Source organism: Thiocapsa rosea (genome assembly GCF_003634315.1).
GTDB lineage: Bacteria > Pseudomonadota > Gammaproteobacteria > Chromatiales > Chromatiaceae > Thiocapsa > Thiocapsa rosea.
The window spans coordinates 3,935,499-3,993,169 of record NZ_RBXL01000001.1 but is presented as its reverse complement, the minus strand read 5'-3'; the positions used below and the strand labels follow the sequence as shown (position 1 = coordinate 3,993,169).

The 57,671-nt window shown below is 64.4% G+C and carries 36 protein-coding genes (2 of these 36 cut by a window edge); 17 read left to right on the top strand and 19 right to left on the bottom strand.

From position 1 onward, the window contains the following. The 4 genes from BDD21_RS17960 to BDD21_RS17945 form a co-directional block, all read left to right on the top strand. Positions 1-127 carry the 3' end of a LysR substrate-binding domain-containing protein gene (locus tag BDD21_RS17960; protein ID WP_120798322.1) on the top strand. It extends 794 nt beyond the left edge of the window, so the window shows 127 of its 921 coding nt (coding positions 795-921); its start codon lies off the left edge, out of view; it ends in the stop codon at positions 125-127. 378 nt (positions 128-505) lie between these two features. Then, positions 506-700: a hypothetical protein gene (locus BDD21_RS17955; RefSeq protein ID WP_120798321.1), complete on the top strand. Its 195-nt coding sequence runs from the start codon at positions 506-508 to the stop codon at positions 698-700. A gap of 79 nt (positions 701-779) precedes the next feature. After that, positions 780-1,223 (top strand): hypothetical protein, encoded by a 444-nt coding sequence (locus BDD21_RS17950; RefSeq protein WP_120798320.1) that lies wholly within the window; start codon positions 780-782, stop codon positions 1,221-1,223. Positions 1,224-1,233: 10 nt separating this feature from the next. Beyond that, positions 1,234-2,238 carry a TIGR00341 family protein gene (locus tag BDD21_RS17945; RefSeq protein WP_120798319.1) on the top strand — a complete coding sequence of 335 codons (1,005 nt, stop codon included), beginning with the start codon at positions 1,234-1,236 and terminating at the stop codon, positions 2,236-2,238. A 3-nt stretch (positions 2,239-2,241) separates the two neighbouring features. Here BDD21_RS17945 and BDD21_RS17940 read toward each other — a convergent pair whose 3' ends face one another. Then, on the bottom strand, positions 2,242-5,562 hold the full coding sequence (locus tag BDD21_RS17940) for a DEAD/DEAH box helicase (RefSeq protein ID WP_120798318.1): 3,321 nt from the start codon (positions 5,560-5,562) through the stop codon (positions 2,242-2,244). A 418-nt stretch (positions 5,563-5,980) separates the two neighbouring features. Between BDD21_RS17940 and BDD21_RS17935 the strand changes: the two genes are divergently transcribed. Genes BDD21_RS17935 through BDD21_RS17910 form a run of 6 tightly spaced genes read left to right on the top strand, consistent with a single transcriptional unit; the run spans position 5,981 to position 13,981 of the window. Continuing rightward, positions 5,981-7,246 (top strand): glycosyltransferase family protein, encoded by a 1,266-nt coding sequence (locus BDD21_RS17935; RefSeq protein ID WP_211335092.1) that lies wholly within the window; start codon positions 5,981-5,983, stop codon positions 7,244-7,246. Next, entirely contained in the window at positions 7,230-8,492 is a 1,263-nt protein-coding gene (locus BDD21_RS17930) for a glycosyltransferase family 4 protein (RefSeq protein ID WP_120798317.1), read from the top strand. Before BDD21_RS17935 ends, BDD21_RS17930 begins: the two co-directional genes overlap by 17 nt. Positions 8,493-8,495: 3 nt before the next feature. Next, positions 8,496-9,698: a glycosyltransferase family 4 protein gene (locus BDD21_RS17925; protein ID WP_120798316.1), complete on the top strand. Its 1,203-nt coding sequence runs from the start codon at positions 8,496-8,498 to the stop codon at positions 9,696-9,698. Further along, entirely contained in the window at positions 9,695-11,599 is a 1,905-nt protein-coding gene (locus tag BDD21_RS17920; protein WP_120798315.1) for an ABC transporter ATP-binding protein, read from the top strand. Before BDD21_RS17925 ends, BDD21_RS17920 begins: the two co-directional genes overlap by 4 nt. After that, a complete protein-coding gene (locus BDD21_RS17915) occupies positions 11,583-12,920 on the top strand; it encodes a phosphotransferase (protein ID WP_120798314.1) in 1,338 nt (445 codons plus the stop codon). The genes BDD21_RS17920 and BDD21_RS17915 overlap by 17 nt, the downstream gene beginning before the upstream one ends. After that, positions 12,917-13,981 (top strand): phosphotransferase, encoded by a 1,065-nt coding sequence (locus BDD21_RS17910; RefSeq protein ID WP_170164804.1) that lies wholly within the window; start codon positions 12,917-12,919, stop codon positions 13,979-13,981. Before BDD21_RS17915 ends, BDD21_RS17910 begins: the two co-directional genes overlap by 4 nt. Before the next feature lie 324 nt (positions 13,982-14,305). Here BDD21_RS17910 and leuA read toward each other — a convergent pair whose 3' ends face one another. After that, positions 14,306-15,973, bottom strand: coding sequence for a 2-isopropylmalate synthase (gene leuA, locus BDD21_RS17905; RefSeq protein ID WP_120798312.1), 1,668 nt, complete (start codon positions 15,971-15,973; stop codon positions 14,306-14,308). A gap of 493 nt (positions 15,974-16,466) precedes the next feature. Between leuA and BDD21_RS17900 the strand changes: the two genes are divergently transcribed. Beyond that, a complete protein-coding gene (locus BDD21_RS17900) occupies positions 16,467-16,931 on the top strand; it encodes an Lrp/AsnC family transcriptional regulator (RefSeq protein ID WP_120798311.1) in 465 nt (154 codons plus the stop codon). A gap of 321 nt (positions 16,932-17,252) precedes the next feature. After that, on the top strand, positions 17,253-17,642 hold the full coding sequence (locus tag BDD21_RS17895; RefSeq protein WP_120798310.1) for a hypothetical protein: 390 nt from the start codon (positions 17,253-17,255) through the stop codon (positions 17,640-17,642). 212 nt (positions 17,643-17,854) lie between these two features. Here BDD21_RS17895 and BDD21_RS17890 read toward each other — a convergent pair whose 3' ends face one another. Beyond that, positions 17,855-18,769 (bottom strand): patatin-like phospholipase family protein, encoded by a 915-nt coding sequence (locus BDD21_RS17890; protein WP_120798309.1) that lies wholly within the window; start codon positions 18,767-18,769, stop codon positions 17,855-17,857. Between the two features lie 490 nt (positions 18,770-19,259). Between BDD21_RS17890 and BDD21_RS17885 the strand changes: the two genes are divergently transcribed. Then, positions 19,260-21,290, top strand: a complete 2,031-nt coding sequence (locus tag BDD21_RS17885; RefSeq protein WP_120798308.1) for a PhoX family protein — start codon at positions 19,260-19,262, stop codon at positions 21,288-21,290. A gap of 610 nt (positions 21,291-21,900) precedes the next feature. Here BDD21_RS17885 and BDD21_RS17880 read toward each other — a convergent pair. The 4 genes from BDD21_RS17880 to BDD21_RS17865 all read right to left on the bottom strand — a co-directional run bounded on the left by BDD21_RS17880 (position 21,901) and on the right by BDD21_RS17865 (position 25,303). Next, positions 21,901-23,082, bottom strand: coding sequence for an AI-2E family transporter (locus tag BDD21_RS17880; RefSeq protein ID WP_245969672.1), 1,182 nt, complete (start codon positions 23,080-23,082; stop codon positions 21,901-21,903). A 65-nt stretch (positions 23,083-23,147) separates the two neighbouring features. Further along, positions 23,148-23,771 (bottom strand): hypothetical protein, encoded by a 624-nt coding sequence (locus tag BDD21_RS17875; RefSeq protein WP_147431133.1) that lies wholly within the window; start codon positions 23,769-23,771, stop codon positions 23,148-23,150. Continuing rightward, entirely contained in the window at positions 23,750-24,592 is an 843-nt protein-coding gene (locus BDD21_RS17870) for a hypothetical protein (protein WP_120798306.1), read from the bottom strand. Before BDD21_RS17870 ends, BDD21_RS17875 begins: the two co-directional genes overlap by 22 nt. A gap of 57 nt (positions 24,593-24,649) precedes the next feature. Next, entirely contained in the window at positions 24,650-25,303 is a 654-nt protein-coding gene (locus BDD21_RS17865; protein ID WP_120798305.1) for a hypothetical protein, read from the bottom strand. Positions 25,304-25,522: 219 nt separating this feature from the next. Here BDD21_RS17865 and hisG point away from each other — a divergent pair, with 219 nt between their 5' ends. Next, positions 25,523-26,395: an ATP phosphoribosyltransferase gene (gene hisG, locus BDD21_RS17860; protein WP_120798304.1), complete on the top strand. Its 873-nt coding sequence runs from the start codon at positions 25,523-25,525 to the stop codon at positions 26,393-26,395. A 39-nt stretch (positions 26,396-26,434) separates the two neighbouring features. Here the strand turns inward: hisG and BDD21_RS17855 are convergent, their stop codons facing one another. From BDD21_RS17855 to BDD21_RS17840, 4 genes are all read right to left on the bottom strand, one after another. Continuing rightward, entirely contained in the window at positions 26,435-29,467 is a 3,033-nt protein-coding gene (locus tag BDD21_RS17855) for a bifunctional diguanylate cyclase/phosphodiesterase (RefSeq protein ID WP_170164803.1), read from the bottom strand. Positions 29,468-29,810: 343 nt separating this feature from the next. Beyond that, complete coding sequence (locus BDD21_RS28735; protein WP_120798302.1) at positions 29,811-33,308, bottom strand: response regulator; 3,498 nt, start codon at positions 33,306-33,308, stop codon at positions 29,811-29,813. Next, the gene (locus BDD21_RS17845; protein WP_147431131.1) at positions 33,305-35,728 is read right to left on the bottom strand and encodes a hybrid sensor histidine kinase/response regulator; all 2,424 of its coding nucleotides are present in this window, start codon (positions 35,726-35,728) and stop codon (positions 33,305-33,307) included. The genes BDD21_RS28735 and BDD21_RS17845 overlap by 4 nt, the downstream gene beginning before the upstream one ends. A gap of 338 nt (positions 35,729-36,066) precedes the next feature. After that, complete coding sequence (locus BDD21_RS17840; protein WP_120798300.1) at positions 36,067-37,848, bottom strand: AAA family ATPase; 1,782 nt, start codon at positions 37,846-37,848, stop codon at positions 36,067-36,069. A 437-nt stretch (positions 37,849-38,285) separates the two neighbouring features. On the opposite strand from BDD21_RS17840, the gene BDD21_RS17835 reads away from it, so the two are divergent. Beyond that, positions 38,286-38,939 carry a peroxiredoxin gene (locus BDD21_RS17835; protein ID WP_120798299.1) on the top strand — a complete coding sequence of 218 codons (654 nt, stop codon included), beginning with the start codon at positions 38,286-38,288 and terminating at the stop codon, positions 38,937-38,939. Between the two features lie 165 nt (positions 38,940-39,104). Here BDD21_RS17835 and BDD21_RS17830 read toward each other — a convergent pair whose 3' ends face one another. From BDD21_RS17830 to BDD21_RS17820, 3 genes are all read right to left on the bottom strand, one after another. Beyond that, positions 39,105-43,199: a response regulator gene (locus BDD21_RS17830; RefSeq protein ID WP_120798298.1), complete on the bottom strand. Its 4,095-nt coding sequence runs from the start codon at positions 43,197-43,199 to the stop codon at positions 39,105-39,107. Positions 43,200-43,234: 35 nt separating this feature from the next. Further along, positions 43,235-43,855: a hypothetical protein gene (locus BDD21_RS17825; RefSeq protein ID WP_147431130.1), complete on the bottom strand. Its 621-nt coding sequence runs from the start codon at positions 43,853-43,855 to the stop codon at positions 43,235-43,237. Between the two features lie 65 nt (positions 43,856-43,920). Beyond that, positions 43,921-44,433 (bottom strand): transcription termination/antitermination NusG family protein, encoded by a 513-nt coding sequence (locus BDD21_RS17820; protein ID WP_120798296.1) that lies wholly within the window; start codon positions 44,431-44,433, stop codon positions 43,921-43,923. Positions 44,434-44,901: 468 nt separating this feature from the next. On the opposite strand from BDD21_RS17820, the gene BDD21_RS17810 reads away from it, so the two are divergent. Then, entirely contained in the window at positions 44,902-46,404 is a 1,503-nt protein-coding gene (locus BDD21_RS17810) for an ISNCY family transposase (RefSeq protein ID WP_170164802.1), read from the top strand. A gap of 546 nt (positions 46,405-46,950) precedes the next feature. Here BDD21_RS17810 and BDD21_RS17805 read toward each other — a convergent pair. The 4 genes from BDD21_RS17805 to BDD21_RS17790 form a co-directional block, all read right to left on the bottom strand. Continuing rightward, entirely contained in the window at positions 46,951-47,571 is a 621-nt protein-coding gene (locus tag BDD21_RS17805) for a hypothetical protein (protein ID WP_120798293.1), read from the bottom strand. A 78-nt stretch (positions 47,572-47,649) separates the two neighbouring features. Beyond that, entirely contained in the window at positions 47,650-53,964 is a 6,315-nt protein-coding gene (locus tag BDD21_RS17800) for a PAS domain S-box protein (protein WP_120798292.1), read from the bottom strand. A gap of 16 nt (positions 53,965-53,980) precedes the next feature. Continuing rightward, a complete protein-coding gene (locus BDD21_RS17795) occupies positions 53,981-55,672 on the bottom strand; it encodes an EAL domain-containing protein (protein WP_120798291.1) in 1,692 nt (563 codons plus the stop codon). 216 nt (positions 55,673-55,888) lie between these two features. Further along, a complete protein-coding gene (locus BDD21_RS17790; RefSeq protein ID WP_281269185.1) occupies positions 55,889-56,560 on the bottom strand; it encodes a response regulator transcription factor in 672 nt (223 codons plus the stop codon). A gap of 311 nt (positions 56,561-56,871) precedes the next feature. Here BDD21_RS17790 and BDD21_RS27935 point away from each other — a divergent pair, with 311 nt between their 5' ends. Then, entirely contained in the window at positions 56,872-57,261 is a 390-nt protein-coding gene (locus tag BDD21_RS27935; protein WP_170164801.1) for a GNAT family N-acetyltransferase, read from the top strand. A 404-nt stretch (positions 57,262-57,665) separates the two neighbouring features. Here BDD21_RS27935 and BDD21_RS17780 read toward each other — a convergent pair whose 3' ends face one another. Next, positions 57,666-57,671, bottom strand: partial view of a CDC48 family AAA ATPase gene (locus BDD21_RS17780; RefSeq protein WP_120798288.1) — the final stretch only. 2,142 nt of this gene lie beyond the right edge of the window; only the last 6 of its 2,148 coding nucleotides appear in the window; the start codon falls outside the window, past its right edge; the stop codon is at positions 57,666-57,668.

Below are 57,671 nucleotides of genomic sequence, written 5' to 3'. Positions count from 1 at the left end.
CCTTCCGGATGCGTTCCGACGCATCTCGTTGGTCTACCGGCGCAGCTTCCCGAGACGTGCTGCGCTGCAGGCTTTCGCCGAGGTGATCCGGCAGCACCTCCCGAACACGGTAAGACGTCTGAGCTGATCCCGATCAGGGAATCGTCGATTTCTTGCAGCTCGACTCCCACCTGCCGGTCGCCGAGATTAAAACCGAATTCGTTCCCGTTCGGCACCTTTTGTCTTGCAAAGCCGGACGCTGCACGCATTTTTTAATCATCATAGAGACACATCAATGCGTTGCGGAAAAGAATCATGAGTGTTGCGATGCCGACAAAAGCGCTCCGATACGCTAGACTCCATGTGGGGTCAACGACAAATCGCATGCGTTTGTTTGTTGCGAAGCGGCTACAGATCCTGAGTAGCCAAGGGTCTCGACGAGATGGCAAGACTTGTGCGTCATTCACAGCAAGCCAAGCAAGTCGCCATCGTCCGTCTTCGGATCCATCGTCAGGGGATATGCGTCATGAGCACACAACGTTCACTCGCCTTTTGGGAACTCTGCCGTCAAGGGCTTCCGCTACTCGCGGATGCAGCCGACGACTGTTGGGAGCACGGCAAACGGTTCGAGCTGCGCAGCGACATCGCGGTCACGCGAACGCTGAAGGTTCTTATCGACCGGTGCAACTGGGAGATCGAGCGCAAGAGCCGCGCGGCCTGAAACGCATCGATCGGGCGTACGCCCGAATCCAGTCCGACCCTCGGCGTAGGGACGCGCCCGTCGGGCGCGTGACGACGCGATGAGTGATCTCGAAGGTTACCTGATCGTCGAGACACGTGACGACCGGCCGGGGCTCGTGCGTGTCTTCAGTTCACCGCAGAACCCGACAACCTCGGATGTCGTGGGAACCGATTCGGCAGGGCCTCGTCTGCGCTACGCGGCCTTTTTTCCCGCACTCCACGTCGCCCGGATGCACGCACAAACGGCACTGCGGCGCAGCATGGTCGATGCGGAGGCCGGCCTTTACCGAACCGATCCGGTGACCGCGGCCGCCGCTGTCGATGCGATCGATTTGACCCATCAACGGGTCTATCTCGCGCCCGAGATCGAATCCGATCCGGGCTTCTCAACCGCGCGCGAACAGCGGCGAGGCCGTCGACGCTGGCTCAATCGCATCTGGACGGCTGTCGGGATCCTCGCGATCATCCTCCTCGTCCTATTCGCCCAGATCCCCGTCTTCTGAGTCCGGACCCATGCGTATCGTCGAGGTCATCGCAGATCAAAAACACGCCAAAACGCTTGCCGGCATGGCAAAGTTCTACGGCGCCGAGGATTTCTGGTGGGGCGGAGACGGTGGGGACGGACGGTGCAGCATCCGCATGCTGGTCCCGGACGATTGTCGGCAAGCGCTGATCGACTCGCTGCAGGACCTGCTTAAGGCCAACGACCGCGCACGCATCGTCGTTCAGTCCATCGACGCCGTCTTGACCCACGAAGGCCAAGGCGACAAAGATCTCAAGGAGGACAAGGCCAAGGCCGTCGCAGCCACACGCGAGGAACTCTACAGCCAGATCGCCAAAGGCGCCCAGCTCGACAGCAATTTTCTGGTCTTGACGGTCCTCTCGACCCTGGTGGCCGCCATCGGTCTGATCGAAAACAACGTTGCCGTCGTGATCGGCGCGATGGTTATCGCACCCCTGCTCGGGCCCAATATCGCACTCGCGTTCGCCACCTCGCTCGGCGACAGGGAGCTGACCTGGCGTGCCTTCAAGACAAACGTCGCCGGGATCGGCCTCTCACTTCTGATCGCCGTCGTGATCGCGCTGGTGCTGCCGCTCGGGCTCGACAGCCCCGAGATCCTGTCCCGCACGGATGTCGATCTCGGCGGCGTCGTCCTGGGGCTGGCCTCGGGTGCTGCGGCGGTCCTCTCGCTGACGACCGGCTTGTCCTCCACCCTGGTCGGCGTCATGGTCGCCGTTGCCCTGCTCCCGCCGACCGCAACCATGGGCATGATGTTGGGCGCGGGACGGTGGGAAGAGGCGCTCGGCGCCTTTCTGCTGCTGATCGTCAACATCGTCTGCGTCCTGCTCTCGGCGAAGGTCGTCTTCCTGCTCAAAGGGGTAAGACCGCGCTCCTGGACCGATCGCAACCGAGCCAAACAATCCAACGCGATCTATCTCTCGCTCTGGGCGATCCTGCTCGCACTGCTGATCGGCGTCATCCTGATCCGCGCCACCGGTTGGCACATCCCCTGGTAATGCTCAATCGTCGCTGAGAGGCGCAAACAAGAGATCGAGATCGGCCGGGCTCAAGACGCCGGACGCAGCACCGCCTCCGGCCAACATGGCGTCGGCAAGGGCCTGTTTGCGGGCTTGCAGATCGGCCACCCGTTGCTCGACGGTGCCCTCGGTCAAGAGCTTGTAGACGAACACCGGCTTGTCCTGACCGATGCGGTGCGCGCGGTCTGTCGCCTGGCGCTCGGCCGCCGGGTTCCACCAAGGGTCATAGTGGATCACGGTGTCCGCAGCGGTGAGATTCAACCCGGTGCCGCCGGCCTTGAGGCTGATCAGGAACAGAGGCACCTCCTCGGCCTGGAAGCGATCGACCGGACGATCGCGGTTGCGGGTGCGCCCGGTCAGCTTCACGAAGTCCTGATCCTCGCGCAGTCCGCGTTTCATCAGCTCCTCCTCGATCAAGGCCAGCATGCTCGTGAACTGCGAGAAGAGCAGCACGCGCCGACCCTCCTCGAGCAGCTTGGGCAGCAGCGTCATCAACAGTTCCAGCTTGGCGGAGCCTTTGACCCGGCGCGCACTCTCGAGCGACACCAATCGCGGATCGCAGCACACCTGACGCAACTTCAGCAGCGCGTCCAGGATGATGATCCCGCTGCGCGCAAGCCCCTTGCGGGCCACCTCCTCGCGCACCTTCTCGTGCAGCGCCAGACGCAGGGTCTCGTAGAGATCGCGTTGATCGTCGGCAAGGGGGACCTCGCGGATGATCTCGCTCTTGGGCGGCAGCTCGGCGGCGACCGTTTCCTTGGTGCGACGCAACAGGAAGGGGGCCACCCGCCGACGCAGCTCGTCCTGACGCACATCGTCGCCATGGCGCTCGATCGGGACTCGGAACAGCCGCCGAAAACGGCGCTCGTCGCCGAGCAGCTCGGGCATCAGGAAATCGAGCAGCGACCACAGCTCGCCGAGATGATTCTCCATCGGCGTGCCGGTCAGGCAGAGCCGATGGCGGGCGTTCAATCCGCGGGCCGCTTGTGCGGCCTTGCTGCGCGGATTCTTGATGTTCTGGGCCTCGTCCAGGACGAGCAGATGGAAATCCTGCTCCGCGAGTGCGTCCAGATCACGTGGCAGCAGCGGGTAGCTCGTCAACACCAAGTCATGATCGGGGATCGACGCGAACCGCGTGTGGCGGGTCGAGCCGTGCAGCGACAGGACCCGCAGGGCCGGGGCGAAACGCTCGGCCTCGCGGCGCCAGTTGAAGAGGAGACTCGTGGGCGCGACCACCAGGCTCGGGCGATCGGCCCGCCCGCTTTCCTTTTCAACCAGAAGATGGGCCAGGGTCTGCACGGTCTTGCCGAGACCCATGTCGTCGGCGAGGACACCGCCGAGCCCGTATTCGCGTAGAAACTGCAGCCAATCCAGCCCTTGACGCTGGTAGGGCCGAAGCTCGACGGTCAGCCCGACAGGCGGCGCGATCCCCTCCAGCCCCTGGAAGTCACGCAGCCTCCGGCCCCATTCGCGCACCGACTCCCCGCCCCGCCAGCGCATCGCCGGCGCCGCCGCCTCCAGCTCGGCGAGCTGTGCGGCATGGACACGCGACAGACGCAGACGGCCCTTGCTCCCCTGTGATCTCAGCGGACCCTCGGGGTCGTACAGCTCGATCAAGGTCGAGAGGATGGGCCGCAGACGCTCCACCGGCATCAAGATCAGCCGCCCGTCGGGTAGGCGCATCTGCAGGCGCGTTTCGGCGTCCATCGCCGCGAGCGTCCGCGTGGAGAGGTCCACCTGATAGCGCCCGATCATCTCCACCAAGAGCGGGAGCAGGTCGACCCGCTGTCCGTCGACCTCCACGCCCAACCCCACGTCGAGCCAACTCCCGCCCTCGCCCTCGGCGATGTCCATCTCCCAATCGCCGATCTCGGCGATCCGGAAATGGAATCCATCCTCGACCTCGACCCGCCAACCCTGCGCCGCGAGATCGGGCAGCTGATCCTGCATGAAATCGATCCAGGATTCGGGGTCGGCACGCTCGAGCCAGAGACCATCGGCGTCGGACGCCTCCGCGGCGCGATGGAAACCCGACGCCTCGAGCATGCCGATCGCCGCCTGTTCGGCTTCGGGTTGACGCTCCACCTCCACGAGCACGCCCTGCTCGACGCGACGCAGCACCGGCGCGCGTTCGCGTGGATCGACCGAGGTGCCGCCATAGGCGAAGTCGAGCACGGCATGATGTGCCCACTCGGGCTGACGCTGGATGCCCCAGTAGCGCCCCACGTTGCTTGCCGCCAGGTCGACGCTGCGCAGACGCAGCCGTGGAACGGGCATCTCCGATTGGCTGCGACGTCGCTCGGGGCTCTTGGGCAGGTGAACCGAGCGGCCCTTGAAACGCTCCCGCGCGGCTTGCTCCAACGCCTCCACCGACTCGGGCGCCACCACCGGGGCAGCGGCCAAGACACCCGCCTCGCAGTCATCCAGACCGGTCTCGAGCGGACCGCAGTCGCCGGTCTCCGGATCCAAATACCAGGGCGGCGACATCGGCAACAGCAAGAGCCCCCGGCGGTCGGCCTCGAGGATCAGGTGCAGCCGTGCATCCTCTGCGAGACGCCACTCCAGCCGCCCCGAGAGCGGACCCGCATCGCGCAGGACCGGGCCATCGATCGTGCGCAGATGACCACGTCCGGTCCGCACGATGGACTGCATGACATCCGCACCGGTCAGCGTGTCCAGATAGACCCCGCTCGGGTCGTTGCCGCCCCGCGCGATCGCGAGCAACCCCATGATGCGTTGATCCGCCGGACCGATGAAACTCGCTCGGGAAGAACCGAGGATGTTGAAATCCTGCGGTTTACCGTAACCGCCGGTGAGCAACTGCCGCACCTTCGCAGCACGCACCCGCGTGCGCCTGACCCCGAGGTACTCCTGCGGATCGATGAGATAGAGGATGCGATGGGGTTCCTCCTCGGGAACGCCCGACGCACGCTCGATCTGATCGAGCCAGCTCTTCAACTGAAACGGCAGCGCGCGCGCCGCGGCCGGCAAGGTTGCGCGCGTCGCTCGACTTCCCAACGACAACAACACGGCCGCCACGTGCTTGCAGTTGTACCCCACCGGACAGGAGCATTGTCCGACCACCGTGAGGGCGCCGTCGCTCCGCTCGCCGAGTTGCACAATGCACTGATAAATCCGCCCGCCCGAGCCCCGCACGCGCCCGGTCACGATCCCGCGCTCGGAATCGTGATCCGCGCTCAGCACGCGCCGCTCTTGGAGATAACGCCGGCCGCGTTCCAGGTAGGTCGGCGGGATCGCATGTTTCAGGGTTTCGGGGTCGAGCAGCAGTGGAGCGGAAGGCATCGCGTGTCTTGAGGGTTACAACGAGAAAGCCGCGAGCCTACAACCTCGTGCACGGGAGTGGAAGGCTCGGCACATCGTGGCGCTCGCCGATCGCCGATCGCCGATCGCGGTGTGAAGTTCGCCGCCGCATTCAGCATCCATTCAGCCTCCCCGTGAGAGTCTCGTGTCCGGAGGATGAGGTCCGCTCCTGCATCTGCGCATGACCGAACCTGTTTTCCAATGTGAAACGATGACTCGTCGGCGATACCGCCGTATCCAATCCGGAACCGGTTCGGAACCGATCGGAACCGAGACGGGCCACGCCGACAACTGCCGCGAATCACCGCCCCACGCGGGGCCGATGGGGTGATTCTCCCGAACGCACGCCCCGACCTCGGAGGCATCGATGCATTGCACAGCCGAACATGGATCTGAATCAATGGCGAGAATTGCCCTGTATTCACACGACACCATGGGACTGGGTCACCTCCGACGCAACCAGCTCATTGCCCAAACCCTTGCCGCATCCTCGCTTGACGCGAGCATTCTCACGATCGCAGGCGTGCACGAGGCCGGGCTCTTCGCCATGCCGCCGGGCGTCGACCGCTTGACGCTTCCCGCCTACCGCAAGGATCAAGGCGGAGGCTACGCCCCGCGCTCACTGCGTCTGGGGACGGCGGCCCTCACGGCGCTGCGTGCCCAGGTGATGGGCGCTGCGCTGGAGAGCTTCGAGCCGGATCTGCTGATCGTCGACAACGTCCCGCGGGGTGCACTCGAGGAGTTGAATCCCGTGCTCGAGCGCCTGAAGGCACGAGGACGGACCCGCTGCGTGCTGGGCCTTCGGGACATCCTCGACTCCCCGGAGCGGGTTCGCAAGGAATGGCGGCGCCGGATGAACATCTCGGCGATTCGCAAGTACTACGACGCCGTCTGGATCTACGGCGACCAAGCCGTCTACGACGCGACTCGCGAGTATGCCTTGCCGCCCGACATCGCCGAGAAGACCCGCTTCACCGGTTATCTCGACCCGACCCTGCGGCTCGGTCGGGCCGATGCCGAATTGCACCCGTCGCTCCCCGAGCGCTTCGCCGAGCAGCCGTTCACACTGTGCGTCGTCGGCGGCGGTCAAGACGGCCGCGCAATCGGCGAAGCCTTCGTCCAGGCACAGCTTCCACCAGGCGAGCGAGGGGTCCTCGTGACCGGCCCCTTCCTGCCCCCGGAGGACCGACGCCGCATCGCGGCCCTCGCGGCACACAACCCGCGCATGTCGGTTCTGGGGCTCCTCACCGAGCCCATGCGGCTGATCCAAGGCGCCTGCCGTGTGATTGCCATGGGCGGCTACAACAGCGTCATGGAGATCCTTTCGCTCGGAAAATCGGCGCTGGTCGTGCCCCGAGACCGCCCGCGCCTGGAGCAGAGGATTCGGGCCGAACGCCTGCGACACCTCGGCCTGCTCGATCTCTTGGGCTCGGAGGAACTCGACCCCCGCTCGCTGTCGCGCTGGATGCACGCGGACGCCCGGGCGCCACATGCGTCCGTCCACCCACGCGCGCAGATCGACCTTCTCGGTCTCGATCGGGTGCGGATCCTGGCCGGCGAGCTGCTCGGGCGCGCCACCCGCGTCCCGATCGATCCGCCGCGACCCGATCTCCGCGATTCAGGTTTCCGTCACACACCGAGGACCGACTATGCCATCGCCTCTTGAAAACCCACGCATCGGCTATGTCATGAAGCGTTATCCGCGCTACTCGGAAACCTTCATCGTCAACGAGATCCTGGAGCATGAGAAGGCAGGATTGCCGATCGAGATCTTCGCCCTACGCCCGGTCCGCGAAACCCATTTTCAGGACGCCCTGGCTGCGGTGCGTGCCCCGGTGACCTATCTCTCGGACGACAACCGACGGTCCCGACGACTTTGGTCGCTGATGACGGACGCGCGCGCCAGGCTGCCCGACTTCTGGCAGAGGCTCGACACCCTGGTCGGCCCCGAGGTCAACGCGGCGGACCCGGCAACCGAAGACCTGATGCAGACGATCGATCTGGCCCTGCACGCGCATGAACGGGGCCTGAGCCATCTGCACGCACACTTCGGCACCTTGGCGGCGACCGTCACGCGCGGGGCGGCGCATCTGGCGAACATCCCCTACAGCGTCACCCTCCATGCCAAGGATATCTATCACGAGAGCGTGGATCCGCAGGTCATGCGACGCATCCTCTCGGACGCCGCGGCCGTCGTGACGGTCTCCGACTACAACCGGATGCATCTGGAGGCAACCTACGGCGATGCCGCCTCCGGCGTCACGCGGATCTACAACGGTCTGGACCTGACGCGTTTCGACCTCATACCGGCGACGCGGGCCGGCGACGCGATCCTGGCGGTCGGCCGACTAGTGGAGAAGAAAGGCTTCGATGTCCTGATCGATGCCTGCGCGATCCTGCGCGAGCGCGGGGTGCGATTCCGCTGCCGCATCGTCGGCGACGGAAACGACGCGGCGAGTCTGCACGACCGGATCGAGCGGCTCGATCTCGGCGCCCTGGTCCAGCTGGAGGGGCCAAGGCCCCATGCGGATCTGATCGGATTGTTCCGCGAGGCGGCCGTCTTCGTCGCACCCTGTGTCGTCGCCACGGACGGCGATCGCGACGGGCTGCCGACCGTGCTGCTCGAAGCCATGGCGCTCGGGACACCCTGCGTCTCGACCGCGGTCACCGGTATCCCCGAGCTGATTCACGACGGCGAGACCGGTCGATGCGTGCCGCCGCGCGACCCCGAGGCGCTGGCCGATGCCTTGGAGCGCATCCTCGCGGATCCCGACCTCGGGGCGCGGCTTGCGACCCGCGCCAGGACTCGGGTCGAGCAGGCCTTCGACATCCGCCGCAACGCCGCCCGCCTGCGCGATGTCTTCGCGGCCGCGACGCGGACATCGGCGCGCGCAGCGACGGAGGTCGACTAGGCCATGCGTATCGCCTATATCTGCACCGATCCGGGCGTTCCCGTCTTCGGGTCAAAGGGCTCCTCGATCCATGTCCAGGAGGTCGTTCGTGGCTTCGCACGCACCGGCGCGGAGGTCACGCTCTTCGCCACGCGGCTCGGCGGAGACCCGCCCAACGACCTGCGCGGGATCGCGGTGCATCGACTGCCCTCCCCGCCCTGCGGCGAGCCGGCGGCGCGCGAGCTGGCGGGGCTGGCCGCCAACAGCGCGCTGCGGGCCGCCCTCGCCGAGCATGGCCCCTTCGACCTGGTCTACGAACGCTATGCGCTCTGGAGCCGGGACGCCATGGAATACGCCCGAGCGACCGGCCGGCCCGGCATCCTCGAGGTCAACGCGCCGCTCATCGAGGAGCAGGCCCGACATCGTATCCTGGTGCATCGCACCGAGGCCGAGCAGGTCGCGACCCGTGTCTTTGCCGCGGCACGCGCTCTGGTGGCCGTCTCGCCCGGGGTCGGTGCCTATCTGGCCGAGCAAGGTGTCGAGCCCGCACGCATCCATATCGTCCCGAACGGCGTCGACCCCGGCCGGTTTCGCGCCGTCGGGGCCTCACACGGACCAGGCGCCGCGACCCGCAGTGGCCGACCCTTCACGGTCGGATTCCTGGGCACTTTGAAGCCCTGGCACGGGCTCGGCGTCCTCTTGGACGCCTTCGCACGCGGCCATCGCGACGCCCCTGACCGACGTCTACTCATTGTCGGCGAGGGGCCGGAGCGCGGGATGATCGAGTCGGTGGCAGCACGGCTCGGCATCGCGTCTGCCCTCGTGCTGACGGGTGCCGTGGCGCCGCATCAGGTCCCGGGGCAGCTCGCCGAGATGGATGTCGCGGTCGCGCCCTATCCCGATCAGGCGGGTTTCTATTTTTCGCCGCTCAAGATCGTCGAATACATGGCCGCGGGGCTGCCGGTCGTCGCCAGTCGCATCGGCGATCTGCACCGGATCGTTCGACACGAGGTCAGCGGACTCCTCTGCCCGCCGGGCGATCCCGGCGCCCTCGCCTCCGCCCTCGATCGACTGCGGCGAGACCCTGCCATGGGCCGGCGGTTGGGCGCGGCCGGGCGCGAGGCCGTGCTCGGAAACCACACCTGGGACGCCGTGGTGGCCCGAATCCTCGATCTGGCCGGACTGCGGCCGCGACACCCATCACAACGCGAAGGGTACTCGGCATGAGTCGACGACAACGCCTGATGACGCTGACCCGCATGCTCCCGAGCCTGCTGCGCATCCTGCGCCGTTTCAGGCCCTATCTGCGCCCGCAGGCCCCGCTGCTCGCCGGGGCATTGCTCGCCTTGCTTCTGAGCACGGCCGCACGGCTGCTCGAGCCCTGGCCGCTGAAGCTCGTGATCGATCGCGTGGTCGTCGCGACGCCCTCGGGCGGCGTCTCGGGCATCGCCCTTATCGACGCACTTGATCCGACGACACTCCTGACCCTCGCCGCGATCGCGCTGGTCGGCGTCATCGCGGTGCGCGGCATCGCTTCCTATTTCAGCACCGTCGGTTTCGCGTTGGCCGGGCATCGGGTCCTGACCGAGGTGCGCAACGATCTGTATCGGCATCTGCAGGGGCTCTCGCTGTCCTTTCACGATCGCGCCAAGACCGGCGAGCTGACGCTGCGCATCATCGGCGACATCGGCATGCTCAAGGAGGTGACGGTGACAGCGATCCTGCCGCTCTTGGCCAGCAGCCTGGTGTTGGTCGGGATGATCGCCGTGATGCTGTGGTTGAACTGGCAGCTCGCCTTGGCGGCACTGCTGCCGCTGCCCCTGCTGTGGCTGACCACGCTGCATTTCGGCCGACGTATCCAGGCGGTGAGCCGCGAGCAGCGTCGGCGCGAGGGCGCCATGGCCGCGAAGGCCGCCGAGTCCATGGCGGCGATCCGCGACATCCAGGCCCTGTCGCTCGAGAAGGGATTCGCCGAGTCCTTCTGCTGCGAAGGCAACAGAGATCTGCGTGAAGGGGTCAAGGCCAAACGCCTGGCCGCCAATCTGGAGCGCACGGTCGATGTGCTGATCGGTGTGGCCTCGGCGCTGGTGCTCTGGCTCGGCGCCCGGCTGGTGCTGACGGGTGCGCTCACCCCCGGCGATCTGATCGTCTTTCTGGCCTATCTCAAGACCGCCTTCAGACCCGTCCGCGAGCTGGCCAAGTACACCGCACGCCTGGCCAAGGCATCGGCCGCGGGCGAGCGGGTCGTCGACCTGCTCGACGAGGAATCGGATGTGCAGGATCGCCCGGACGCGCGACCCGCACCGGCGTTCGCCGGGGCCGTGCGATTCGAACAGGTCACCTTTGCACACACCCCCGGCAAACCGGTGCTGGATCGCATCGATCTCGCCTTGAAGCCGGGCGAGCGGGTCGCGATCGTCGGCCCGTCCGGGGCGGGCAAATCGACCCTGCTCAGTCTCCTGCTGCGCCTGCATGATCCCACCGAGGGCCGCGTGCTCCTCGACGGGGTCGACATCCGCACCTACCGGCTCGCGTCGCTGCGTGCTCAGATGAGCGTGGTGCTGTCGGACAGCCTGCTGTTCGCCGCCAGCATCCGAGACAACATCGGGTACGGCGCGGCTGGTTCAGACACTGGTGCCGAACCTGGTGCCGATGAGGCCGCAATCATCCGGGCCGCCCGCTTGGCCAATGCCCACGACTTCATCGAGGCGCTTCCGAACGGCTACGACACCCTGGTCGGGGAGCGCGGCGTCACGCTCTCGAGCGGGCAGCGCCAACGCATCGCCATCGCTCGGGCGGCACTGCGACCGAGCCCGATCCTGATCCTCGACGAGCCGACCACCGGGCTCGACCGGCACAATGCGCAGGCCGTGATCCAGGCCCTGGAGAAGCTCGCGCAGGGTCGCACAGTCCTCATGGTCACCCATGATCTCGATCTGGCCGCACGGGCCGACCGGATCCTCTACCTGGAGGCAGGCCGTATCCGCGAGGAGGGATGCCACGCCGAGCTGCTGGCACGCGAAGGCGCCTACACCGCGCTCGTTCGGGGCCGCTCGGGTCCACCCTCACCGGCCTTGTCACCGGCCATCACACGCCCGATCGGAGCGGACTATGCTTTCGGACCCTGATCGCGCACTCGCGGCGCGCGACACCGCGCTGCCGGGACTCGGGCTCGTGTTGGACAGGGAGGCGATCCTCGACGCCGTGTGCATGGCCTGGCCGGATGATGGGATCACTTCGCTCGAGACCAGCTATCTGCGCTACAAACCCGGCACCAATTGTCTTGTCGGCTATCGTGCCCGCACCCCGCGCGGCCCGCTGCGGTTCCACGCCAAGGCCTTCGCCGACGCGCGGGATGCAGTCCGCCAAGCAGGCAAGGCGGCGAAAGCGGGCACGGGTGCGGGGATCTGCCTCATCGAGGAGCGCCGAAGTCTCCTCCGGCGCTTTCCCCTCGACCGTCGTCTCCCTGCGCTCGCCGCACTTGTCGATGCCGAGGCGCGCGGCTTGCTGATGAGCGCACTGGCGCCGGAGGCGCTCGAGCTCCGCCGCGCGGAGCTGGAGACCCTTCACTACAAGCCCGAACGTCGATACGTGGGCAAACTGTCCGTCGACGGGGGCGCCCGGGCGATCGTCAAGCTCTACGACGAGCGCGACTTCCCCAACGCCTGGCGCTCGGCCAAGGCGATCCGGGATTTCACTGCGTCGGAGCGGCTGCGGGTCTCCCGAGCGATCGGTCGCTCCAAGCAGCAGCGCGTCATCGTGAGCCGGTGGATACCCGGAGATCCGCTAAATGCATGGCTGCATGGGCCGGCTCACGAACCGAGTCCGATGCGGCCGGTCGGTGCCGCACTCGCCGCGTTTCATCGCCAAGCGCCGGGGTCCCTTGCACCGGTCATGCGCGAGCAGGAAGCCATGGCGGCCTTGGCGGCCGCCGATGCCGTGGCCGGGCTCCAACCCCGACTGGCCCATCTGGCGCAACGGCTCGCCTCGCGCATGGCATCGGCGCTCCTTGCGGCACCGGGTCAGCACCCATGTATCCACGGCGATTTCTCCGCCGATCAGATCCTGTTGGACGCGGACAGGGTCGCGATCATCGACTACGACCAAGCCGGATCGGGCGACCCCGCGGCCGATCTCGGAAGCTTCATCGCCCGACTCGAAGACGACTGCCTGGCCGGACGCCTCGCGTCGGCGCGTGCCGAGGAGATCGCCGCCGACCTGATCGAAGGCTATTGCCGTGAAGGCCGATGCGCGCGACCGGTCCGCACGGATCTTTACGTCGCGGCCGGTCTGCTGCGCCTTGCGCCGGAGGCCTTCCGCAGGCGCGAGTGCAACTGGCCGGAGCGGATCGAGCAGACGCTTCTGCGCGTGGAACATCTCCTCCGAGGCCAAACAGGAAGACCATCATTCGAACCGCACGCACCCCGACGGAGGAGGTCGACAGCATGAGGATGCCGACGCATGAATCGCGGCCGACGGTGGATTCGAGTGTCGCTCCGGTCGACACCCGAATGCCGATGCTGCCGCTCGCCTTGAGTCCAGCTCGGATGCAACGGCATCTCCGGGCCAGCCCTTCACTGAGCCGACGGCTCGATGCCCACGCGCCGGGGCTCGGCATTCAGGCCGTCCGAATGCGCCGGCATAAGCCCGGGATGCGGTGCCTGATCGAGTATCGCTTGGCGCCGAGCGCGCCGATCGGAGACCCGGCAGCGCTGGTCTTGCTCGGCAAGATCCGAGCAAAGGGTCTGGACCGATACAGTCATACGGTGCAGACCCGGCTTTGGCACCGGGGTTTCGGTCCCGACGCCGAGGATGGAATCGCGGTGCCCGAGACCTTCGGTGTCGTGCCCGAACTCGCCATGTGGCTGCAGCAGAAGGTCTCGGGGCAACCCCTCACGGAACACCTGACCGCCCCCGCTGATCCGGCATTAGCCCCGCGGATCGCCGCAGGGATCCACAAGCTGCACGGCACGGATCCGATGTCGGACCGCCGCCACACCCTGCGTGACGAGCTGCGCATCCTGCACCGCGCACTCGGGGAGGTCGCAACGCAACACCCCGGTTGGTCTGGTCGAATCGAGCGTCTCTTGGCTGCCTGCGAGCGTTTGGGCGGCTCGCTCGCGCCCGGCACCCCGTGCCCGAGCCATCGCGACTGCTATGCCGACAACCTCATCCTGGACGGCACCCGACTCTATCTGATCGATCTCGATCTCTATTGTCTGGCCGATCCCGGTCTGGACATGGGCAACTTCATCGGACACGTCACCGAGCTGAGTCTGCGCACCTACCGCGATCCGAATGCGCTGGCCGACCTCGAACTGGCCCTCGAAGATGCCTTCGTCCGCCTCGCCGGCGAGGCATGCCGGGCTGCGGTGAGAACCTACGCCATGCTGACGTTGGTCCGTCACATCGCGATCAGCCGCCGCATCCCGGAGCGGCGACCCTGGACGCCCGCGCTCCTGGAGCTTTGCGAGGAGCGACTCGGCGTCGCCTCGGGACGCGCGCGATAAGGTGATTTCCGGGAAATGATCGACCGTAAGCGCCGCAACCAGGACAAGTGGTCGAACGCTATACTCGTTGTCGTTGTCGTTGTCGTTGTCAGCCTCGATCATCGTTTTCGGCCACATCAGCAGTGTTCAGGTCACCGACCGCGACCGCCCGGGTACGCCGACTTCAGTCGGCCCCCGGGGAGGCGGACTTCAGTCCGCCGTGCGGGCGTGCTCGGGGGGCCGACTGAAGTCGGCGTACCCGGGTGTGGAACCGAAGTCTTGCGTCCGGTTGGGGAACCCAAGAGGCATGGACGAAAGGCGAGCGCATATCGCTCTGGACGCGGTTTAAGCCGCCCGAGCCTGTCTGACCTCGCCGCGATTCAGCGCGGACAGGACGGCACCCAGAGAGGCGGCCACCGTGTCGCGATCGATCGCCGCGCCGGCGATCCGCTGCGATCCAAGCTCCAGCTGGACATAGGCGATGGCCTCGGCATCCGTGCCCTCGCCGATCGCATGCTCCTGATAATCCAGGATGCGAACCGGCTGACCGCTCCAGCCCGACCAGGCATCCACGAAAGCGGCCATGGCGCCCTCCCCCTCTCCGCGCAGCCGATGCTCCCCGTCCGGTCCCGCGATGCGGGCCTCGATCACGTCGTGCCCGTTGCGATCCAGCCGATAGCCGAGCAGCCGGACCGGGGTTCGATCGACGACAAAATGGTCCATGAAGATGCGATGAATACTCTCGGAATCCATCTCCCCGCCGCGCCGCTCGCTCTGCGACTGGACCAATCGCGCCAGCTCGACCTGCATCCAGCGCGGCAGGTTCAGCCCGAAGTCGCGCTCCATGACGAAGGCGACGCCACCCTTCCCGGACTGGCTGTTGACCCGGATCACCGCCTGATAGCTGCGACCCAGATCACGCGGGTCGATCGGCAGATAGGCGACCTGCCAGGGCTCGTCCGGGCTCTGTCGCATCAGACACTTGCGGATGGCATCCTGGTGACTGCCCGAGAAGGCGGTATAGACCAGCTCGCCCACCCAGGGGTGTCGCGGATGCAGCGCGGTGCCGGTGCATTCCTCCACCACCCGGACGATCTCGTCCGGGTCGCTCAGGTCCAGACCCGGATCGATGCCCTGGCTGTAGAGGTTCATCGCCAGGGTCACGATGTCCAGGTTGCCGGTGCGCTCGCCGTTGCCGAGCAGCGTCCCCTCGACCCGATCCGCGCCCGCCAACAGGGCGAGCTCCGCCGCTGCCGCAGCACCGCCGCGATCGTTGTGGGTGTGCACCGACAAGATGATTGCCTCGCGCCGCGAGATGTGTGTCGCGAAATACTCGACCTGATCGGCGAAGACATTCGGGCTCGCGACCTCGACCGTCGCGGGCAGATTGACGATGCACGGCCGTTGCGGGGTCGGCTGCCAGACCTCCAGCACCGCCTCGCAGACCTCGACCGCATAATCCGGCTCGGTGGCCGTGAAGCTCTCGGGCGAGTACTGGAAGGTCCAGCGTGTCGCGGGCCGGCGTTGCGCCTCGCGCAAGACCCACTCGGCACCCTGACGGGCGATCGCCTTCACACCCGCGCGCTCCTGGCCGAAGACCCAATCACGCTGAACCGGCGAGGTGGAGTTGTAGAGATGGACGATCGCGCGCGGAGCACCCTCCAAGGCATCGAAGGTACGCCGGATCAGATCCTCGCGCGCCTGGACCAAGACCTGGACGGTCACGTCCTCGGGGATCTTGTCTTCCTCGATCAACCAGCGCACGAAGTCGAAGTCCGGCTGGCTCGCAGCCGGGAAACCGATCTCGATCTCCTTGAAGCCGAGCTTGACCAGAAGCACCCAAAGACGACGCTTCTGAGCGACACCCATCGGCTCCAACAGCGCCTGGTTGCCGTCGCGCAGATCCACACTCGCCCAGATCGGAGCCTGCTCGACGACACGGCTCGGCCAGCGGCGGTTCGGCAGATCCACTACCGGACCGCGACGATATTTTCGGGGGTCAAAACAGGTCATGCTGTTCTCCGGAGTCATGAGTGCGCTGCAGCCGTCAGCCGTCAGCCGTCAGCCGCCAGCCGCCAGCCGCCAGCCGCCAGCCGTCAGCCGAGTCGATGCGTTCGACTCAATGCTGTCAAAGCACATCCAATCGCTGATAGCTGATAGCTGATAGCTGATAGCTGATAGCTACCAGCTATTCCCAGCAGGCGGGTCATTCACGCCCGCGCCGAGCAAACGGCGGGGTGGAACCGCTTTGCCGTGCCCCGGTAGGGGACTTGGCCGCTCCCGTCCCGGTAAGGACTTGGAGCCTCATGGGCAGGTGCCTCGTGAGCCCTTGCCCGGGTCGCGGCTGGTTGGCCGACGGGGATAGAATAGGATCAAAAGGCACGCAGATGATTGCAAAACCGCCCTTCTAGCGGATCTTCTGCGCAAGGATCTACCACTCTTTTCGAATTCTTCGGCAGATCTCGAAACCACCACCCCGAACGACCCACCGGACGGAGCAACCCCGATGACGCTGGACCGCTACGACCGCCGAATCCTCGAAGAGCTGCAACGCGACGGGCGTATCAGCAATCAAGAGCTGGCCGACCGCATCGGGCTGTCGCCCTCGCCCTGTCTGCGACGTGTCCGGGCACTCGAGGAGTCCGGCATCATCCGCGGCTACGCAGCGCTGCTCGATGCCAAGACGCTCGGGCTCAACCTCATGGCCATCCTCAGCATCTCCATGGACAAGCACACCCCGGAGCGCTTCGAGCGCTTCGACGCCGCCGTCGCGGCCATCCCGGAGGTGCAGGAATGTCTCTTGATCACGGGACGCGACGCCGACTACCAGCTCAAGGTCGTCGTGCGCGATATGGATGCCTATCAGGATCTGCTGCTCAACAAGATCACCCGCATCGAAGGGGTCACCGGCGTGCACTCGAGCTTCGTCCTGCGGCGCGTGGTGGAGCGCGCACGTCTCCCGTTGGATTGAATCCGACGACTAAACCGCGTCCAGAGCGAGATACTCACTTTCGCGTGAGTTCGACGTTCGGTGCATCCGCGGCCCTTAGCGGGGACGCGGTTTAAACTCATCCTCAAGGGCGTGATGCGCCGGCGCGTGCGCACCAAGATTCGGATCGGCGCTCGCGACTTTCGCCGAGCAGCGCTCGGTTTGGATGGTTGGCTGAAACTCCATAGCGACCGAACACCGACCGCCCAAGCCAGCCGCATTCGCATGAATCCCGCCTCCGGCACGCCGAATGCTTGACTCTCCAGCGAAAGCCTCATTCATCATAGAGGCGAGGAGAAACCCATGAACGATCTACACCTCCAAACCCAGACGCAGACCGCGACGACACAGGATCAGGAGCGCGCACGCCGGCTCCGCGGTGCCTTGACGCAAGCGTCACTTCGAAACGAAAACGTCCTTTACGCGCGCACCAGAGGCATCAGCCGGAACAACGGATCGTTCGGATTTCGACCCGGTTATCGCAACGGCGCGACCGGCGAGGCGGTGCTGTCGCGCTTTGCGAACGGAACGCCGGCGCCGGTGCATCTGCTCGACGGCCTACCCGAGTCCTGGGTCCTCGAACGCGATCATGAAGGTCATGTGACTGCGACCCGCCAGGGTATCGTGTCCGGATTCATCCTCGACGGTCGGTTCTACACACGCGAAGAGGCCATCCGGGCAACCGCGCACTGAGCCCTCATACCGACCCGCCAACCGTTCTCCGCCGGTGCAGGGACGCACCACCTCCCCAATCCCCGAGAGTTAAACCGCGCCTCACCGAGATCGAGCACATCTCCGAAGCCAAACGCAACATGAAAATGACGCATGTCGCTCTGGACGCGGTTTAGTCCCGTTCGTCGGGTCCCGTACCGCAGGCGCGATGTCGGAGCCCCGCCCGCGCAGGGTCAGCGCCCCGCCATCGCCTCCTCCGCCAGCCGGTGCCCGAGCTCGATCAGCTCGCGTGCCCGGTGAAACTCATGCGCGGCGCACGCATTGCGCGGAACGTCGATCACCACGTCCGGGCGATAGGCGGCGAGCTTGACCGCCGCAATCGCGTTCTGCATGGTCTCGAAGGATCGCAGCGTGAGATCGAACACGTCGAGCTGCTCCTCGGCGCGCCCTGCCAGGGTCTCGCCGATCGCGTCGAAGAATTGCCGGATCCGTTCCTGATAGCCGAGATCCACCGGCGTCTCCTCGTGCGTCTTGGCCGCTGCGGCCGAATCGGGCATCCGTTCGACGCCCTTCGCCGACCTCGTCTCGGCATTGAGGTTGACCGCCACGGTCAAGTCCGTGAAGTCCCGAAAGGTCGGGGCGATGGGCACCGGATTGAGCAGGCCGCCGTCGACCAGCGTCAATCCACGATAGCGGTGCGGCGTGAAGACGCCCGGCACGGCCATCGAGGCACGGATGGCGTCGAAGAGGGGACCCGTCGAGATCCAAACCTCGCGTTGTCGGTCGATGTCCGTTGCGATGGCGGTATAGCTGATCGGCAGATCTTCGATCACATGATCGCCGACCATCGAGCGCAAGGTCTCGATGATGCGATCGCCCTTGAGTAGCCCGGCCCCGCTGAAGGCGAAATCGACGAACCTCAGGACATCGCCCAGGTTCAGCGCGCAGACCCAACGCTTGTAGGCGTCGAGCTCGCCCGCGGCATAGATGCCGCCGACCAAGGCGCCCATGGAGGCACCGCTGATGGAGGAGATACGATAGCCCCGCGCGGTCAGGGACTCGATGATGCCGATATGGGCGAGTCCGCGGGCTCCTCCGCTGCCCAGTGCCAAGGAAATAGTTTCGCGTTCCTGCCGTTTCGTCGTCATCCGCTGCGTCCTCCATCGAATCGCATCTGCAGGGTCCGGAAGCGTATCGCAAAGCTACAGGTCGAGCACGACATAGGATTGTCATGCGGGGGGCGTATCCTGCATGTCCGGACGGGGCGTGGGGGTCGAGCGCCGTCCGACAGCCCGACCGCGACATCTCGGGCACCCTCGAGCCCGTACGCGAGACATTTCGTCTCGAATCAGGGTTCCGCCCTCCCGCGCCAACCCCGCGCAAAGGACCGGGTTCGGGCGGGCACAGACCCGACGACAACGAGAGCGTTAAACCGCGCCCGGAGTGAAATGCGTCATTTGCACTTTGCGTTTGGCTTCGGAGATGTTCTCGACCTCGGTGAGAGGCGTTTTAAAAATTAATATTTTCAATATGTTAAGCAGCGCCGGCTCCGGCGGTTGTCGGAGCCGGCGCGGCCAAGCCAATCCAACACAATACGCATACCGCACTGGGCGCGGTTTAGGCGCGGTTTAGAATCCTATGTCGAGCATCGATCAGCGCTATTCATGTTCAGCCGAGGCCCATGAGGCGTCGGACGACCGCCCCCTTAATCCAAGCGCCGCGGCCACGCTCGGCGACATCATCCAGGCCCGCTTCAGCCGGCGCGACCTGCTGCGCGGAGCGCTCGCCGCGAGCACGCTCGGCGGTCTCGCGGCCGGTCCCTTGGCGCTCCTTGCCGACACGGTCACGGTGCCCGAAAGCGAGCGCGAGACCACAAAGACCCGCTTCGATTTCCAGGAGATCACCCATGGTGTCGACGAGACCCATCATGTCGCACCCGGCTATCGCTCCGACATCCTGATCCGTTGGGGCGACCCCGTCCTGCCCGGCGCACCCGCCTTCGACCCGGATCGCCAAAGCGTTGAAGCCCAGACCCGGCAGTTCGGCTACAACAACGACTATGTCGGCTATGTGCCCTTGCCGCTCGGTTCGAAGAGTTCGGAGCACGGCCTGCTGTGCATCAATCACGAGTACACCAACGCCGAGGTGATGTTCCCTGCCTCGGGCGCGCCGACCCGCGAGCACGTCGAGATCGAGATGGCCTGCAACGGCGGATCCATCCTCGAGATCCGAAAGGACGCGGGGCGCTGGTCCATCGTCGCCGACAGCCGTTACGCCCGCCGGATCACCGCGCTCGACACCGAGATCGCACTCTCGGGACCGGCCGCCGGGCATGACCGCATGAAGACCTCCGCGGATCCGAGCGGCACGCGGGTGATCGGCACGCTCAACAACTGTGCCGGGGGCATCACCCCTTGGGGCACCTACTTGATGGCCGAGGAGAATTTCCACGGCTATTTCTCAGGCGATCTAAATCGGCATCCGGACGCAACCGTCGCGGACGGCGTCGCAGAGCATCCGGAGAAACGCAACTACGCCCGCTACGGTGTGCCTGCCGGCCACTTCGTCTGGGGCCGATTCCACAGGCGTTTCGACGTCAATGCAGAGCCGAACGAGGCGAATCGCTTCGGCTGGATCGTCGAGGTCGACCCGCTCGACCCGGCATCCATGCCGATCAAGCGCACCGCGCTCGGGCGTTTCAAGCACGAGGGCGCCGAGTCCATCGTCAACGCCGACGGCCGTCTGGTGCTCTACTCGGGCGACGACCAGCGCTTCGAGTATCTGTATCGTTTCGTGACCGACGGCAAGGTCGACCCAAGCCATCGCGCGGCGAACCGCAATCTGTTGGACGCGGGCACGCTCTCGGTCGCACGCTTCGAGGCGGACGGCACGCTCGCCTGGCTCCCGCTCATCTTCGGCCAACCCGGTCTGACCCCGGAGAACGGCTTCCACTCCCAAGCCGATGTCCTGATCGAGACCCGTCGTGCCGCGGACCTGCTCGGGGCGACCCCGATGGACCGACCCGAGGACGTGGAGCCGAACCCGCACAACGGACGCCTCTATGTGATGCTCACCAACAACAAGGAACGCGCGGCCGAGCAAGTGGACTCAGCGAACCCGCGCGCCGCCAACCTTTGGGGTCATCTTCTGGAGCTGACCCCGCCCGCCGGCGATCATACGGCGCAGCGTTTCGGCTGGGAGGTTCTCGTCAAGGCCGGCAATCCGCGGGACCCGGCGACCGCCGCCCTCTGGAACCCGGCGACCGGCGAGAACGGCTGGTTTGCCTGTCCGGACAACTGTGCTCTGGACCATCAAGGCCGACTCTGGGTCGCGACCGATCAAGGTCAGGCATGGCACAGCGCATCCGGCAGCGCCGACGGGCTGTGGGCGCTCGAAACCGAGGGCAGCGGACGCGGCACCGGTCGCATGTTCTTCCGGGTACCGGTCGGGGCCGAGCTCTGCGGACCCTGCTTCACCCCGGACGGACGCACGCTCTTTCTGGCCGTGCAGCACCCGGCCACCGACGGCACGCTCGACTATCCGGGCTTCGCGCGCCCCTCGACCTTCGAGGATCCAGCCACACGCTGGCCGGACTTCGACCCCGCGATACCGCCGCGCCCTTCGGTCGTCGTGGTCACACGGGAGGACGGCGGTCCGATCGGAGGTTGATTCCAAACAAGGATTCCGACGCGAAGCGGCGCAAGGAGGCAAAGAGAACGATGAGTGACCAATGTTCGTGAGGACGGAACCTCGACGGGCGTCGTACCGAATCGGGCAGCCTAATGCGCGATGCCGATCGTTGCTCCCGGCGCACTGAAGTCCGCCACCCCCGGGCCGGTTGAAACCGGCGAACCCAGGGGCCGATACGCCGACTTCAGTCGCCCCCCCTGGGTACGCCGACTTCAGTCGGCCCCCCGGGTACGCCGACTTCAGTCGGCCCCCCGGGTACGCCGACTTCAGTCGGCCGATCCTCGGCCCCGGAAACACGCGGCAGCTGACCGGTAGCTGAACGTCGTCCCTCATCAGAAGACAATACCCCCGCCCTCTCTGCGCAAGCTGGAAACGCTGCACTTTCTCCCGACCTAAACCGCGTCCAGAGCGAGATGCTCATTTTCGAGTGCGCCAGACATTTGGTACATCCATGGCCCTTAGCGGGGACGCGGTTTAAAATAACATATTTTTTAATATCTTAAACCGCACAGGCTCCAGCGATCGTCAAGTCGTCCGGACCCGATCCCACCCCAAAACAGCGCATACCGCTGGGCGCGGTTTAAGGCCGTCACTTCTGCGAATCGTCCGGCGAAGGCGCAACCGGCTCCGAGCCATCGGGTGACGCGGCCGCCATGTCGGGCACGGGCTTCGGCATGGGCGCCTCCACGACACTGCCCAGGTCGTCCAGAACGAAGTCGACATCGGGCAAAAAATCGGCAAACTCGACCCCGTACACCTCCCAGATCGAGATGAACAGCGAAGCGATCAGTGGCCCGATAAAGAGTCCGTTGAAGCCGAACATCACGATGCCGCCGAGCGTGCTCAGAAAGATCATGAGCTCGTGCATCTTGGTGTCGCGTCCCACCAGGATGGGGCGCAGCACGTTGTCGAGGCTGCCCACGACCAAGGCACAGAAGACAGCCAAGCCGATCGCGCTTCCCGTTTGTCCCTGCACGGCGAGAATGATGCACGCCGGCACCCAGACGAGCGCCGAGCCGACCGCCGGGATGATGGACAAGACCACCATGACGGTGCCCCAGAACACGGCATTCTCGATCCCGGCAATGGCGAAGGCGATGCCGGCGAGTCCGCCCTGAAGGATTCCGATCAGGAGGGTTCCTTTCAGGGTCGCGCGCGTGACCGAGGTGAACTTCTGCAGCAAGACCCGCTCGTCGGCGCTCTTCAGCGGCAAGTAGTAGAGGATCTTATTGATCAGCTTATGGCCGTCGATCTGCAGGAAATACATGCTGTAGAGCATCACGAAGGCGAGAAAGAAGAAGTTCAGCGTACCCAGCGTGAGCGAGGAGAGGCCCCCGACGACGAACTTGCTGGCGAAGGTTGCAGCCTCGCCGGCACGCTCGAGCAGGAGCGAGCGCAGAGGCAGCAGATCCTCGTAGAAGGGCAAGCGGCGCATGCCTTCCAGGAAGGCATCCGGATCGGCGAGCCGCTCCTTGATCCAGGGCAAGAAGGTCTGGGTGACATCGAGCGCCTGCCCCACCACGACCGCGACCAGGAGCGACAGCGGGATCAGGACGACCACGGCCACCACCAGGAGTGTGGCGAGCGATGCCAGGCTCGCACTGCCCCGCAGGCGCGGCTGCAGCCACAAGTACAACGGGCGCGCCATCGCACTGAAGAGCCCGGCGAGAAAGAGCGCCATCAGAAACTGTTGGATCATCGCGAAAAAGAGCGCGGAGATCCCGAGCGCCATCAGGATGACGACCCATTTATTGACAAGATCTTGATTCATAAAGCTCACTTATCCATTTGAAAGAGCTGGTGCGATACCCGTCGCACGATCAGGGCGTCGCATGATCAGGGAGCTCCGACACTGCGCAAAGGCCCGAACTTGGCTTGGAGCTGCGCGGCCGGCCTCTGGATCCATGACGCCAGATGCGCCTGACCGGTCTGCTCGAGCCGACGGCACCCGTCGCCCGGCAACAGAAGCGGGATCGCCCAAGGAGGCCGGAAAACCAAGGCATTCATCGGCGTCGCCCAATCGTCGATGATCGCCATCCACGGCCACTGCAGCGCGTAAGGCTCCTCGGGCCCGAACGCCAGACAGGTGGTCTCGGCGCTGGCCGTGGCATTCATCAGCCCGTGTGTCGCCGTCCACCAGGCGGCGGATTTTGCGGTCCCGATCAAGGCAAGGCTCAGTGCAGCGACGACCACCAACCGCCCGAGGCGACGGATGCCGGGACGTTCCGCAAGAGCCAACGGCCGCCCGGCGATCCCGACCGCAAGCGCCATCAAGAGCAACGCGACCGGCAGGATCAGCCCTGCCTTGAGCTTGATTCCCTCTCCGAACAGAAGGTCAACGGCGACGAGGGCCCCCAGGAGGGGCAGCAGCAGAAAGGCCGGCCACAGCAGTCGGCTCTCGACAACCCGGCGACCTCGCCGCCACCCTGAAACGAGACTCAGCGCCGCCAAGACCCCCAAGACCGCCACCCAGGCAACAACAGACCCTGCGACAGGGTCTCGGGGAGCAGGTAACGAACGGCTGCATCCGGCTCCGTCAGCGAGCGCTCGTAGCCGGTGGCGCCGACCAGTGTCGAAATCACGCGCAAGACGGCCGAGACCGCAAAGGCCGCGGCAAGGCCGCTCCAAGCGCGGGTCCAGGTGCGATCGGTCGCGCGATCGAAACGGGCGTTCAAGAGTGCAACGAGACTCAAAAATCCCGCCAACGCAAAGCCCAGAGGATGCAGCAGAAGCAGCAAAGGGGCCAGGACAGCACCATAGATCAAGGTCAAGCGGCGATTTGGCGCGAGTGCCGCGAGGAGCACGAACGGCCAGACGAGGTAAAGGCTGAAGAGCAGTTCCGAGACCGCAGAGAAATTGATCTGGTTGGCGACCAGAAAGAGCAGCGGCAGCAGAATCAACTCAGGGCGGCGCTCGCGTACGATCGACCAGCACACCAGCAAAGACACCACGGGTAGAGCGACATAGGTGAAGGAAAAGAGGTGGCGCAGGAGCACGACATCGTCGGTCAGTCGGGTCGCAGCCAAGGTCGGGAGCTGCGCGAGAACCGAGCCGAGCCGAAGATTCGGAAAGACCGGAACGCCGTCCAACGCCAGCTTAAAGAAGTAATAGGCACCGTCGCCGAAGAGCGGCAGACCGACCAGCGCGATCGGCACATACGCCAGCATGACGAGCGCAAGTCCGAGCTGCAGTGCGCGTCGTTCGGACAGAACACAGCGACCCGCCACGGGCAGCGCGTGCTCGGGTTTACTCGCAGCGGTCAAGGCTTCGGCCTTCGGCATGGGATCGGGTCGACTCCGATAGGTCGATCGGCAGGACAGGCGTGACGGATGGCCCGGCTATCGTACCGTGAGTCGATGATCGTTTGGCGGACCAAGTGAAGGATAGAGGTCGGGCAAGGGCGGCGGCAGCATCGGCGGCGTCGCCCCCCATTGCGGCGGCGGCTCGAAGAGCCTGGGATCGGTGAAACCGCGTGGTCCCCGCGGGTCTCGCGGCGGGCGCCACGGATCGGGCGGACTCCTCGACGGCTCGGTCGGACGGAATCGATAGGGTGTTTCCCCCCACTCGGAGGTGAATCCCTCCGGGAGTCGCTCGTCGCGACGAAAGACCGGGTCGCCGAGACCGCGATTCCGTTCGCCGGACCCATCCACGGATCGCTCATCGGGGATTGCGGCCCAGCCGCCGAAGCGACTTGTCTCGCGCTCGTCGTCGAGCGGGCGGAAGCGATAGCCGTCGATCACCGATCCCCCATCGGGCAGCGACCCATACCGAAACGCCCGCTCGTCCCGCCACATCGGCGGCGGGGTCGGCGCATCCGGTACGCTAAAGGTTCGCGGACGATCCGGCGGACGTGTCGTCGGGGGCGCGGAATCGGCAACCGGTCCTGCATCACGGATCGGAACGCCCAAGACCAGGAGGATCACCGAGGTCGCGACGAAGATCGCGAGGAAAATCGCTGCCACGATGACGAGGAGATCGAATCGTTGATTCACCACTGAACACCTGCCTCCCGATCAGCACGAAGGCCGAGGCCGCGCGATACCGTATCGCGCTGCCTTCCAAAGAGCGAGGTCCCGACCGCGGCTCGGATGCAGGACGTCGCCGCTCTTACACAAAGAAATAGGCCGTCGAGGCGGAATACGCAAGCACTCCGGATCTTGGATTCGGCGCATAATAGCCGGTCCGCATTGAATCCATCGACCGGAGTCCGCATGCCCCTATTGAAGCTCGGCATCCCGAAGGGAAGCCTGGAAGAAGCCACCATCGAGCTGTTCGCCCAAGCCGGCTGGAACATCACGGCGCACGCACGCAACTACTACCCCGATATCGACGATCCGGACATCCGCTGTGCACTGATCCGCGCCCAGGAGATGGCCCCCTATGTCGAGCGCGGGGCGCTTGATCTCGGGCTGACCGGGCTGGATTGGATCCTGGAATCGCAGGCCGAGGTCGAGCCGATCTGCACCCTCACCTATTCCAAGGCATCCAATCGCCCGAGTCGTTGGGTGCTGGTGGTGCCTCAGGACTCGCCGATCCAGCGGGTCGAGGATCTGGCCGGGAAGAAGATCGCCACCGAGCTCGTCGGCTTTACCAAGCGCTATCTCGCCGAGCGCGGGATCGAGGCCGTCGTCGAGTTCTCCTGGGGCGCCACCGAGGCCAAGGTGGTCGAGGGGCTGGTGGACGCCGTGGTGGAGATCACCGAGACCGGCAGCACCATTCGCGCCCACGGACTGCGCATCGTGGAGGACCTGCTGATCACCGAGACGCGCCTCATCGCCAACCCCCAAGCCATGCAGGATCCCGCGCGGCGAGCCAAGATCGAGCAGATCGCGCTGATGCTCCAAGCGGCCCTGCGTGCGCGCCACAAGGTTGCACTCAAGTGCAACGTACCGGCCGAGTGCCTGGACGCCGTGGTCGGGCTGCTGCCGAGTCTGCACGCCCCGACGGTCAGCCACCTTTACGACCGTCAATGGCTCGCACTCGAGACCATCGTCGATGCCGCCTCGGTGCGTGACCTCGTCCCGAAGCTCAGCGCGGCCGGTGCTCAGGGGATCCTCGAATACAGGCTGAACAAGATGGTCTGAGGTGCTGGCCTGGCAGTGCTGAACCTGCCGGTTTGCGGCTCACGCATCGAGCCGCGTTGCCGAAGTCGCCGCCGGTCCCGGCCGGCCGAACAGATAGCCCTGAAAGGCACGGCAACCATGTTCGGCCAGCCAGTCGCGTTGGGCCTCGGTTTCGACCCCCTCGGCGATAACGTCGAGTGCGAAGGTATCGCCCAAGCCGATAATGGTGCGCGCAATCGCCGCATCGTTGGCGTTGGTCACGAGATCCCGCACAAAGGACAGATCGATTTTAAGCTCTTTCAACGGCAGCCGTCCGAGATCGGTCAGCGAGGAATAGCCGGTTCCGAAATCATCCAGCGCGAAGCTGATGCCCCGCTCCTTGAGCATCGACATCTTCGCGATCATCGCGTCGCGGTCCTCCAGCAAGAGATTCTCGGTGATCTCGAGTTTCAGTCGCTTTGGATTGCATCCGTGCCGTTCGACCGCGGCAAGAACCTGCTCGACGAAATCCGGATGATGGAACTGCAGTGCACTGATATTGATCGCGAGCGTCAGCTCAGCCGTTTCGGGCCGCTCGGACCAAGCCGCCAGTTCGGTGCAGGCCATTTCCAGAACCCACCTGCCCAAGGGCAAAATCGTCGCGGTCTCCTCGGCTAAGCGGATGAAATCAGCCGGCTGGAGCAGACCACGCTGCGGATGTTGCCAGCGCAGCAATCCCTCCGCGCCGGTCACCTGCCCCGCCCCGTCGACCTGGCTTTGATAGTGGAGGAGAAACTCACCGTGCTCCAAGCCTTGGCGTAGACTGGTGGCGAGCGCTGCGCGTGAGGATACCTCCACCTGCATCTGAGGGTCGAAGAAACGCAGTGTGTCCCGTCCTGCCGCCTTCGCCCGATACATGGCCATATCGGCCTGCTTCATCAGTTCCTCGACGCTCTTGGCCTGCCGGCCGAAGACGGCGACACCCATGCTGGCCGAGCACCGATACTCGCGATTCTCAAGCTCGCAGGGCACACGCAGTGCTGCGAGCAGCTTATTGGCGAGCACCTCCGCCTGTGATGCAGCCGTCTGCGCTTGAGCGCTCAAACACTCCAGCATCACGACGAATTCGTCGCCGCCGAGCCGGGCGAGGGTGTCGGACTCGCGGATACACGAGGCTAAACGCTTGGCGACCTGACGCAGCAACCGGTCACCCTGATCATGCCCCAGGGTGTCGTTGAGCGTCTTGAAATCGTCCAGATCAATAAAGATCAGTGCACCCATATGATGGCTGCGTCGGCTCGCGGCGATCGCGCGCTCGAGTCGATCCATCAGCAGCCGACGGTTGGGCAGGCCCGTGAGCGGATCGAAAAACGCGAGATGCTTGATCGCCTCTTCGGCACGCACACGCTCGGTCGTATCCGTGACGAGAGCGACAAAGCGGGGCTCAGAGCCCAGGAGCTGCAAGCGAATCTCGGCGGGATAACAGCTGCCGTCCTTGCGCCGATGCCGGGTCTCCAACACGACCTGGCTCCTGCTCCCATCGCGCAGCGGTGCGAGCAAACGCGAAAAGGTCGGCGGATCGTAATCGGGCATGAGATCCAATGGGGTCATCCGCATGAGCTCTTCCATGCCGTAACCCAGATTGGCGCGGGCGCCCTGATTGACCTGCTCGAAGCAGAAGCCCTTCGGATCGAAAACATAGACCTCGGTCTGCGCCTTCTCGACGATCTCCCCGAGCCGACTGAGCGAATCATTGGCCGCGCGCCGGGCGGAGATGTCGGTGGTCGTGCCGATCATCCGCAGGGGAGTCCCGTCTGCGGCTCGCTCCACGACCTTGCCGCGCCCCAGACTCCAGAGGTAAAGGCCGTCTCGGCGTCGGAGTCTGTGCTCGTGGTGAAGGGCAGCGGCGCGGCCGCGAAGGTGATGGTCGATCGCATCGGTCAGCGCCTTGAGATCGTCCGGATGGACCCGGTCCTTCCAAGCGTCGAGCCCTTCGCAGATGTCCTCCTCGCCAAGACCCAGGAGACGCTTCCAACCGGCGGAGTAGAAGACCTTGCCGGTGCGCAGATCCCAGTCCCAGACTCCGGCATCGCTTCCCTCCAGCGCGAACTTCCAGCGCTCTTCCGCATCGGCCAGCTCGGCGATCGCGGCGTAATGCTCAAGCGCGTAGGAGATGTCTCGGGCCAGCTCGGCCAGCAAATCACGCGCGTCCTCGTCCAAGACCTCACGATCGCACGCATAGACGCTCAAGACCGCGAACACCTTCCCGCGCATCGTCAGCGGAAGCGATGCCGAGGCTTGCCACCCGAAGCGCCGCGCCGACGCATGCCATGGCCGGGTGAGCGGATCGGCTTGGAGGTCGAGGCTCCAATAGCCCTGCGCGCTGCGCATCACGCGCGCGAAGGGTTCATCGTCCAGACCGTCCGGGTCCATCGACGAGGACAGCGCCCCGAGCAGCTCGGCTCCACCCTCGCCGTCCATCGCCAGACACTCGATTCGAGCCTCGCCCGCGTCGGCGTCCGTTCGGCCGATCCAGGCCATATCCAGACCGCCTTGCGTCACGAGCTCGCGACAGACGATCGGGAGCAAGGTGCTCGGTTCCTGGGAATGGACGATGGCCTGGCTACATTCGGTGAGGATGCGATAGAGCCGCGTCAGCCGCTCGATCGTGGCATGACTGTGTTTGCGCGCCGTGATGTCGTGCACGCACACCACGATGCCTTCGACGCTACCGGCCGCGTCGAGCCACGGGATATAGCTCACCTCTCCCCAACCGGTTCGCACACCGCGCCGCGGGAGCTGGGCCTCGTACACGACCATTTCGCCGCCGAGACAGGCCGCTAGGCGCGGTCCGACCACCTGCGCGTAGAAATCCCGATCCATGATCTCGTCCACGCGACGGCCTATGACCTGCTCGGAGGTCAAGCCCCATGAGCTTAGATAAGACGCGTTGGCGGCGCGATACCTGAGATCGCGGTCGAGATAGGCGAAGCGGTCGGCGCTCGCCGCGATCATGCGCCGGAAGAACTCGGGTTCCCCGATGTCCTCCGACGCCGAGCGGCTGCGTCCGTCTGAAACGCGCTTGCTCGATGATCTACCTCCCGGTCTGACCATATCACGCATCTCCCGAAACGTGGACTCGGTGCAACGCCGGCTCGAACACATCGGGCTCGAAACCCGGACCGAAACCCCGAGTTGATTCCTTGGCTATGCTCGCCGATGACCCGAACCGGCGCAAGTCCTCATCTCGGCTTCCGAGTGCGATGACCGAGCCGGGGCCACCCTGGAAGGAACGGTGTGCTCCCGGGTCGGCGGAGACTCCGAGGACGTTCCGGTGCGCAGACATCTCCGCGACGCCCTCGCGTTGATTCTAAACCGCGCCGGCTTCGACAACAGTTGTCGGGGCTGGGGCGGCCAGGCCACTCCGCCAAATGACGCAGATCGCACCGGGCGCGGTTTAGGATTCTTCTTCACCGCCCGGTTCGACACGGTTCCGACCGGCATCCTTCGCACGGTAGAGCTGCTCGTCGGCCATCTCGAGCAGTCGCTCGGGAGGCGTCCGATCATCGGGTACGAGCACCGCCGCCCCGATACTGACCGTGACCCGATCGCTCACCGGAGAATCCAGGTGCGGGATGCCCAGATCTTCGACGGCGACGCGCAGACATTCAGCCCGCCGAACGGCCGCCGTCATGTCGCAACCGGGCAGCAGGCAAACAAACTCCTCTCCGCCGTAGCGTGCGGTCAGATCGTGTCCGCGACAGGGGACCCCGATCAGTGCCTCTGCAATCGCCCGCAAACAGGCATCGCCCTCTTGATGGCCATGCCGATCGTTGTAGCGTTTGAAGTGATCGACATCCAAAATCAAGGCCGCCAACGAGGTGCCGGCGCGTTGCGCGCGACGCAACTCCGTACGCAGGCGTTCATCGAAGGCGCGACGGTTGGCGATGCCGGTCAGCCCGTCCAGATAGGCCATGTCGCGCAACAAATCGGCCTGTGCCTTCAGGGTCAGATGGGTTCGAACCCGAGCCCGGACCACGGCCGGATTGACCGGCTTGCTGATGAAATCCACACCGCCGGCCTCCAGCGCCAGGGCCTGATCAAGCGCATCCGTCTGCGCCGTCACGAACAGCACCGGTATATCCGCCGTCGCGCGCTCTTGCTTGAGCGTGCGACAGACCGCCAAGCCGTCCATCCCGGGCATGATGACGTCGAGCAGGATCAGGTCGGGGGGTGTGCGCCGACAGTGTACGAGCGCCTGCTCGCCGTCGGTCGCCATGAAGACCTCGCAATCGTCCTGGAAGACCCGAAACATCGTCTGGATGTGGATCGGTTGGTCGTCCACGACCAACAGATTCGGGCGCCGCGCATGAGGCCAAAACGGCACGGTGCTCCTCGCAACGGGGCTCGCAACCGGGCTTCCAACCGGGCTCGCCTCGTCGGCAACGACATCGGTGGCGCGTCGGCGATCTCGGGTCTCGTCTCCGGGGGGTGCCTTCGATGGCGGCTGCAAACCATCCAGTTGCGTCCGGGCCTGTCGCAAGGCCTCGTCGAGTTCCCCGAGCATCTCTGCCGTGACGCAAGCCCGGTCCCTCAGAGCAGTGTCGATGCGCGTCGCGATTGCGCTCAGACGCACGGCACCGACGGTTGCAGCGAGCCCCTTGAGGGTGTGTACCATCCGAGCCGAGGTCGCCGCGTCGTTGCCGGTCCCGAGCCGCTCGACGAGATCCGCAAGTTCTTTGGCCAGCTCGGTCCGGAAGCCCCGCAAGAGGGTGTGATAGAAGGCCGCATCGTCGCCGGCGTATTGCAGACCCCGCTTCAGATCGAACCCCTCGAGGGTCGTCGGAAGACTCGGGACAGGCTCGTCCGGATCGGGGAGAGGGCCGGGGATAGGGCCGGGTCGATCCCGGTCCGAGACCTCGGGCAAGGCGTGTGCTCGGGTCTCGTCGATACCCGATCCCAACCAGACGGACAGGGTTTGGTAGAGCGCCTGGCTGTCGATCGGCTTGGCCAGATGGGCATCGACACCGGCTGCACGCGCCCGCTCCCGGTCATCCTCCATTACGGCGGCCGAAAGCGCGATCACGGGCAGATCCGGAGCCCGGCAACGAATCAAACGCGTGGCCTCGAAGCCGTCCATCACCGGCATCTGCAGATCCATCAACACCAGGTCGAAGCGCTGCCTCGCAACAATGGCCACGGCCTCGGCCCCGTCGTCGACCAAGGTGATGCGTGCCCCGGTCTTCTCGAGCAGGCGTTGCGCAATCATCTGGTTCAGGGGCTTGTCCTCCGCGACCAGGATCGAAGCGCCGTCGAAACGCGGCGCCGGCCTCGGAATGGCCGAGCCGGCAGCGCCTGCGCGCGCCGACGGCACCTCGGAACCCGTGCCGCGCCGCAGCAGCTCCGTATCGCAGGGATCCACCGGTCGGGTCAGCGCCGCAGCCCCGGGTGTGCGGCGCAGACGGACACTGAAGCGGAAGGTCGAGCCCTGCCCTTCCCGGCTCTCGACACCGATCTCCCCGCCCAGAAGCTCGACGAGCTGCTTGGAGATCGCCAGGCCCAGCCCCGTGCCGTCGTAGCGACGGGTGATCCCGGACTCCACTTGACTGAAGCTGTCGAACAGCGTCCCGAGCTTGTCTGCCGGGATCCCGATGCCGGTGTCGCGTACCACGAACTCGAGCCGGATCTCCTCCGAGGGCAACATCGTCTCGCCCTCGCCCTCGCCCTCGCCTTGGCCTTGGCCGTCACCCGGCGACATCATCGCGACCCGGATCCCGACCTCTCCGCTCGGAGTAAACTTGATCGCGTTGCCCACCAGGTTGACCAGGATCTGGCGCAAGCGTCCGGCGTCTCCGCGCAGCAGCTCCGGAACCTCCGCGGGCACTTCGCAGATCAGCCGCAGTCCCTTGGCACGGGCGCGGTGAGCGATGATCGTCGCGATCTCCTTGAGCTGGGCGCGCAGATCGAAGTCCGATGTATCCAGGGCCACCTTGCCCGCCTCGATCTTGGAGAGATCCAGGATGTCGTTGATCAGACCCAGCAGGGATTCGGCGCTGATGCGGGCACTTTCGGCATACTCGCGCTGCTGCTCGGTCAGCGCGGTGTCCAGCAACAGCTCGACCATCCCGAAAACGCCGTTCATGGGCGTGCGGATCTCGTGACTCATGTTGGACAGAAAGGCGCTTTTCGCGCGACTCGCGTCCTCGGCCCGCGCGGCCAGAACCTCCGCCCGGGCCGAGGTCTCGGTCAGACGCCGATTCAGATCCAATAGGGCGCGCTCGGTCTCTTTGCGCGCGGTCAGATCGATGACCATGGCGAGAAGCCGACACTCGCGCGTGTCGTCCGTCTCAGCAGGCAGCGCCGCCAGCTCGAGCTCGCCGACAAAGCCGATCTCGTCGCCGTTCGAGAACGTCAGCTCGGCGACGCTCGACCGGCCGCTCGCGCAGGCCTGGCGCAACGCCTCATAGAGCGTCGCCTCGCCGCTGCGGTTCGTGAGTCGGGTCAGAAAGTGGTGACGCAGATGCCGTGTACTCAGACCGAATAGATCGCCGGCGACACGGTTCACTTCGAGGATCCGGCCGATGCGGTCGATGACCAGACCGGCGATCGGCATGTCGGAGAAGAGGCGCAAATAGCGCTGTACGGCGCGCTCCGTGTCGAGCTGAGCGGCCCGCAGCTCCTCGTTCTGGATCTCTAGCTCGGCCTGATAGATGCGCAGATTTTCGATCAGCTTCAGCGGCTCGATGGCGGCCTGATCCAGATCGCGCGTCGCCCAGGCGAGATCCCCCTGCGCAAGCGCCGCGCGGGCTTGTCCCTCCGGCGACGACGCCGGCTCATAAGCCTCCCGGGCCGGATCGCCGACCGGGCCAGCCGGTTTCGGGCGACCGGCACCTGTGGCCGAAGCCGTCTCGGTCGCCGGATCGGATTCGGGCCGCAAAGCATTGTCGCTGGTCATGGGTCGATCATCCGATGGTCTTCAAGCGGACGTTTCCGACCGTCCGCCGTCGTCAAACGCGTGATCAGGGCGGATACCGACGCCCTTGCCTCGACGAAGTCGAGACGCTCGAGCGCATCGTCCAAGGCGCGCGACTCGCTGCCCGGCATCCGCGCGATCTGCTCGCGGACCTGTGCAAAGCCCTCGAGTGCACGCATATTGCCGGCGTCCAGGAGCGTCCAAATCTCGCGCAGCCGCGCGACGAGCAGGGCCGCGCCCGCGTCGTCCAGGTTGGTCGCTCCCCCATCCGGCTCGGGCCTGGGCTTGGGCTCGTGCTCGGGCTCGCCCGCGACCACGGCCGTCGATTGAGCCGCCACCGGCGGCCCAGGCGTCGCGTCGCCCGCAGCCTTCCGGGTTGCTCGCGCCAACCAGCGCGCCAAGGTCTCGAACAACAGGCGGCTGTCGATCGGCTTTGCCAAATGATCTTGGACACCCGCCACCCGCGCACGCGCCCGGTCGGCCTCCATCACCGCGGCCGACAGTGCGATCACGGGTAGCTCCGGGAAGGACGCGCGGATACGTCGCGTCGCCTCGAAACCATCCATGACCGGCATCTGCAGATCCATCAGCACCAAATCGAAGCGCCGCGCCTGCACCAGATCCACCGCCTCCGCACCATGGCCGGCCAAGGTGACCTGCGCGCCGGTCTTCTCCAGGATGCGCTTGGCCACCTCTTGATTCAGGGGATTGTCCTCCACCAGGAGGATCGAGGCACCGGAAAAATCGGGGGCGGGTGGCCTCCGCGGCCCGACACGTCGGTCAAACGGCGGGGAAAGCGCCTCGGGGCCGGCCCCGGCACCCGGATCGCCGAGAGGCGTCGGATCATGCGCCTCGACATCCGCCGGATCGGCCAGGGGCAAGGCCAGCTCGACCGCAAAGAGACTGCCCTCGCCCGGCCTGGATTCGGCTCCGAGCGTTCCCTTCATGCGCTCGACCAACAGACGACTGATCACCAGCCCGAGCCCCCGACCGCCATAGGGCCGAGTGCTCGAGGTGTCGGCCTGGAAGAAGGGCTCGAAGAGCCGGCCGAGCGTCTCCTCGCTCATGCCGACCCCGGTGTCTCGCACCTCGAAACGCAGACGGACATGATCGGCGTCGCGCCCGAGATGCAGAATACTCAGTGCAACGGTACCGTGCCGGGTGAACTTGACCGCGTTGCCGATCAAATTGGAGAGGATCTGCCCGAGACGCGACACATCGCCGAGCAGCACGGGAGGGATCTCGGGATCGACATGAACGCGCAGCTCAAGGCCCTTCGCCGCGATCGCGGCCCCGAACAAGGTCTGTACCTGCGAGGCGAGCTCAGCCGGACGAAAGGGTCGCGGATTCAGCACGAGCCGTCCGGCCTCGATCTCAGAATAATCCAGGATGTCGGCGATCATTCCGGAGAGCATGCGCGAGGCATTGCGGATCTTGCCGAGGGAGTCGCGCTGCTCATCGCTCAACGGCGTGCTCAGCAGGAGATCGCTCAGGCCGATCACCGCGTTCATCGGGGTGCGAAGCTCGTGGCTCATGTTGGCCAGAAACTCGCTCTTGGCACGACCGGCATGCTCGGCCTCGGACAGGGCTTCATCCAACGCAGCGTTTTGACGGGTCATGGTCTCTGTCTTCGCGTGGAGCGCGCGATTCAAGCGACGGGTGTCCGCGTTCAATCCTTCAACCTTCACAGCCTGTCGCCACAACAGCCAGCCCGCACTCCAGATCAGCACCAAAACCGTCACAAGAAAGCCGAGATGACCGATGCGCAGCTGCATGACGCCGGCGCCGATGGCTGATCGAAAGGGCTCGTAGGGCAGCGACACACGGATCCCGCCGCGCACGCTCCCGATCGTGTAACCGTCTCTCTCATGACAGGAGAGGCAGTGCTTTTCAGTGATCAGGGCACCCATGAATCGAAAGCTCTCCTGTCCGCCCTCCTCCACCAGGCCGGCGTACTCGCGCGCACCCGCCTGGAAGGCCGAGAGGGCCTCGCGCTCCCACTCATCCGCGGCATTCAGCGGGTTCAGTGGCTCGAGGCTGGTGATCTTGAAGCGAACACCCTCCTGGTCGGCCGCCATATCGGAGAGCAGCCGCGTCATGTACGCCGGATTGACCTTGGTCAGCTCCACCCCGTCACGGGTCACGACATCACGCGCCGGGTCCTCCAGGTACGGGTTGGGGGCGATCAGATCGGTCACGGGAACATACACGCCGTTGTGCAGCGCATTCCAACGGCGCGTCAGCACCAACTGCTTGAAGAAGGTCACGCCCATCTCGTGTGCGAGATGCCGATGATGGTCCTCGACCCGACCGGCGCCGAGCGCGAAAGACAGCAGAGTCGCCCCGAACAGCAGGGCCGACAGGAACCCGAGGAAAGTCACGATCTGTCGTTTGAGGCTCACGGCGAGGTCCGTCAAGGCCGAGCGTGGAGCGTTCCCCGCCCCGGGAGCAGGCCCGAGGGCGCCCTGCGCGGCCGAGCGCAGCCTGCATCTGACGACACCTTAGACCGGCCCGACCTCCCGGCCAAGCCCTACCGGGCAAAAAACTCCGTCGAGATCCGCATCTCTCGAACGAGCGTTTGCTACGTGGTCGGCACTTTGCCGAAAGGCGGGATGCGAAGTCGCGACATCGTTCACGGTGAACGCAGGTGCCGGGGTCGGCAAGATCTCGCATCCGCCTGAATCATCCGAATGAGGACGTGTCCAGCCCGTAGCGGGCCTGACCTCGGACATGACCGTCGCTAGGGTTCGACCGGCTGGATCGCCTGCCAAACCACCCGCTCCAGCCCGACGCCGACCACCGCAAACAGTCGCAGATCGGTCAGGCCGTAGCGGGTCCGTAATGCGGCACCATAGCGTTGCGCCTGATCTGCCGCCTCCGCCAGCTTCGCCCGGATCAATGGCAGCGCCGCCAATTGCGCAGCGGTGGATTCGCGCACCTGCTCCCCGCTCAGGCCCAGGTCTTTCAGGCCCAGGTATTTGAATTCCAGCAGCAGATCCAGAGCCTGAAACCGCCGCATATCGGATCGGACAATCAGGCTCAGATCGCTATAGCCGTGGTCCACCTCGGTTTCCGAGACCATCATGTACAGCCGGTCATCGAACAGCAGCGTGAGAAAGGCGATCTTCACCAGCAGCTCGTTCGTCCAGCGGTAATCACGATTCGACAGCACCGGCAGATAGCGTTGTTCGATGAAGGCGACCAGCGGGGCCAAATCGCCCTTGAGATACACGGTTTCCGCCAGGCGCGGGATGGTCTGACGATCTTCGTAGGTCGGCAGCCAGAGCTCCCGCAACCGTTCGACATAGAGCGAGCGGGCCACCAAGTTGGGGATGTTCAGGATCGCCTTGCCCAGCACGCCGCGCCCGGCAAAGGTCAAGACCCCGAAGTAGTACAGCAGCGAGGCCATGAACGGCTGATCTTTGACCGCGGTCAAGACGTCCGCGACGCCGAAGCGTCGGGCTAGGCGCGGAATGATCACCCCTTCCGCACCATTGAGCGCCTGAATCAACACCGCTTCTCCATGAGGAAGCTGGGCGATATAGGCCAGCTTGCCGCGATCCATCGCCAGATTTTCGTCCAGCATCTCCTGTGGATAGCAGCCCTTAGTCTGCAAGGCTTTGAGAAAATAAAGGCTCAGGGTCGAGTTGTAGAGCCGCTCGCCGCCGGTTTCGCTGAAGCAGTAACCGTTATAGAAGGTGCGCATGGTCTCCAGGGCCTCCGCCGCCGACCAAGAACTGCCCTCCTCGGCCATGCGCGCCAGCACGGCGGCGATCTCCGCCTCGGTAAAACCACACAGATCGTTGAAGGTCGCGTCCAGGTAGATATTCTCGCCGACGTTGTATCCGCTGGTCATGTCGCTGAGGACGACCGGCGACACGCCGGTGATGAACACCCGATCAAGCCCTAAACCACCCGCCGCCGCTTTCACCGCTTTGAACACGGTTTTCAGCAATCCCTCGCCATATAAGAGGGCTTCGTAAAATTCTTGTTTCTGCCCGGCCATCAGCACGTCATTGGCGAAATTGTCGTATTCGTCAATCAGCAGATAGAGTTTTCGGCCCGCAGCACGCGTCGCGCTCAGTAGCGATTCCAGCGACGAAATGGCGTTATCAGGGCGCAGCGTCACGGGCTGGGTGAGATGACTTGCGTAATTGGCGGCAAACTGAGCCATGCGATCATTGAGATGCTGGTGCAACGCCGCTTCGATGTCCTTGACTTCTCCCTGCGCTTTGACGAGCGAGAAATCCCATTTCATCACGAAATACTGGTTATGCCGCGGCGTGGGATTCCGGCCGATGGCCAAATGCCCAAACAGCGCCTCGAATTGCGCCGCCCGGTTCACATCGTAGTAGTGCTCCAGCATCGACAGCAGCAGGCTTTTGCCGAAGCGGCGGGGGCGGATGAAGATCAGTTGGTCCCCCGCGGCTTCGAGGAGGGGAATCCGGTCGGTGCGGTCCTGGTAGAAATATCCATCCTGGATGAGCTTGCTGAAATCGCTTAAGCCGTAAGGAAATCGCATGACGGGATCCCTCGCATCAGAGCTGGTCAGACGCCGATCATACCGGAAGTGCCGGCTCTCCGAGGTCGGCCGTTCTGCGCCCCGTCCGGAAGCGAACAGGCCGCCGGGTTGGAGATCTCGACTGCAGCGTGCGCATCTCGCTCCGGACGCGGTTTAGGTGCACTTTCGGTTGCGAAATCTCAGGGTAAAGCAGTCGGCAAAGCGCCGATACTCTGCACTACGCATCCATCGCGACACTGCGCAGGCCCCGACCTCAGGATCGTTCCTTCGCACCTCGATTAATCGTCAAAAAGGATCGATTGATATAACGCAATCGTCCGTGACGATGATAGCCATCGTATCAAACGACTTCATACGTTCATCAGCAATCGCTAATCTAGCGTCAACCTCGAACGAGGGACGACGCAACAACCACTGAAACACCTGGAGATAGACCCATGACCAACGAGACCGTGACCGCCCCCGCCATGCCGCGTCTGAACGAGCCGGCACCGGGCTTCGATGCGCCGACCACCCACGGACGCAAGACCCTGGAGGACTATCGCGGCAAATGGCTGGTCCTCTTCTCGCACCCGGCCGACTTCACCCCGGTGTGTACCACCGAGTTCATGGGCTTCGCCCGCCGCCATGCCGATTTCCAGGCGCTCGACTGCGATCTGCTCGGTCTGTCCATCGACAGCCACTACAGCCATGTCGCCTGGGTGCGCAACATCAAGGAGAAGTTCGACGTGGAGATCGGTTTCCCGATCATCGCCGACCTCTCGATGCAGGTCGCCAAGGCCTACGGCATGATTCAGCCCGGCGCGAGCGATACCTCGGCAGTGCGCGCCACCTTCGTGATCGATCCGCAAGGTGTGCTGCGGGCCATGCTCTACTATCCGATGAGCAACGGCCGCTCGATCGACGAAATCCTGCGGCTGGTCAAGGCCATGCAGACCTCCGACGCCCATAAGGTCGCCACCCCCGAGAACTGGCAGCCGGGCGAGCAGGTCATCGTGCCCCCGCCGGGCAGCGTGGCGGAGGCGAACGCACGGGCGGCGAGCGGCGAGTACGAATGCGTGGACTGGTACTTCTGCAAGAAATCGCTCTGAGCCTCTGAGCCAGTACATCCGGCTTGAATGACGCAAAAAGCCCCGACCGAAAGGTCGGGGCTTTTTTTACGCTCGGGCGGCCTTCTTCAGAGCGCCGACCACATGGTCGGCAGCCTGCGTCGTGAGGCCATCCCGGCCTGACGGAAGCAGGGCTGGAAGCCCTGACTACGCACTGTTCGTCAGCCACTGGCCGGGACTATCATCAAGGCACACGCGGTTGCGGCCGTCCGCCTTTGCGGCATAGAGCGCGGAATCGGCGCGAGCGAGGAGATGACTTGCGAGCTTGAGGCCGACATCCCGGTGCGCGCCGGCGATGCCGTCGTCGTTCAGCGCCGTCTCGTGCTGCATGGATGGAATGGTACTGGCGACGCCGATACTCACGGTCAAGTAGGGTGCGGTGTTTGATTGCTCATGAGGGATACACCTCGCGCGGACCGCCGCGCAGAGCTTTTCGGCGAGGGCCGCTGCTTGCTCAGGTGCTGTAGCAGGCAGCAGGATCGCGAATTCTTCGCCGCCGAAACGCGCGAAGAGATCGCCTGCGCGGGCTGCCGTATTGACCAAGATGGCGGCGACCTCGCGCAAACACTCATCCCCCTTGAGATGCCCGTAATGGTTGTTGTATGCCTTGAAATGATCGATATCGATCATGAGCAGAGAGACGAGCTCTTGGCGCTGGAATGCATCCTGCCATGTTCGAGCGAGCTGCTCGTCGAGCGCGCGCCGATTGGCCAAGCCGGTCAGGGGGTCGCGATGTCCGAGATCGCGCAGCAGGTCGTTTTGCGCCTTGAGCCGCAGGTGTGTCTCGATGCGAGCGCGCACCACGGGCGGATTGATCGGTTTGTTGATGAAATCACGGGCACCGAGCGCGAGAGCTTTGACCTCCTTTGCCGCATCGTTCTCCGCAGTGACAAAGATCACCGCCGTCTCCGGATATCGGCTCTGGATCGCACGACAGGTCTCGAAACCGTCGAGATCCGGCATGTTCGCGTCCAAGAGGACCAGGTCAACCCGACTCTGAGCCAAGCGCTGCAGGGCATCGTATCCACCGGTCGCGAAGCGCAATTCGCCTAGACCGTCCAACGCACTGTGCAGGACCGGAATCGCCGAAAGATCGTCATCGACGATGAGGATGCGCGGCTCGGGCTGCATCGCGGGTGGCCGATCCGCGACCTGCATTCGGCGTGATCGCGTCGAGTACGGCTCCAGGATCGACACAGCCTCTGCGAAACGGCAGACGCGTATCGCACGGCGCAGCACGGGCATGACCGTTTCACCCAAAGCGGCAGCCAGTTCTTGCCGATGCGATTCGAACAGGCGCAGCGCGCTCAGGTCTTGATCCTGAAGTGCGCGGTTCAGTCGACTCAGCGCGTCGTCGATCAGCGCCGGCGAGACCCTGGATGTGTGCAAGGCTTCGGCGGGGTTGGACCGCCAGGGGGCACTCGCCTCGATCAGTGCAGCGATTTGAACCGCCAATACATCCAGGCGTGCATCGAGTCCCGATTCGCCGTTGCGGATGGCGGACTCGAGCGCGGCGGCCGAGCGCATCAGGTCCATTGCGCCCAATTGCCCCGCATTTGCGCGTAGGGTGTGCATGCGTCGTGCGGCGCCTTCGCGCTCGCCGTAAGCCAGATCCTGCTTGGTCAAGGCGCTGAGGTCGCTATTCTGCTCGGCGAAGATCTCCAACAGGCTCAGGAATAACCCCCGATCAGACTTGGTCCCCGAGACGGCGCGGGGCGTATCGATCCCGGCGATGATCGGAAAATCGCCGATATCATCCTGAACGCTACGCTGCCGGCTGGCTGTTCGCGCATTCTCGATCGATGATTCGCCACCGGTTTCGATTCGGTCGTCCGCCTCGGATCCTGCGTCGCCGGGGATCCAGCGCATAAGGCAGCGCGTGACCTGCTCGAGGTCGATCGGTTTGGGCAAGACCGCGTTGACGCCGGCGGCCCGCGCGGCGGCTTGCTCCTCGGCCATGACTCCCGCGGTGACGGCGATGATGGGGAGGTCGTGCAACTGCAGATCCTCGCGGATCAGACGTGTCGCCGTCAGTCCATCCATGACCGGCATCTGAACGTCCATCAGGATTCCATCGATGTCACCCGAACCGTCCTCAAGCCACTCGATCGCTTGTCGGCCATCGTCGAGAAGGGTCGCACTCGCGCCCTCGATCCGCAACATCCGTTCCATCAACAACCGATTCATCGCACTGTCGTCGACCACGAGGTAGTGACGACCGCTCAGCCGCGGCATCCGCGGTTGATCCGAGGCATCGGCCGCGCGAACCTCGGTGCGCTCAGCCGCACCACGGGCGACCGGAAGCTCGAACCAGAAATGACTGCCGTGCTGGATCCGGCTGTCCGCGCCGATCGTACCGCCCATCAGATCGACCAACAATTGACTGATGGCGAGACCTAGACCGGTCCCGCCGAATCGGCGGGTAATCCCCGTATCCGCCTGCGTAAAGGGCGTGAAGAGTCCAGGGAGTGCCTCGGGGGCGATACCGATCCCCGTGTCTCGGATCTCGAAGCGAAGTATGAGCCGATCATCGTCATGCGTCCGATGCTGCACCAGGATGCTCACCGAGCCCTGTTCGGTGAACTTAACCGCATTTCCCACCAAATTGCTTAGGATTTGCTCGATCCGCAGCGCGTCGCCGATCAATGTCCCCTCGAGCGAAGGCAAGACCTGGATGTGCAGGTCAATCCCTTTTTGCCGGGCGATCGGATGATGGAGAGCGTCGATCTTCGACAGGAGCCTGCTCAAATCGAATGGATGCTGCTCGATGGCGAGTTGTCCGGCCTCGATCTTGGATAGATCCAGAATGTCATTGACGACACGCAGCAACGAGGTGCCTGCCTCGTTGATCTGTCCGACGAAGTCGTGCTGCTGGTCGGTCAGCGACTCGTAGCCAAGCAATTGGGCCAAGCCGAGCACCGCATTGAGCGGCGTGCGGATCTCGTGACTCATGTTGGCCAAAAAGGCGCTCTTGGTCCGCTCGAGTCGCTCTGCCTTGCGTTTTGCCTGGAGCAGCGCCAGCTCCGATTGGTGGCGTTGTGTGATGTCGACGAAGGTGCCGATGACCACGTCGTCGAGCGGGAGGGCGCTCATCTCGACCCGGCGTCGGCTGCCGTCCCGACAGGTGATCTCCCAATCGATGGGCTTAACGAAAGACGCGTCGGCGATCGCCGTGTCGAGATTTCGCTCCAGCCGGCCGAAGATCTCCGCGCGGTAAGACGGATCCGGACTGGTCAGCTCCGACAAGGCTCGAAGCGTGGGAATCTCGGTGATCCGATAACCGAAGACGGCGGTAAAGGCGCGGTTGACGATGGTCAGGGAGGCATCGCCCGCAAAGCGCGCGACGATGACCGGAATCGGCAGGTTCTCGAGGACCCTGCGCAGCTCGGCCTCTTTCGCTGCCAAACCCTGTTCGGCGAGCTTGCGGTCCGTGATATCGGTCAGAACGCCTTCCCAAACCGTCGAGCCATCATTGCGTGTTCGCGGGATCGATTCAGCGTTGATCCAACGCAACCTCCCATCGACGACGATACGGGTTTCCCCGTAAAAGGGTCGCTTCTTGTCGAATGCGTCGACATTGAGTTGAACCCATGCGTCGAAGTCATCGGGGTGCACACAGGCAAAGCCCTTGAGCGGGTCTTGCCGAGCCTCCTCGCGTTCGAGCCCCGTCAGCTCGAGAAAACGGGCACTCATGAACGAAAAATGTGCCAGCCCGCCATCCGGAGGCTGGACCATGGTGTAGGTTCCGACCGGAATATTCTCGGTGAGGTCGTAGGCGGTCTTCTCCAGTGACTCGCGCGCGGCGCACAGATCCTCCTCGGCTTGCTTGCGTTCCGTGATGTCGGCCAACGTGATCAGGAGCTCATCGTCGAGGACAACGGCCTGGATCAGCACGTCGCGGGCGCGGCCATCCTTGCATCTGACTACGAATTCCATGGACTCGATTTGTCCCGCGGTCGCGATCGCACGCGCGAGGGCTGCATCCCAGACGGAAAAGACCTCGTGTCGATAGACCTCGTCCGGATACGCGAGCAGCGCCCAGTGCGCGGTCGTCGGGAGGTCGTCCAGGGTATAGCCGAATTGGCGAACGAACTGTTCGTTGAGGAAGACCAGCCTGCGTTCGGCGTCGAGTTTCAAAATGGCGACCGCGATGGGCAGACCATCGATCAGACGCTGCATTTTCGACGCAGAACTGATCCCATCGTCCTTAGGCCGTTCGAGATCGGTCACGGTTTCAGCCATCCAACTCCGGGTTTGCTTCGAGAACGAGACCGCGCCTACAGCCAATCGTGCAACGCGGAGTCCCTCTGTAGGTCGTCGGGATCCGCATATTTCGAGGATGCGCCTCGTGCGTAGTCGGCAATCTGCCGAAAGGCCGGATGCGAAGTCGCGACATAGTTCACGATGAACGCAGGCGCCAAGGTTGGCAAGATCTCGCGTCCGCCCGAATCAACAATCTTTTGCTTGACGCCGTCGAATGGCGAGCCGCCGAGATACTTTTCGGAGTAGGCCCGAAGAACATCCGCATGCCTATGCGTTGTGACGGAGGAGAAGTTCCGACTCACATAGAAGAGCCCATGCGCTGAAAAATGGATCTCGTCGCGAATTCGGTAATCCTCGAGCCGATAGCGGTAGACGAGGATCGCTGCCGTCACGGGATTGGGAGAATGGATCGAATGTCCCGGACGACCGAGCACGTCGATGACCCGTTTCCGGGATTCGCCGAACTCGAATTTGGGATGGATCAGGATGGTACGGCCCGAAATTAATGGAGAATAACTGGAAGACGATGCCAGCAACTGCGAGTACGCGGAGACACAGTCATATTGCTCTCTGACCTGGTCTTCATAGCGGATCCGAGCACGACTTCGTCGAACGATGGGTAAGAACTCAAACATAGTTCAACCGATATTGAGGGGGCGACAGGGACCTTGACGGATGCCTCACGCGTCTTCCCAATGACTCAGGCGGACCGAGCCAAGGAAGACAAGGGGAGCACGACCTCTGTCGGCCGGCCGAGCATCTGGATCAGCAAACGCGCACGATCCTCGCCGTCGTAGGCATCAAAGATCGCATCCAGCCCATTCAAGACCCCTGCATTGACGCGAAGGACTTGCCCCGGCTGGTATAGGGGCTGAACCGGCGCCGACGCGAGGCGTTGTCGGATACCCTCCATCAGCGTGTCGGGAACAGCGAGCGGCTCGTTCCCGAACGACACCAGTCGGCAGACCCCGAAGGTCGAGCGCAGCGGAGACCAATCGTCGATCCAGCGGCGCAGACGAATGAACAGGTAGTTCGTGAAGAGCGAGTCTTCGACAGCCTGACGTTTTCCGCGCCGAACGCGTTCGAGCAGAATCCTCGGGTGATAGACCACATAGCCTTGACGCATGAGATTGATCTCGGCCCGCTGCGCTTGTCGGGGCTTGGACTGCACCACATACCAGCGCGCAGACTCGACGGGTTGCTCCTCTTTCATCAACCGGCCTCCCTCTCGTTCAACTCGAGATCCAAAGACCTGAGCGGGCTGCGTCGTTTACGGTATGACCAACGCAACAGACCGGGGACGATTCGATGCGACGCGAAGTAGAAACAAACGATCAGGAGAAGAAAAATCCAGACGACCAACAACGTCGATAGAAGTGAGGCAAGCACCCGCATGATCTTGACCCGGACTCCATGAAGAAGTGTCGTCGAGCAGCTTAAGCGAACGGGTTTCCAACCTACAGTAAAGAAATGTAAATTAGTGCCTGAACAGAAACCAACTTTCCTATTCTCAAACAGTCGGTTATAATATGACTCCATGATCGAAGATTTCGCCGATTTTCGATCGAGAGCGCCAGGTAAAACTCTAAACTATTGATTTTACGATGGCCTGACAGCGATCTCGGCCTACTTTCGCCGGGGCACGCCATGAGCCTTCATCAACTTCGCTATTCGAACCGCTATGCGCAACGTCATCGATCCGCAATTGAAACTCGGCGAGGAGGATATCGCCGCCATCGCGCTGGATCTGCGCTCGCGCGACGACATCCCGCAATTGCTGCGCGGACTGCAGCACATCTACACCCTCCCGCAGCTGCGCGAACCCGTGTTCGCGATCCTTGCCGAGGTGCGCCCGCCGGGCGGCGGCGAGGACGGCAAGGCCCGTCCCGAGACCGGCCGACCCGGTCTGTCGCAGTGGGCGATCCTGGTGCTCGGGGTGCTGCGCTTGGGGCTCAATGCCGACTACGATCGGATTCTCGAGCTGGCCAACCAGCACACCACCCTGCGCAAGATGCTCGGCCATGCCGACTGGGCCGACGACACGACCTACAGCCTGCAGACCCTCAAGGACAACCTGAGCCTGTTCACGCCCGAGCTGCTCGAGCGCATCAACCAAGCGGTCGTGGATGCCGGCCATGCGCTGGTCAAAAGCAGTCCGGACGAGCCCCTCGCGGTGCGGTGTGACTCCTTCGTGGTCGAGACCCATGTCCATTATCCGACCGACATCAACCTGCTCTGCGACGCCGTGCGCAAGGCCATCGAAACCAGCGCCGGGCTGTGCGAGGACGCCGGCCTGAGCGATTGGCGGCAAAGCGCCTACAACGTGCGCTGCCTGAAGAAAGCCTATCGGCGGGCGCAAACCCTCAAGCACTCCACCGCGCAGGATCCGGACAAACGAGCCGCACGGCGTGTCGAGATCGAAGCGGCCCATGCCGCCTATCTGGAGTTGGCCGGCGGCTTTCTGCTGCGGGCGCGCGAGACGCGTCTCCGCCTGCACCTGATCGCGGCGCTGCCGAACGTCCTGCTCGAACCGCTCGATGCCTTCATTGCCCACGGCGAGCGGCAGATCGATCAGATTCGCCGCCGCGTGCTGGGCGGTCAGACCATCCCGCATGCCGAGAAGGTCTTCTCGATCTTCCAGCCCCACACCGAGTGGATCAGCAAAGGCAAGGCCGGCGTGCCGGTGGAGCTGGGTCTGCGCGTGGCGATCGTCGAAGATCAGCACGGCTTCATCCTGCACCATCGGGTCATGGTGCGTATCACCGACGATCAGGTCGCCGTACCCCTGGTGGAGGAGACCCTGGAGCGCTTCCCGACGGTCGCCAGCGCGAGTATGGACAAGGGCTTCCACAGCCCCGCCAACCAACGCGGGTTGGCCGAGGTGATCGACTTTCCGGTGCTGCCGAAAAAGGGCAAGTGCTCGGCCGCGGAGCGCGCACGCGAAGGCGATCCGCGCTTCATCCAGCTGCGCCGCAAACACTCCGCCGTGGAGTCCGCCATCAACGCGCTGGAGGTCCACGGGCTCGACCGCTGTCGCGATCACGGGATCGACGGCTTCAAGCGTTACGTCGCCTTGGCGGTGGTGGCGCGCAACCTCCAGCGCATCGGCGCGCTGCTGCTGGCGCGGGAGGCCGAGGAAGCACGACGCGAGCGAGAACGACAGCGTCGACGACGCGCGGCTTGACCCTGTCGATCGGGCCGGGCGCCTCCTCCGAGGGGAGTGGTGCGCCTGCCGTATGGCGGTGATGCGAGTCGTTCTCATTTAAGCGGCTTGATTGCGCGAATGACCATAGAATGAGGCTCGATTGAATACACTCGCTCCCGGCCGCCATTCAGGACAGGGTGCGGGGACGGGAAAAAACGGGGTTTTCGGTCGAGCACAAATTAGTATGATGACCTTCCGCAGCCTCGGGGCTGCGAACCGTCGGGGTGGACGGGCGAGAGCGACAGCCAGCAAGCCATGCGCCGGCTTGGAATGATCGAGTGCCGCGTCTAAAATCGAACGAAATCCGAAGGGTGGACAAGCGCAGCGCAGTCCACCTCTCCCTGCCCGACGCTGGTGGACTGCGCTGCGCTTGTCCCATTACCCTATGGTGCTTGTCCATTAACCTACTGCGTTTGTCCACCGCTCGGAGCAGAGACCTGGCAGAGCGGAGGAGCAAGCTCAAGCCTCGCGCAGCAACATCGCCGTTCACGGGTTCGGAGACGACAGGACGCGTCGCGTCGCGACCTACAGCAAGCTGCTTATGGCACTGGCCCTTTGATTCCGATCGAGTCCCGGTGGCTGCGAGGAGTCGATCACGGCATCCGCCCTGAGCCTGGAGAGGATCGGATCGAGGGCAGCAAGGTATTCGACGACGAACGGCGGACCCGAGGTCGTCACGATTTCACGACCACGCGAATCGACGATCTTCGTGTCGATGCCGTCGAACGGCTGCCCGTCGAGGTACTTGTCCGACAGTATCCGTAGGATCAACTCATCCTGCCTCGGCAACATGGATGACAAGGTCCGGTTGACATAGAAGAGACCGTGCCGTGAGAAATGGAGCTCTTCACGAATCCGACAGGCTTCCAACCGACAACGGTAGACCAAGATTGCTTCGGTCAATGGATTTAAGGCGTAAACGGCATGGTCCGGGCGTCCGAGAGATGACATCACCTCACGCTGCGCGGCGCCGAAATCAAGATTGCGATGGACCCGAACCTCGCGCCCCGAGCACACGGGGACATAAGCGGCCGACGCGGCGATGATTCCCGCATACAAGGACGCGCAATCGGATTGACTACCGATTGTCTCGGCATATCGTTCCCGATCGCTGCGTCGCAGGCGGTTCAGAAGGAAATCGAGCATAGGCGGCTAGCCTACGCGAACGGGGCTGCGCGGCTCCAACAAAGAAATGTAAAGAGCCCCCGTCGCATCCGTCTTGGTTTATGAGCCGACTCGGGCGCTCGCCTCTGCGATCGCGGCCCTCAGGGCGCCGTGATCGATGGGTTTGCGCAGCACGAGCGGCGCGTACGGCAAGGCATCGAGCGAGAAGGCCGACGGTGTCTGGCCGGTCATCAGGATCACCTTCAGATCCGGAAACCCCTGTGTCAGTTCGGCACACAGGGCAGCGCCGTCGAGAACGGGCATCGCCAGATCCGACAACACCAGATCGAAGTCGGCGTCGTGTCGCAAGAGATCAAGGGCGTCTTGGCCATTCTCGGCGAACGAGACCAGCGCGCCGTCCAACATCAGCAATCGCCCGACGGAATCCGCGACACGCGGGTCATCGTCGACGACGAGAACCCGCAGCAGGGGCGTGATCGAAAGCGCGTTCGACGGCGCAATCCGGTCGATCTGCGGGGATTCTTGGTGGTCGATCGGCATCAGGAGTCGGAACTCGGTGCCCTTGCCGACTTGCGAGGACACGGCCAAGGCCGCACCGGAGCGCACGACGAACTCCTGCACCATGAACAGACCGAGTCCATGCCCGCGTTGTTTGGCCTTGGTCGAGAACAGCGGCTCGAAAAGCCTGTCCAGAACCTCCTCGGACATCCCGCACCCGGTGTCGACAACCCGGACCTGGACATACTCCCCCGGATCGAGTCGACCGACGGCCAGCGGGACGGAGGCATCCCAGACGACCGTCTGCACGGCGATCAGGAGATCCCCGCCATCGGGCATCGCATCGCGCGCGTTCAGCACGAGATTCAGCAACGCGGCCTGCAGGAATGAGGCATTGCTCTCGGCCGCGAGGCCGGGCTCGAGATCCAGCCCGAGGTTGATCTTGGCCGGGAGGACCTGTCTGATGATCGTCACCAGCTCGCGAATCGTCTTCTCGAGCGCCACGCGCTCCAGCACGATGCCGCCTGCGCGACTGAGCGAGAGCATCCCCGAGGTGACGACCTTCGCTTGACCGAGCGCACTCTGGGTCTCTTCGATGACCTGAGCCACCTCCGGATCGCCCTGCTCACCGCTCAGGATGGCTTCCAGATAATAGAGATTGGCGTCGATCACCCCGAGCAGGTTGTTGAAGTCGTGCGCCACGCCGCTCGCCAGATGACCGATGGTCTCGCGCTCCTTCGCGCTGATGAGCGCGGCCTGAAGTTGCCTCTGGTATTGCTGTGCGACGATGCGCTGGCCAAGCAGGCGGACGAGCTCGCGCTCTGGTCCGGACAGCTCGGAGCGTTCGGCGTGACCCAGGAACCTGATCACCAGGTCGTTGGCCCGACCGTTCGGTCCGATCCAGCTCAACGCCATACGGACGCAAACGAGGTACCCCGCGTTTGCTGTCGCCGCCGGCAACGCGGCTCCGAACAGGACATGAGGAACGCCCGGCTCCGCGTCAATCGTCTCCTGCCCTGCCGTGTCCTCCGGGATAGAGGCCTCGGAAGCGCTCCCGGGTGCATCCGCGGGCGGAAAACGTACAATCGGGTGAGGGGTCTGATCCGTTCGAATCTCACTGATCTCTCCGGCGTCCATGCCCAGACCGACGCAGCCGAGCTGAAGAAGAGCGAGCAGCTCCTCGGCCGCAGGCAATGCCTGGCTTGCCAGATCGACCAGCGATTCCAGGCTATTGGTATAGCGCAGAAGCGTCCCCTCGAGTTCGCGTTTGCGCTCGGTCGCGGCCTGAAACTCGGTGATATCCTCGACCATCGCGAGCGTCAGGGGCCGCTCGCTGCTTCCGCCGGGCAACACGGCAACCCGCAGATCACCCCACGCAAGCGAGCCATCGGCCTTGCGATAGCGCATGGTCATTCGGTAGAAGTTGCGTTTTCCCGCCATAAGCTCCCCGAACAGGACGAGTTCCGTCGCAAGATCATCCGGAAAGGTGATCTCATCAATGCCCGTTCCGACCAGATCCTGCGATGAATAGCCGAGAAACTCGCCGAGCGCGCGGTTGACCAGATGCAGTCGCCGGTTGGGACCCACGATCGAGATCCCGAGGGGTGCATTCTCGAAGATCGCACTCAGACGGGCCTCGCTTTTCTCAAGCTGCTCCTGGACCCGATGCCGCTCGGTGATATCCACATCCGTGCCGCGGTATCCGAGCAGCGTGCCGTCTTCGGCGACGACCGGAGCACCGCTGCTCAGTACCCAGATCGTCGAGCCGTCGGCGCAACGGATGGGATTGACGTAATCGGTGAAGTGATCCAAGCGCGCGAAGCTGTGCAATGTCTCGGCCTTAAGGCTGTCTCGCGACGCCTCGGGCGCCAGATCGAAGAAGTGCTTCCGGCCGATCAGGTCCTCGCAACGGTAGCCCCAAACGGTCTCGACCGTCGGACTGAGATAGATGAAGAGACCATCAGCGTCCACCTCCCAGTTGACGGTTCGGCTATGCAACGCGAGCTGGTCATAGCGCAGATTGCTTTCGCGAAGCTCCGCGTAGGTGCGGGCCCGTTCGAATGCGCTCACCAGGATGCTGGAAAAGACCCGCAGAAAGCGGACCTCCGCCTCCGACCAGTCCCGCGGCACCTGCACCGCGTCGAAGCCAACAAACCCGATCAGGCGCTCATTCTGCAGCAGGGGCACCAGCACGACCGACAGGATCGACTGGAACTGCAGGATCTCGCGCTCCTTGGCCCAGGCGTCCGGGAGCTCCGCCACACGCGGGACCACGGCGGCCTGTCCGGACTTGAGAAGATGCATCGAGGCGGAGAAGTGATCGATCGGAAGGCATTGCAGATGACCGATCATCGGCTCGACCCCCTGGGCCACCCACTCATGGCTGTTGCTCATGGTGTCGGCAACCAGATCGAATCGGAACACATAGGCCCGATCGGACTCGGTAAAGCCGCCGAGCCGCTCGAGGGTTCGGTTGATCAGCGGGTCGAGATTCTCATCATAGACAGCGACGAAATCCGAGGCCAGCCCGAGCAGCTCGCGCTCGAGGGACTCGCGCCGCATCAGCTCGATCTCGGCCTCTCGGCGGACCGTAATATCCTCATGGATACCCGCCATGCGCAGCGGCCGACCTTGCGCGTCGCGCGCCGAGACGCGCCCCTGATCCTGAATCCAGATCCAACTGCCATCGTCGTGCAACATCCGCAGCTCGCAACGGTAATGGTCGGTCTCGCCGCAGAGATGCCGAGCGACCTCACTCTCGGACCTCGAGAGATCCTCGGGATGACAGAACATCTGCCAGGTCTCGATCGTGGTCGGCTCCAGATCCTCGAGACGGCGGCCGAGCATCTCGGCCCAGCGCGGATTGAGCGTCAAGTCATTCGTGACGAGATCCCACTCCCAGGTCCCGACCTGTGTCCCGTCGATGATGTCGGCGAGACGGCGACGCTCCTGCGTCAGCGCGAGCTCTGCGGTCTTGCGCTCGGTAATATCTCGGCCGATTCCGATGATCGAGTGGATTCGGCCTTCCCCGTCGACAAGAGCGCGATCGACCCACTGCAACCACCGCCATCCCTTGACCGTTCTGGCGCGTTGATCGAACAGGCAGGTGTACGGCGGGTGGCGGAGGGCATTCATCGCGGCAGTCGTTGCATCACGATCAGCCGGATGGACGTTCGGCAAAAAGTGATGCCCGATCAACCCGGCCTCGTCGCGACCGAAGAGTCTGCAGTAGGATGGACTGACGTACTCGAATCGTCCCTCGGCATCCATGCGGACGACCAGATCCTCGATGTTCTCTACGACCAGACGGTACCGTTCCTCCTGACTGCGCAGGGCCTCTTCGATTGCGCGCTGCGCGGTGATATCGAGGGCGGTTCCGGACAGACGCAGTGGTGTCCCGTTATCGGCGAAATGGACGCGACCTTCCGCGCGGAGGATCCGCTGCACGCCGTTCGCACCCTGCACCCGATGCTCCACGACAAAACGACCATCGGGGCGGGTGATGACCGACTCCATCTCCGCCCGAACGCGCGCGGCATCCTCCTCGGGCACAGCCGCACAAAACGCATCCAGGCTCGGCGTCACGGCGCCCGGCGCATAACCGAGCAGTCGAAACGCCTCGTCGGACCATTCGATTCGGCCGCTGTCGTAATCGAGGTCCCAAGTACCCAGATGCGCAGTCGCCTGCGCCTCGCGCAACATGGCTTCGCTGCGGGCCAGACGCTCCATGGCCTCCTTGACCGCCGTGATGTCCTGTTGGATGCCGACGTAGTGCGTGACCTCGCCGCGCGAATCGACCAGCGGGGCGACATTCAAGGCGTTCCAGAACGCCGTTCCATCCTTGCGATAGTTTCGCAGCGTGACCTGGCAGGGCTCGCCGGACGCAAGCGCGGCCCGAATCCGCGCGCGTTCCGGCTGACCGCGGTCATCGCCCTGGAGAAAACGACAATTCAGGCCCATCACCTCGTCCGCGCGATAGCCGGTCAGCGTCTCGAAGCCCTGGTTGACGTAGCTGATGCGGTAATCGGCCCCGGCAACTCGGCCTGCGACGACGATCCCGGTGCCGGCCTGCGACAACGCCTTGATGAGGACGGCATGCCGTTGGCGGGTGCGCAAGGTCTCGAATGCCAGCGCGGCCAGGTCCGCGGCCGCCTCGAGGATCTCGGGTACGTCCGCGTCGGGCTCGCGCGAGGGACACGGCCCGATCGCAAGCACACCGGCACACTGGTTATCCTGCGTGATGATGTCGGAGCACCACCAGAAGGCCTCGCCCCCGGCCGAGAGGATGTCGGTCTGCCGCCTATCGGTCGCATCCCGAGCCGACTCCACGACAAAGAACCGGCTGGCGGAGTCCATCCGGCTCACGCCTGCGGGATCCCGTTCGCGCACCCGGCGCTCCAGTTCCGCGTACTCGCCGGCACCGAGGCCGCCCCCGGCGAAGTGCACACGTGAATCGGCCAAGCCTTTCTTGAACAAGACGCACCGGCATCCCGGGGCTATCCCTTCAACCAGGGCACAGAGGCGCTCCGCGGCCGTGCGTTCGTCCTCCCCGGACGTCATCAAACCGGCCAACATCTTCGCCTGCAGATCACGAACGGAGCGCAGCCGGGATTGCGCATCGCGCTCACGCTCGATCATCGCGAAGCTCTCGGAGAGACCCCGGGACATGACACCGAAGGCGTCGGTCAGGGCCCGGCCCTCGGCCAAGAGCCCGGGCGACGGGATGGCCGGGGTCTCGCCCGCGACGATCCGCGCCGGCAAGTCGGCAGCGATCCCAACGAGCTGATTCAATGGACGCACCAGCAACAGTGCGAATCGGTCCGCCAGCAGGATCGCGATCGCAGCGATCGCCAACAGGAGCGTCAGCAGACGCAGCACCGTGTGCTGCAGCTTGTCGACCAGCGTAGCCGCGCTGAGCTCGATCAAGAGTCCCTCGCCGACTGTCGGTTCAGCAAGCGGCAGGATCATGCGATAGCGCGACTGCCACCAGAACGCCATCCGCGAGGGATGCCAATCCTCCGGTGCCAGGATCATCAAATCATCGGCCGCGGTGCGGGCGGTACGGGCATTCGGCGCACCTGCGGGAGGCCCGGGGTCACCGGCCGGTCCGATCAGACGCACCTCGAGCTTGGCGTACTCAGGCAATGTGTTGCCGAAGAGTCGGGCCATCTCCCGCACATGATCCAGGTGGATCTCGGCCGCTTCGGGGGACGTTCCACGTGGACCTGTATCGAGCTCGTGAATCGTGAGCACACCGAATGTCCTCAGGCGGTCGGCAAGATCCTGCTCCAGACGATCCTTGAGATCGTAATTCTCCCAAGCAACGACGAGAATCGACGGCAACAGAAATCCCGAGAGGAACAGCGTGAACAACACCTGCCGTGCCGAGAGGCTGCCGGAGCGACGTCTCATCGCGGCCACGACCATGACCACCAGCCCGGCCAAGGCCGCGTTCAGGATGCCGTTCAAGGCCTGCTTGACCGCGACCACCAGGGTCTGGTGCCAGACCATCTCCATGACACCACGGTAGAACAGCAGAACCAAGGGGATGCCGATCAAGACCCAGTAGAGCATCACCGAGACACCGAGATCCGGCGTCGCGCGGCCTCGCCGTCGCGCGTGATCCCGATGCCAGCCCACGAAGGCCGCTTCGGCCAAGAAGATCAACAGGGCAAAGGGATGATCCCAAAGGAAATAGGTATAGGCACCGGAGGCGGCGGCGACGATCAGGCCGGCACGGGTCCCGAACCAGACAATGGCCAGGAGAACGGCCACAGATCCGAAGATGATCTGCAGACCGAAGAAAAGCGAGAGATTGAAATGGTTGCCGACCACCGCGAGCAGGGTCAGCAGGACCGTGAGCGCCACGGTGCGGATCGGGCTCATGGTGGCGCCGGGGCTGGACTGCTGGTTCACTGCTGTCGCTCCGCACCTACTGGATCAGGGCGCGGTCGTCGCTCTGCGGTTCCTCGACGCGCTGCGGACTCGACGCGACGGCCACGCCGTCCGAATCACCCCCGGCCGGTCCACCGATCAGACGCTCGAGCACGGCCCGCAGCTGATCCGGGGCAATCGGCTTCTGCAGGATCGCATCCGCGCCCAAGGCTCGGCACATGTCCAGGACATTGGTCTGGTGCCCGCGGATCACATCAACGCTCACGGCGAGGATCAGCGTCGCCGGGGCGATCCGGCGCATCCGCTTGATCATCTCGAAACCGTCGAGGTGCGGCATGTAGATGTCGACAATGAGAAGCCGCGGGGCTGCGTCTTCGCAGATCTGCAATGCGGTGCGTGCATCCGCGAAGGTCTCGCAGCGGTAACCCCAGTCCATCACCAGGCGAGCCGTGGCATGCAGCATGCGCTGGTCGTCATCGACGACCATGATGGTTGGTCCGCTCTCGACCCCATCGCGTCCTCCGGCGGACAGGCTCGGGTCCGGCACGCGCGTGGACTCGCCGTCCCCGTTCGGCACCGAGAAGGTGCTCGCCAAAGCCTCCGCCGTCATGGGCTTTCCGAACAGATAGCCTTGCGCCAAATCGACGCCTGCTTCAATCAACAATCCACGCTGCTCCTCCGTTTCCACCCCTTCGGCGACGACCTGCAGCTCCAGCGTCTGGCCGAAGCTGATCATGGCGCGCAACAATCTGAGTGACTTCGGTGAGTCGAACATCTCCGAGACGAACGACAGATCGATCTTCAGCGTGTCGAACGGGAGCTCGGCGAGCGCCCGCATCGAGGAATAGCCGATCCCGAAATCGTCGATCGCCAGCGAGGCCCCCATGAGATGGATCTGAGCCGCAACGGTGCGCAAGACATCGGGGTAGGCCGTGGCGGCGCTCTCGGTCATCTCGATCTTGACGGAGCAGATCCCCGCAAACCCGTCGACCAAGCGGCGCACCAGGACCAAGGCCCGCTCCTGCTGCAGGATCAGCGGCGACAGGTTGACCGCGATGAAGGTCAGATCCGACGCGGCAAGCGTCTCCCGCGACTCGATCAGACGCTCGAACAGGTTCTCGGTGACCTCGTAGATGAGCCCGCTTGACTCGGCGAGGGGAATGAACTCGGCTGCACCGATGATCTGTCCGCTCGGCAGCCGCAGACGCGCGAGCACCTCCGCACCCTTCATCCGCCCGTCGGCCGGCGAGACGATCGGTTGAAAGTGCGCGACGATACCGCCGCTGCGAATCTGCCATTCCAGATCCTCCCGGGTGAAGGCAGCACCGGCTTGCGGGTCTTGGCCCCGCCGTTGCCGTGCCGCCGTGACGCCCTTCTCCAGGATTGCGGGAAGCTCTTTGACCATTCGGGACTTGGAGACCGCCCCGAGGACCTGGATCCCGGTCGAGTGCGCGATACGTCGCGCGGTATCGAGCAGATCGTCGCCATGCCCAGAAAGGAGAACGACGGGAATCCCGGGGTGGGTCTCGGCGAGCCAATGGATGACATCGATGCCGTTCTCCCGGCCCAGACCCAGATCGAGAAGGACGAGCTCGGGGAGATCCGACGCAAGCGCGGCCTTGAAGGAGGCAACGGACACGTGGAAATCCACGGCATACCCGAACCGCTTGAGGAAACGCCCCAGAACGGCCTCGATTCGCGGATCGTCGTCGAGACACATCAAACGCATGGAGGCTCTCCCGGTCGGAAATGGTCTCGACTGATGGCCTGCCCCCGGGCGGGGGCGGATGCACCCGGCGGAGTCAAGCCGATTCGAGACAATAGCCTATTAGGCCGAACCGAGCACGACTCATTCAAGTAAAGCATTGTAAAGGGCTTATTTGTGCGACTGTGCCATCCGGCTGCGCGGATCGCCGCAAGTCGGCGTGTTCCCCCTCGGAATCGGTCAGTCGTTCTCGAGCCTCAGACGGTAGCCGTAGCCCCGCACGGGCCAGATCACGAGATTCAGGATGCCCCCGTCACGCAGCTTGCGCCGAATGTTGCCGATGTGGACATCGACCGTGCGGTCTTCGGGGATTAAAGGCTCGCGGTTGAGCAACTGTGCGCGGCCGACGGCCCGTCCGTGCTGACGCATCAAGGTCGCCAGGATGCGGGCTTCGGTCTCGGTCAAGCGCAGAGAGACCCCGCTGGAGGCGTCGCTCAGGCTCATGGCGCTCGGGTCGAGCGTCACCGTGCCCATGTGGATCGCGTCGTGAACGCTCGCCTCGAACGCGTGTCTTCTGAGAACGGCTCGGATGCGTGCGAGCAGCTCCTCGACCTCGAAGGGCTTGGTGATGTAGTCATCGGCACCGGCATCCAAACCGTCGATGCGGTCCTGCAGATCATCGCGTCCGGTCACGATCATGACAGCCACGGGGGTGGAGCCGACGAGCTCGCGCGCCAGATCCATGCCGTCCTCCGCACCCAGGTTGAGATCCAGGAGCACGAGATCCGCGCCATTGTGACGATAGAGTCGGCGCATTTCGGCGCCGTTGGCGGCGACCGACACCCCGAAACCCGCACGCGTCAGATGACGCATGAGAACACGACCCACGCGCGGATCGTCTTCGACGACGATAATGCTGGCGGAAATGCTCGTCTCTCCTTATCTGAATCCGGCGGATTCCAATGCCTACCATGAAAATTGTACATCCTGCCCGGCGCCATGTCGCCGGCCTCGCATCGACGGACTCTCCGTCCCCGAAACCGATGCGATGCCCCATCGAGAGCGTGCCTGTCTCGTCCGCCGTAGAACAGCGTGATCGGCGTGAGGAGGATTGTGTCGCGTGCGGGGATCCGGAACCCTTCGGCGGTGCACGCACGAATGGCTCGGTCCTCCCGTCGGTGGAACCGCCTGCGACATACGACGTCCGGATCGAGGAAAAGCCCTTGTCGGCATTGACCCCATCGGAGCGTCACCGCCTGCGCATGCTGACGGACGGAACCGGCGACTCCCACATGCTTGCCGTTCTTCACGAGCATCCCAAGCAAGCCCTGTGCTTCTTGGCCCGCTGCGACGGCGAGATCCTCGGCTGGAGCTTGGTGCGTTGGTTCAAGCCATTTTCAGAACGGCCGCGAAACGCACATTTGAGCGTCTTCGTCGCGCCTGAATGGCGACGCTACGGTCTGGGGCGGGCCTTGATCGAGGACGCGGTGCGGTTTGCCGTCGCGCACGCGCTGGTCGCATGGGTGTACGCCGGCGCGAGCGAACAACGTGACTTCTATCACCGATGCCCATCGGTCGAGCACATCAGCGACACACCCTTTCGGATGCGCTGAACCAACCGAACCGCCGGAAACCATCCCCGTCAACCAAACCCGATCGCGATGGGTAGAGCGTAGCGAAACCCATCCTCCAAACCGCCGCGCTGCTGGGTTTCGGTCCGATGCCCTTGGCGCGGGCTGGATGGGTTTCGCTGTCGCTCTGTTGGTGCCGGGAGTGGAGCGTTGGAGCGGGGAGAATGGGTTTCGCTGTCGCTCTGCTGGTGCCGGGAGTGGAGCGTTGGAGCGGGGAGGATGGGTTTCGCTGTCGCTCTGTTGGTGCCGGGAGTGGAGCGTTGGAGCGGGGAGGATGGGTTTCGCTGTCGCTCTGTTGGTGCCGGGAGTGGAGCGTTGGAGCGGGGAGGATGGGTTTCGCTGTCGCTCTACCCATCCTACGGTTTGGGGTGGTTTTGAATCGTTCCTTATGG

What these genes read in the sequence shown, in the direction of transcription:
- BDD21_RS17955 (WP_120798321.1), top strand. Translation starts at nt 506, where the DNA reads ATGAGCACACAACGTTCACTCGCCTTTTGGGAACTCTGCCGTCAAGGG.
- BDD21_RS17950 (WP_120798320.1), top strand. Translation starts at nt 780, where the DNA reads ATGAGTGATCTCGAAGGTTACCTGATCGTCGAGACACGTGACGACCGG.
- BDD21_RS17945 (WP_120798319.1), top strand. Translation starts at nt 1,234, where the DNA reads ATGCGTATCGTCGAGGTCATCGCAGATCAAAAACACGCCAAAACGCTT.
- BDD21_RS17940 (WP_120798318.1), bottom strand. Translation starts at nt 5,562, where the DNA reads ATGCCTTCCGCTCCACTGCTGCTCGACCCCGAAACCCTGAAACATGCG.
- BDD21_RS17935 (WP_211335092.1), top strand. Translation starts at nt 5,981, where the DNA reads ATGGCGAGAATTGCCCTGTATTCACACGACACCATGGGACTGGGTCAC.
- BDD21_RS17930 (WP_120798317.1), top strand. Translation starts at nt 7,230, where the DNA reads ATGCCATCGCCTCTTGAAAACCCACGCATCGGCTATGTCATGAAGCGT.
- BDD21_RS17925 (WP_120798316.1), top strand. Translation starts at nt 8,496, where the DNA reads ATGCGTATCGCCTATATCTGCACCGATCCGGGCGTTCCCGTCTTCGGG.
- BDD21_RS17920 (WP_120798315.1), top strand. Translation starts at nt 9,695, where the DNA reads ATGAGTCGACGACAACGCCTGATGACGCTGACCCGCATGCTCCCGAGC.
- BDD21_RS17915 (WP_120798314.1), top strand. Translation starts at nt 11,583, where the DNA reads ATGCTTTCGGACCCTGATCGCGCACTCGCGGCGCGCGACACCGCGCTG.
- BDD21_RS17910 (WP_170164804.1), top strand. Translation starts at nt 12,917, where the DNA reads ATGAGGATGCCGACGCATGAATCGCGGCCGACGGTGGATTCGAGTGTC.
- leuA (WP_120798312.1), bottom strand. Translation starts at nt 15,973, where the DNA reads ATGACCTGTTTTGACCCCCGAAAATATCGTCGCGGTCCGGTAGTGGAT.
- BDD21_RS17900 (WP_120798311.1), top strand. Translation starts at nt 16,467, where the DNA reads ATGACGCTGGACCGCTACGACCGCCGAATCCTCGAAGAGCTGCAACGC.
- BDD21_RS17895 (WP_120798310.1), top strand. Translation starts at nt 17,253, where the DNA reads ATGAACGATCTACACCTCCAAACCCAGACGCAGACCGCGACGACACAG.
- BDD21_RS17890 (WP_120798309.1), bottom strand. Translation starts at nt 18,769, where the DNA reads ATGACGACGAAACGGCAGGAACGCGAAACTATTTCCTTGGCACTGGGC.
- BDD21_RS17885 (WP_120798308.1), top strand. Translation starts at nt 19,260, where the DNA reads ATGTCGAGCATCGATCAGCGCTATTCATGTTCAGCCGAGGCCCATGAG.
- BDD21_RS17880 (WP_245969672.1), bottom strand. Translation starts at nt 23,082, where the DNA reads ATGAATCAAGATCTTGTCAATAAATGGGTCGTCATCCTGATGGCGCTC.
- BDD21_RS17870 (WP_120798306.1), bottom strand. Translation starts at nt 24,592, where the DNA reads ATGCCGAAGGCCGAAGCCTTGACCGCTGCGAGTAAACCCGAGCACGCG.
- hisG (WP_120798304.1), top strand. Translation starts at nt 25,523, where the DNA reads ATGCCCCTATTGAAGCTCGGCATCCCGAAGGGAAGCCTGGAAGAAGCC.
- BDD21_RS17855 (WP_170164803.1), bottom strand. Translation starts at nt 29,467, where the DNA reads ATGGTCAGACCGGGAGGTAGATCATCGAGCAAGCGCGTTTCAGACGGA.
- BDD21_RS28735 (WP_120798302.1), bottom strand. Translation starts at nt 33,308, where the DNA reads ATGACCAGCGACAATGCTTTGCGGCCCGAATCCGATCCGGCGACCGAG.
- BDD21_RS17840 (WP_120798300.1), bottom strand. Translation starts at nt 37,848, where the DNA reads ATGCGATTTCCTTACGGCTTAAGCGATTTCAGCAAGCTCATCCAGGAT.
- BDD21_RS17835 (WP_120798299.1), top strand. Translation starts at nt 38,286, where the DNA reads ATGACCAACGAGACCGTGACCGCCCCCGCCATGCCGCGTCTGAACGAG.
- BDD21_RS17830 (WP_120798298.1), bottom strand. Translation starts at nt 43,199, where the DNA reads ATGGCTGAAACCGTGACCGATCTCGAACGGCCTAAGGACGATGGGATC.
- BDD21_RS17825 (WP_147431130.1), bottom strand. Translation starts at nt 43,855, where the DNA reads ATGTTTGAGTTCTTACCCATCGTTCGACGAAGTCGTGCTCGGATCCGC.
- BDD21_RS17820 (WP_120798296.1), bottom strand. Translation starts at nt 44,433, where the DNA reads ATGAAAGAGGAGCAACCCGTCGAGTCTGCGCGCTGGTATGTGGTGCAG.
- BDD21_RS17810 (WP_170164802.1), top strand. Translation starts at nt 44,902, where the DNA reads ATGCGCAACGTCATCGATCCGCAATTGAAACTCGGCGAGGAGGATATC.
- BDD21_RS17805 (WP_120798293.1), bottom strand. Translation starts at nt 47,571, where the DNA reads ATGCTCGATTTCCTTCTGAACCGCCTGCGACGCAGCGATCGGGAACGA.
- BDD21_RS17795 (WP_120798291.1), bottom strand. Translation starts at nt 55,672, where the DNA reads ATGCGTTTGATGTGTCTCGACGACGATCCGCGAATCGAGGCCGTTCTG.